We start from the raw sequence: 54,451 nt of genomic DNA on the forward strand, positions 1-54,451 counted from the left end.
TGACCCCCGGATCGTCGGGCCTCGATCCCGTCTATCTGCCGCCCTTCCTGACCATGCTGGCGGCCTATGGGGTGCTGTTCCTGGCCCTGTGGCTGACGGCGATCCGCACCGAGATTCGCCGCCGCCGCGTCATGACCCTGCGCGCCCGTCTGGCCCAGGAGGCTTAACCGATGCTCGACCTCGACATGGCCCCCTACGCCGCCTTCGTCTGGCCCGCCTGGGGGATCAGCGCCCTGGTCCTGAGCGCCCTGACCGTCCGCGCCGTGACCGCCTCGCGCAAATGGAAGCGCGAACTCCAAAGCCTGGATATAGCCGCCGATGAGGCGGCTCGCCCTCAAGTAGCGCCAAGCGCGATAGGGCCAAAAGAAACAGGGCTTCGCCCGTGAACCGCTGGCTGGCCCTGATCCCGCTGGCGGTGCTGGCGGCGCTGGCGGTCCTGTTCATCGGCTGGTCGCTGAAGCGCGACCCCGCCTTCAAGCCCGACGCCCTGGTCGGCCAAGCCGTGCCTGAGACCGTCCTGCCCCTGCTGTCGGGCGATCAGGCAGGTCCGGGCAACCTGGACCTGAGGACCGCCGGGGTGGGCAAGCCCATGCTGGTCAATGTTTTCGCCTCCTGGTGCGCCCCCTGCCGAATCGAACATCCCAAGCTTCTGGCGCTGAAGGCGCGAGGCGTCGCCGTCGTCGGCGTCGCCTACAAGGACGAGCCGGTCGCCACCCGCGCCTTCCTGGACGAGATGGGCGATCCCTATGCGATGGTTCTGGTGGACCGGGAGGGCCGCGCGGGTCTGGACCTTGGCATTTCCGGCGTGCCCGAGACCTTCGCCGTCGACGCCCTGGGCCGCATCACCGCCAAACAGTCCGGCCCCCTGCTGGACGACGCCGACATCGACAGGCTGGTCGCCTCCATGCAGGCTCCCGCGCGCCCCGCGCCGACCCGGCGATGAGGCTGCGTTAACCCTTTTTCGACCCTATGCGTTAACCATGTCGGCATGAGCGCGATTCGCCCCGATCTGCCGTTGAACACGCCCGCCCAGGGCCTCGATCTGCCCAGCGCGCGAAACGCCCAGGCGGCCTTCTTCCGCGCCGCCATGAGCCAGGCCTCCGCGCCTCAGCCCGCCCCAGCCCCGGCCCCGACACCTGCCGCCGCCGTCATGTCCGCGATCCGCACCGCCAACCCGGCGCGCCCGGTGGAGGCGCCGCCTGCAGCACCTCAGCGCGAGGAGCCGCGCATCCTGCGTCCCGGCTCCTACCTCGACATCCGCGTCTGATCAGTTCCAGCCGCGGCTGGCGATATATTGCTGCAGCATCTCGATCCGGGTCGCGTCCGACGGATGGGTCGAGGCGAACTGCGGCGTCTGGGTCTGTCGCTGCGCCGCCATCAGCCGCCACAGGGCCACGGCCTGCGAGGGCCGGAACCCCGCCCCGGCCATATAATCGACGCCCAGCCGGTCCGCCTCCAACTCGTCCCGACGCGAATAGGGCAGCAGCAGACCATACTGCGCCGCCAGCCCGCCATAGGCGTTGACCGCATCGCCATAGCGTCCCGCCGCGCCCCCGACCGCCGCCAGGCCGATGCTGGTGGCGGTCTGGCTGGACGCCCGTTCTGCGGCGTGGTTGGCGACGACGTGGCCGATTTCATGACCGATCACGCTGGCCAGCTGATCGTCGTTCTGGACCAGGGACAGCAGGCTGGTCGTCACCCCGATCTGGCCTGACGGCAGGACGAAGGCGTTGGGGCTGGCCTCGGTGAAGACCGCATAGTCCCAGGTCCGGTTCCCCAGACCCGCCGCCTGCACCAGCCGGTCGCCCACGCGCCGGATCCGGTCCACCTGGGCGCCCGTGGTCATCACGCCGGGCTTGGCGATGGCCTCGCGCCACGCCTGCGTCGACTGCTGCGACAGGGCGGCATTGTCCACCAGCAGAAACTGATTGCGCCCCAACGCCTCGTTATAGGCGCAGGCCGACAGGGCCGAGGCCGCCACGGCGGCGGTCAGGATCAGAGCGGAACGACGGGGCAGGAACACGAGACGGCCTCTTGGACGGTTGGCGCAACAGCCAAGCAAATCCCGTCCCCCCGGTCCAGGTTCCGATCTCACCCGATCGGCGTCGCGCCCAGCAGGGTGCGGCAGGCCTCCGCCTCGGCCGCCAGGGCCGCGCGCTTGGCCTCGCCGAAGCCGTCCAGCGCCTTGTAGGGCATGGCCAAGCGGATATTGTCGCGCAGCCGGTGGCGGTTGCGCTCGAGAAAGCCCCAGTACAGCCGGTTGAACGGACAGGCGGCGTCGCCGCTCTTGCTCTTCACGTCATAGCGGCAGACCCCGCAATAGTCGCTCATCCGGTCGATATAGGCGCCGGACGCCGCATAGGGTTTGGACCCCACGATCCCGCCGTCCGCGAACAGGGCCATGCCCCGCGTATTGGGCATCTCCACCCATTCGTAGGCGTCGGCGTAGACGCACAGATACCAGTCGTCGACGGCGTCGGGATGCACCCCCAGCAGCAGGGCCAGGTTGCCCGCCACCATCAGCCGCTGGATATGGTGGGCGTAGGCGTTGTCGCGCGTGGTCTTCACCACATCGGCGACGCAGGCCATGTCCGTCTCGCCCGACCAGTAGAACCAAGGCAGTTCGCGATCCGCGTCCAGGAAGTTCCGCACCCGATATTCCGGCGCCTTCAGCCAGTAGACGCCGCGCACGAACTCGCGCCACCCCAGGATTTGACGGATGAAGCCCTCCACAGCGTTCAGCGGCGCGGCGCCCGCGCGATAGACGCCTTCCGCTCGGCTACAAACGTCCAGGGGGTCCAGCAGGCCCAGGTTGATCGAGGTCGAGATGAGCCCGTGCCACATCCACGGCTGGCCCTCCGCCATCGCATCCTGCCAGTCGCCGAAGCCGGGCAGGACGGTGCGCAGGAAGTCGTTCAGAACCGTCTGCGCCTCCTCGACCGTGGTGGGCCAGCCGAAGCCGTCCAGCGCGCCGAAATGGTCGGGAAACAGCCGCTCCACATCCGCCATCGCCTGGCGCGCCACGGCGTTGGGCGGGGTGCGCAGACGGTCGGGCGGCGTCACACCGCGCGCCAGCTTTTTGCGGTTCTCGGCGTCATAGTTCCAGCGCCCGCCCTCAGGCCGATCGCCGTTCATCAGAAGCCCGGTCGCCCGGCGCATCTCGCGATAGAAGAACTCCATCCGCAGCTGCGACTTGCCCGAGGCCCAGCGCCGGAACCTGTCGTGTGAGCAGAGGAAGCGGCTGTCGGGCCGGATTTCGACCGGCAGCCCCGCCCCTCGGGCGAAGGCGGCCAGATGCTCGGCCAGCCGCCACTCGCCGCATTCGGTCATGGCCACGGCGTCGAAACTCCCGCCGTCCAGCGCGCGGGCCAGTTCGCCGGTGATGGAGCCGGTGTTGTCGGGATCGTCGATGGCGACGTATCGCACCGTCAGCCCCCTGGCCCTCAGACGCTCGGCGTGGTTTCGCATGGCGGCGAAGATCAGGGCGATCTTCTGCTTGTGGTGGCGGACATAGGTCGCCTCGTCGCGCACCTCGGCCATCAGAAGGGTGTCGGCGGCCGGGTCCAGCCCGTCCAGCGCGCTCAGATCGTCCGACAGCTGGTCGCCCAGCACCAATCTCAGAACCGCCACGCCCGTCTCCGTCGTCATCGCGTGCGGGCCAAACGCAAAAACGGGCCTGACCGACTGGCCAGACCCGTTTTTATTTGCGTCCCGACATGGAGCGGGCGAGGCGATTCGAACGCCCGACCCCAACCTTGGCAATGTTGGGGATCAACATTTCCGGGCTTTTCAGGACGTTCCAAAAATCAGCTTTGCATATTGTTTTACATAGATTTTCTTGTTTATCCGGTTACGGAGCGTTTCGCCCGGTTTCACTTGAGTTGGTAGCGGAGTGGTAGCGGTGGCTCGGAAATGAGCGTATATTTCTATCACCATGACGAAGCAAAAACTCACCAAGCGCGTGGTTGAGAGCGCGCCCGTTCCGGAGACCGGCGAGGGTCGAATCTGGGACAGCGAGATCGCAGGCTTCTGCCTCCGGATCTATCCTGGGACCGAAACCGGACAGGGCCATGCCGCCAAGCCTGTCCGAAGGATGTTCGCCATCAAATATCGGGTCCGCGGGATCCAGCGCTGGCTGACGCTCGGCGAGCATGGGGATGGGCCGGACAAGCTCACGGCGGATCGGGCTCGCAAGGAGGCGGCGTCGGTGGTGGTCGATGCGCGGCGCGGCATCGATCCCGGCGAAGCCCGCAGGCGCATCGAGGGCCTCACCGTCAAAGGCCTGGTCGAGCTTTATCTGGAGAAGGGGCCGGACGACAAACCGACCAAACGGGATTCGTCATGGGCCATGGACCGGACGAACCTCGAGCGCCACGTCGTGCCCCTGCTTGGGAAGATGGCGCTTGATACGGTCACCCGCGACCACATCACCGGGATGATCCGATCGATCACGGCCGGGAAGACCGCCAAGGATGTGAAGACCAAACTCCGTGGTCGGTCCATCGTCAAGGGCGGGGCAGGCATCGCTGACCGCACCTATTCCACCCTGCGCGCGACCTTCAACTGGGCGATCGACAAGGGGCATTTCGCCGGCCCGAACCCCTGCGCCAAGGTCGAACGAAAGCTCCGACCGGCGGTCGAACGCTTCCTGTCCGAGTCCCAGGCTCAGGATTTGATCGCCGCACTCGACGCCCTGGAGGCGGATGCGACGATCTCCGAACGGCAGGGCGCGGTCTATCGGCTTCTGCTTCTGACAGGCGCGCGCCGCAACGAGATCGCGGGCCTGCGGTGGACGGAGGTCGACTTTGACCGGCGCCGGCTCGTGCTACCGCCGAGCCGCACCAAGGCGGGCGGTCGCACGGGGGATCGTCGGATCTCGCTCAACGACATGGCCTTCGGAATCCTGCAGCGTCTCTACAAGACCCGCGGTCGAAGCCAGTTTGTCTTTCCGGCCACCAAGGGCGACAACGGATATGCGACCTCCGAGTCCAAGATCTGGCGCGACAAGGTGCTCCCGAAAGCCAAGCTGGAAGGCGTCCGCATCCACGACCTGCGCCACAGTTTCGCAAGCTTCGCCCTGGCGGACGGGGCCAGTCTCCCGATGATCGGCAAAGCGCTGGGACACGCCAACAGTCGCGCCACGGAACGGTATGCCCATCTGAGCGACGATCCGGTTCGGGCGCTTGCAGAGCGGATTGGTGAGCGATTCAGTCCCAAGACCTGAAGGAAACATTGGACGACTGGCTTCGCCAACCCGACAAGTGGCGAAGTGGAAAGCATCCGGTCGTGCCCCTCAACCGGCGCAGCAAGAGAGTTTGCTGACGTCCTTGTTGAACGTCAGCGCGGCCAGCTTCAGGCCCTCGACTGTCGTGAGGTAGGGGAAGATCGTGTCGCCCAACTGCTCCACTGTCATTCCGCACTTGATGGCCACCGCCGCCGTCTGGATGCTGTCCGCCCCTTCAGGCGCCAGAATGTGCGCGCCGAGGAGTCGCCGCGTGCCGCGATCAGCCACCAGCTTGATGAGCCCACGCGTGTCCCTGGCCGCGAGCGCGCGAGGAACGTGATGAAGGGTGATCATCGAGGTCTGCACATCGTGACCGGCCGCGCGGGCTGCGGCTTCCGTCAGTCCCACCGTCGCCACCTGCGGATCCGTGAAGACGACCGCCGGCATGGCGCGATTGTCGTAGACTTGGGTGTCGCCGTTCAGGGCGTTCCGGGCAGCCAGTCGCGCGCCGTAGGCGGCCATATAGACGAACTGATCCGTGCCGGTGACATCGCCTGCGGCATAGACGCCCGCGCGCGTCGTGCGCATCCGGTCGTCGATGAAGATGCCTCCCGTTGGCGAGATCTGGATCCCCATCTCGGGAAGCCCCAGCCCATCGGAGTTGGGAACCCGGCCCGTTGTGATCAGAACATGCTCAGCGGTGGTCACCCCGGGGCCACCGGACTGCGTGAAGCTGAGCGCCACGCCCTCGCCGGACGGGTCGATGGACCCGTAGACTGCCCCCGCCACGACTGTGACGCCCTCGTCCATGAGATAGCGTTGCAGCGCCTGGCTGATTTCGGGTTCCCCCTCAGGCAGTAGCCGGGAGCGGCAGGCGATGGTGACGTGGACGCCCGCCCGGCTGAACATCTGGGCCAGTTCCACCCCGATATAGCCGCCGCCGATCACCAGCATCGATCGGGGCAGGGCCTCCAGTTCGAGCGCGGTCGTGCTGGTCAGATAAGGCACGGATTCGATGCCGGGGATCGCTGGAACCCCCGGACGTGAACCGGTCGCGATGATCACCTTGTCCGCAGTCAGCCGGACGCCGCCGACCTCCACGCCGCCCTCGACGAGTCTCGCCGCGCCTTCGTGGTAGGTGATGGCGTCATAACCCTGCAGCACGTCCTCGTACTTTGCCTGGCGAAGGTCGTCGACCAGTCTGTCCTTCTGGCGAACCGTCCCCGACCAGTCAGCGATGGCAGCCGACGCCCGGACGCCGTCGAAGCGGCTCGCGGCCCGGGCCTGGTGCAGGGGTTCGACGGCGCGGATCAGAGCCTTGGACGGCACGCAACCGACGTTGACGCAAGTGCCGCCTATCGTTCCGTCTCCGACGAGCGCGACCCGAGCGCCCTGTTCCGCCGCCGTGATGGCGGCCGAGAACCCGGCCGACCCCGCCCCGACCACGACGAGATCGTAAGTCTTGGCGATATCCCGTGAGGGCGTGCAACAATCACTCATACGGTCCGGATCCTTCTAAATAGACTCTGCCGCGAACAAGGCGACGTCAAACCCGACGTTGCCCGGCTTGCGTCGGATAGCGGCGAGAGCTGGATGTCATCACGAGCGTCTGCTGACGCGGAGACTGGCCGCGCGAAAGTTGGTCGAATATCGGCCTCGAGGCGTCACAACCGGACGCCGGCAGCCTCTATCGGCGCGCCTGAACACGGGCAGGATAGCCGGCCCTGGTCGACGCGAGCGCCAAGGCGGCCGGCGTCACCCGAGCGTCATCGTAGGTCACCACCGCCACGGCCTGTCCAGTCCCGCCCGAGGTCACGGTGACGGTCACCGCTTCAACGCCGGGCAGGCGCGAGATGGTGCGACGGACGATGGGCGCGCACGTCACGCAGGACACATTGCTGACGTCGAGCCTCACCGTGCGTTCGGCGGCTTGGGCGGCATCGGCGGTCATGAGAGCCGCCGCGAAAACGAGGGCGGTGCGGATTGAAAGGCTCATGATCGAAGTCTCCGGGAAATAATCAGGCGCCGATCAGCAGCGGCGCGACATAGGGGAATGCAAGAGCGAGGGCGACAAGCAGGGTCGCCGTCCAGAGCGCGATCTTGACGAGGCGGGTCGAGGCTGGCCGGGTGCAGTTCACGTCTTCGTCGCAGGAGGCCTGCGGCTGACGGTAGACCCGGTAGAAGCCGAGGCTCACCAAGACCACGGCGGCGGCCACGAAATAAAGATGGTAGGGGGCCAGCGCCGTGACATTGCCGATCCACGCCCCGCTGATCCCGAGCGCGAACAAGGCCAAGGGCAATACGCAGCAGGAGGTCGCGCCGATCGCGGCGGCAAGTCCTCCGACAGCAAGCCACCCGCGAGCGTTGGGTTTGTCGGTAAGCGCCGGATGTCCGCCGAGTTCTTGCTTGCCGTCTGCCATTGACACTCCTCACGCCTTCACGGGTCGATACACACAAGGTAGGGTCTGTAGTCACTACAGATACAAGGGGTAAAACGCTTCATGGACAAATCGGCCCTGCGGGATACGGCCCCACAGCTTCCTATCGGCGAGTTGTCCCGGCGGACCGGGGTCAACATCGAAACCGTGCGCTATTACGAGAAGATCGGCCTGATGCCCGCGCCTGCTCGCAGCGAGGGTGGGCATCGCCTCTATGGCCGCGGCCATCTGCTCCGGCTGAATTTCGTGCGCCGGGCGCGGGAGCTTGGGTTCACGCTGAATGAAATAAGGGATTTGCTTGAACTGGCCGAGCAGCGCGATCTTCCGTGCGCGGAGGCACGCGTGGTCGCCGCCGCCCATCTGGGCGATGTCCGTTCAAAGCTGGCTGCCCTGAGGAAGATGGAAAAGGTGCTGGTCGATATGGTCGCTCGCTGCGCCGACGGGGCCACGCCGGATTGCCCGATCCTGGAGGCCCTGTTTGATTCCGAGGCCGCAACCCGGCCGGCGCCGTAACTAGGCCCCTGCCCGCCCGCAGCTTTCAGGTTCGGACCTTTGTATCCCGCCTCATCCAGGGTTCTGGCGGCTGATCTCTGGCGCTGTTCCATGACGGCGAGCCTCGCCTCGCCACGTCACGCAATCGACTCGGCGGATTTTGCAAAGACGAGAACGCTCTTGTATCTGTAGGGACTACAGACCCTACTCGGTTGTCCGAGAGGATCGACACCAGCGCGCTCAACACTTGCTGGGCTCAGATCGCCATATTCCAGCTCACCGAGGAAAAGCATGCCGGACCAAGAACCCATCACCCGCGCGGCTGACAAAGCGGGCGTAGTCGGCGCGATTGTTGCGGCTATGGGCTGCGCGGCGTGCTTTCCGGCACTCGGCAGCTTGGCCGCGGCTTTGGGTCTAGGGTTCTTGAGTCAGTATGAAGGGGTCTTCATCCGCTACCTGCTCCCTCTGTTCGCGGTCATCGCGTTGACGGCCAACGTAGCCGGCGGGATGCGTCATCGGCGATGGTCAAGAATGATCCTCGGCATGGTCGGACCTCTGCTGGTATTGGCGGCCGCCTTGCTGATGGCGAGCTTTGGCTGGCCGACGGCCTGGCTCCTTTACCCAGGTCTCGCATTGATGATCGCCGTGTCGATCGGGGATCTGGTGTCCCCGCCGAAAAGGAGTTTCGGCGGCGTGGCTTGACTTCCCTCTCCCCCGGTAAGACGAGCAGATGGCCTCTGGTCGCAGGATCACACCGCTGCCACCTCATCGTTTGCCACAACAAGATCGGTGGCCGAGGAGATTCAGCGCGCTGAGCCATCCCCGTGAATCTGCAGGATTTACAGACCCTATCTCCGTTCCGACGCGATGCGGCCGACATGGTTACGCGAGCTTAGACCCGGAGAATGGTGTGAGTGATCAAACCCTAGCAGTTTCCGTGGCGTTCTTTTTCCAAGGCTCCTGCCGAACCGAAGGCCACGTCGCTTGGCACGTGTTGGCTATTTGTCGGCCGACTGCGCTGGCATCTGAGCGACGATCCGGTTCGAGCGCCTGCAGAGCGGATTGGTGAGCGTTTCAGTCCCAAGACCTAAGCTCGGGGCGACGCGCCGGTATCAATCCCGCACCAGAGTTTGACTTTGAGCGCACTAAGACACTGATGGTGTTCCAATATGCCGAATGGCAAACCAATATGTTTGACAATCTTCATATTAGGACACTATAAGTGTTCAAATGCTAGGAAAGCTAAACAAGCTCGAACGTATCCTCCCGGAAGGCCTTCTGGTCGATTCCGGCTGGATGAACGAGAACGGCTATCCCAATTCTCTCCGTGCCAAATACGTCGCTTCGGGGCGACTGGAACGGACTGCGCGCCGGGTCTACCGCCGTCCGCGCGGAACCCTCGACTGGCCGACAGCCGTTCTCTCGCTCCAGGCCCTCCTCGACTATTCCATTGTGATCGGAGGCCGCACCGCGCTCGAGTTGCAGGGCTATGCCCACTACCTTCCTGCCGCCCGCAAGGAAGTTCATCTCTATGGCGACGAGACCCCGCCGACCTGGCTCGCCGACCTGCCGCTGGACGTAGAGTTCAAATATCATCCGTCGCAGAAGCTGTTCCGCAGCGCCCGATACTTCGAGGTCGCCCGGCTCGGCGAGGACTCCAGCGAGACCGGCCTCCTGGCGGACTGGGCCCGCGCCGCAGTGGTGGACACCCCCCTGGGCCACTGGCAATGGCCCTTGCGCCAGTCGACGCCCGAGCGCGCCATCCTCGAACTTCTGGACGAACTCCCCGATCATGAGAGTTTCGACCAGGCGGACCAGTTGATGGGCGCCCTGGCCACCCTCAGCCCACGACGTCTCCAGCGTCTGCTCGAGGATTGCGTGAGCGTGAAGGTCAAACGCCTTTTCTTCTATTTCGCCGATCGGCACGGTCATGCGTGGCTTAAAGCCCTGGACCGTAACACCATCGATCTGGGCAGCGGCAACCGCGTGCTCGCCAAGAGCGGCAGACTGGACCCGACCTACAAGATCACCGTGCCGAGGTCGCTCGATGCCGGTCAGTGACGTCTACGCCCGGCAGGTCCGCCTCCTCGTCCGAACCCTCCCCCTCGTGTTCCAGGAACCCTGCTTCGCCCTGAAGGGCGGCACGGCGATCAATCTTTTCGTCCGCGATCTCCCACGGCTGTCGGTGGATATCGACCTGACCTATCTGCCGGTCGAGGATCGGGACACATCGCTCGCCGCAATCGACGCGGCCTTGAGGCGAATCGCCGACGCCATCGAACACGCCCTGCCGGGGTCTGTCGTCGTGCGCGGCAAGGGTGGAGCCCAGCCCGTGATCGACAAGCTGCTCGTCCGCGCGGACGGCGCGGTGATCAAGGTGGAGGTGACGCCGGTCCTGCGCGGCGTGGTGTTCGAGCCCGAGGTCCGTCCGGTTTCAGCGGCAGTGGAAGAGCGCTTCGGCTATGCGGAGGCCCGGATGGTTTCCCACGCGGATCTCTACGCCGGCAAGATCATGGCGGCGCTGGATCGCCAGCATCCCCGCGACCTGTTCGATGTCCGCGACCTTCTGGCCAACGAGGGGATCACGCCGGCACTGCGACAGGCGTTCGTGATCTATCTGACCAGCCACCACCGGCCCATGGCCGAGGTGCTCCGCGCCAATCCCAAGGATCTGGCCCAGGAGTTCGAACGCGGCTTCTATGGGATGACCGAAGACCCGGTGGACCTTGAGGACCTCATCGCGGCGCGCACCGCCCTGATCACTGCCGTCGTCGATGACATGCCCGAGGCCCACCGCGCATTCCTGATCGGGTTCAAGGCCGGCGCGCCTGACTGGGACCTCATCGGCCTGCCCGACGCCGCCGACCTCCCCGCCGTGCGTTGGAAGCAGTTGAACCTCGACCGCCTGGAGCCCGACCGACGCGCGGGCATGGTCGAACGGCTTCGACAGACTTGGCCGCAATCAGTCTGACAATACCGCCAGACCGCAGCATGCTCACAGACTCCGAGGTTCGGACGCTATGAGCAACTGACGCAAACGGTCGTTTAGGCGTCTGCGCGTCGGGTCTAGATGGCAATTTCCGGAACGCCAGCCTGCCCTAGGAGCGCGTAGAGTTCGGCTACCTTTGATCGTTGGCCACGTTGTTGGCAGAACGCAAAGATGGCCCGCTGCTTCGCTCGGGAGAGAGCGACGAAAAACGCGGCGAGGCCCTCTTTGTCGCCGGGTTTGTGCGCCCACCAAGCTTGGTCGTCGAGCCCCATGAAGACGATCGTGTCGTACTCAAGCCCCTTGCTCTTGTGCACGGTCATCAGAGGTATCTGATCGAGACCTTCGAAGGCATCCAAGCACTCGGACCAGGTCGATACCCCGGTAGCCGATGCCATCAGGTGCTGCAGGAGCCCTTCAACGACGATCTCAAGAAGATTGCCTGCTCCATATTCAACATAGGTTCTTTGAACGGCCGCGGGGTCGAGGAAGGTCAACACGGCCTCTGCGATGTTAACCGCCGCCTCCGCCGAAGGCGCGGTTTCAGTCATGTCTTTCCTAAGCCCGGCCAGAAAACGGGACAGAGCGGCTTCAGCCCGGGCGTCCGCAGCATCGTCGCCGGGCGGGATCGCTCTCAGCGCCGAGACAGCGGCGGATAGATACTGCCAGGCCGCAGGCGAACGCTGGACCGATCCGAGCCTCAGCGCAGCGACGACGAGCCGGCAGAGGCTGTCTGACAGCAGGTCCTGAAGCGGGACTTTGCCGACCAGCGCGCTTTCGTTGCGAATACGCAAGCCGCTCGCGGCCATCGGCGCGCGGAGTTCGGTGTCCACCGCCTCCGCCTTCTGCTTGACGAGGATCGCATAGTCGCGTGGGCGACGTCCTCTCCGCGTCATGTCGCTAGCCAACCACGTCGCGAGATGGCGCGTTTCTTGAGCGCATGTCGGGCTGTTCCAAATCTGGGCCACGTCGCCATCGATAAGTTTGCCTGTCTTGGCCAAGACCTGTGGCGACGATGGGTCGAGGGCGCGTGCGACGACATGCTGGATGGCGACGAGATCCGGTGAAGAACGAAAGTTGAAGAGCAGGGGCACCCGTAGAGCGTGGAAGTCTGCTTCCAATCGGGCGAAGGCGTCTGGTCTCGCGCCGGCCCAGCCCATGATCCTTTGTTTGTCGTCTCCGACACCCGTGATGACGGCGCTGCTGCCCCTGAAGACCGAATAGAGGAAGTCATACTGAGCGAAGGTGGTGTCCTGAAACTCGTCGACGAAGATGAAGGGATAGGTCGCGCGGAGTGCGTTCGCGATCTGAGGATTTGATCTCAGAAGCAACTCGGCCATGCGGTTCAACGTGACGAAAGTCAGGTTGGATGGATCTCCCGCACCCCGTTGCTCTGACCACCACCGTGTCGTCGCAAACTCAGCCCCGGATCGCGGTTCCGGGTGGGGAACGAGCATGCGTCTGGCCCCCACAGTGCGACCCTCGAAACTCGAAGGACCGATCTCCTCGATTTCGGCCTTCCATGACTCCGGCGCCGCAAGCCGTGCTCGAGTGAGCCAATAGTTGGTCGATTTGTAATCCCAGAAGGCAATCTCATAGGGCTTCGTCGGGCGCCATTCTGCGGGAATTGCGGTGTGAAATCTGTCGACCAGGTTCTTGGTGAAGGCGTCGAACGTGATCGACGTGAACCGATCCGAAAACTCCGCAGGGCATCGCTGTTTGACGCGGTCCGCCAGATTGCCGGCGGCATCGCCCTTGAAGGAAATGGCCAGGATCTGGAAAGGCGGGCGGCACAGGCCTGTTTCCAGCAGATAGGTCGCCTTCTGAGCGAGGAACTCTGTCTTGCCCGCGCCAGGGCCTGCAACCACCGAGGTCGATCCCGGGTGGCGGAGCGCGGTCCACGCGGCGGGTTCGAGGGCATCGATTCCGCGCGGCCTCCAGTCGTCTGGCGCGGTGAACCGTAACGTCATGATGTTAGCGATACGGTCAGAGTCCCGGGCGCAGCCGGCGGTGGGGGATCGAGCTGGACCGCGACGGCGCCGAGCAAGGCCTTCAGTTCCTCGGGAGCCGCCGAAGCGAGGGCCGGACTGTCGAGACCGCTCAGAACCCGCACATGCGTGCTTGGCTTGCCTCGCCCCAGAAAGAGATAACGATACCAGCGCAACAGGCCGTCCTGGCTAGAGTCGTAGAGGGCGTGAATGCCGCCGTCGCCCAACACGGCGTCTCGCGGCTCCCCGGCCGGGGACGGTCCGGAACGCCCGGGCTCTGGCGCCGAATAGGCGGCCTGCAATGCCATCAGCATCGAATAATCCAAATCCAGCGGCTCACAGAAGAAGACGTTGAACCTTCGAAGAGATCGCGCCCACGTCTGAATGTCTGTCCAGTTGGCGGCGGCGAAGGTGTCGAAGGCCGCCAGATCGGCCGAAGAGCCCGCCGGGCTCGGGCTTTGGAAAAGTTGGTCAGGCCGAACGCCGTTGTCCATCAGCTGCGCGCAGGCGGTCTTGATGCGCCCCCAGCCCCCGCCCGCACGACCGTAATCCAGATCCAGAAGAGTCGCGTGCGGAATGTCCAGGTCGACAAGCAGCCGCCACAGGTGATTGACGTGGCGGCCCCCAAGGGGAACCACCGCCACGAAAGACCGATCGATGTCCAGGCCAAGGGCCTCGGCGAGGCGCGGGAGCACCACCTCTTCGGAGGCGCCTTCGCCGAGGATCACGAAACGGGCAAAATAGAGCTCGGGGTAGGTACGCACCGCCTCGCGAACGAACTTCGAAGCCTCGTCCGCGATCGGAGGCAATCGGATCCCCCTCACGCGGCAGGCGCGGGTCTTGGAGTCGAGGCGGAAATGACGGACTTGCTCGGGCTTCACCCGCGCCAGAATGCTTGGCGAATGGCTCGAGAGCATGGCTTGAGCCCGTGACCCTGCGGTCAGTTCCTGGATCTGTCGGACGATACGGGAGAGATAGAACGGCGCGAGGTTGTTTTCTGGCTCTTCGACGGCGATCAGGGTCAAGGCGGGAACGCTGATGCCGCCGGGCTGAAATCCATCAGGGCGGGGATCCGTCGCCAGGTTCGACTCTACGTCGAGCGTCGCCGCGGTCATGGCAAGGTGGAACAGAGATCGCTGGCCGTCGCTCAACTCATCGAGACCACGTTCGCGCCCTGCCTCGTCGGGGCGGAACAAAACCTCAGCCTTGCGGATGAATTGTTCGAACCGGAGATCGATAGGCCGAAACACTGGCGTGGTGTCCGTGCCTGCGGTGTGGACCTGCTGCCACCGTTTGGTGACTGCTGCGACCACGGCGTCTACGGCCGGCTCGCCGGAGAACGCGTTATTCAGGGCGGAGCCCGCCGAAGCGAACGTGGTCCGCGTGCCTTCCGACCAGTTGATCGCCCGCCACAACCGTCCACGCAAAAAGGCCGTCACCTGCGAGATCCCGTCCCGCGAGGCCGGTACATAAATGAGCTGGATTCTGGCTCTATCTTTGGGTTTCAGGTCCGAACACTCAGCGTCCGTAAAGGCGCCCATCGTCCGAACGGCGCGATAGGTGTGTTCGATCGCCCCATCGATGGAGCCGTCATCCGTCCAGACCGCCTCCATCCGCAAGCGGCATTTCATCCTTCCGCCGTCATCCGTCGCCATCTGAGAGAAGAACTCAGGAACGACGGACGCGTCCGCGAGCGGATCGTCGAGCTCCGGAAAGGCCAAAACCGCCTCTATGGTGAACCGGCGCTCGTTGGGCGGACTCACTTCCATAGCCGGGATATGGAAGTCTTGTCGCCGAAGCCGCCGCTGGTCCGGCGTAACGCCGAAGAGCCGCTGAAGCGCAAGCATAACAGCGGTCTTTCCCGCACCATTTACACCGACGAAGGCGGTCAAGCCTTGATCGAGAAGGATCGGGATAGGGTTTGGTCCGAAGCATCGGAAGCCGGAAATTTCGAGTCGTTCGATGTGCAAGACGCCACTCCCCTGGACGCGACACGCTGAGATGCCGCAACCTTTGCTTGCGGCCCGTTCTGGCCGCCCTTGCCAGGCTCGACAAGGGGTGATCCTGAGCCATTGGCCTGTGACGTGATGGCGTGGACGACCTCCACCCGACCAGCTTTTCTGGGTGCCCTCACCGGAACCACACGCCAAGCCACGTCGATCAACAAAAAGCCCGCCATCTCTGGCGGGCTTTCCGTATTCCATCGACGATGAGGGGAGGCTTTCGCCCGCGTGTCTCAAAGCCAGTGGCGAACAGATGGGGTTTTAGAGCGAAAGTGTCAACTCGAAAGTGAAAGTCCGTCACTCCGTCGACAACCCCGATCATTGCCGCCTACGTTAGCGTAATGCCTTTCACGCCGCAGGAAATAACTGATCTGCCGGACGTCATATCGGCACCCCGTTTTGCGACCTATCTGCAGGCCAAGCAGGGGCATGTCGACCAGGCGTTGGAACTTTACGCTTGGAATATGGAAGTCTCCGCAGCCTTTATGGTGCCGCTTCACCTGTGCGAGGTGGCCATCCGCAACGCGGCGGGGGACGCCATCGAGGCGGTACATGGCGCCAACTGGCCTTGGGTGAACGGTTTCATCAGGAGCCTCCCCGTTCCTAGGCGGCAGACAGACTACGATCCCCAGCGCAATCTTCGGACGGTCGCCGGGCGTCAGCCAACCGTGGGCAAGGTCGTCTCAGAGCTCAATTTCGCGTTCTGGGAAAAGGTGTTCACTCAGGGGCAGGACAGCCGGATCTGGGACGCGCATCTGCGCACCGTCCTTCCTGGAATCCCTGCGGGTCTGACCGTGGCGCAAGCGCGCGCGCAGATATTCCTCGACCTTGAGAGGATTCGGAAGTTCCGGAACCGGATCGCCCATCATGAGCCGATCTTCGCCCGCAACCTTCCGAACGATTATGCCTCGATCCGGGAACTGGTGGAGTACAGGCGGGCAGAGGCGGCGAACTGGCTGGGCAAGGTGGAGCGGGTCACCGGGCTTATCGCAATACGCCCCTAAACACGCGACACGACTGAAGGATTTGCCGTGCGGGACCCTCCTTGGGGTGCGCCGTTTCTTTAAGCCCGAAAGACCGGAATTACGCACAGGGAGTTATCGGACTGTACGCTTCACAACGACGGTTTGAGCGATGATGCGTCGGTTGATCTTGACCTTCCAGGCCAGTTGCTTCTCCGACAGGATACGCTTGCGTACTGTCTTTTTGAGGAAGGTGTATTCCTTCTCGCCGTAGAGATATCCCATGCGCATCGCATGTTCGATCAGATCGCTGTTCGCATTCGCCGTGGGATCTTTCGCGATCCGCTTCAACCCGTCGAACAGGTTGCCGGTGTCGATCTGGATGAAGCGGTTAATGCAGACATTGCCGACATAGGTCTCGCGGTCGGTCATCCGATTGCGGATGTAGCAATGTTCCTTGATGTCCTGGCCGCACGGACAGTGGTCCCACTCGTCGCTGATCTCCACCGCGACAAGCCCCCACTCTCGCCTCGCAACGTCGAAGTCCTGCGATAGCGACAGAGGCAGGATGTGAGCCCTGAGCCTCTCGAAGTTATGGCCGTCCATTTCGGCTTCTCCATTGGCGGGGCGGTATTCGACCCCTGCGGCGGCGCGTCGGATGCTGGGCCCGCGCCCCTACTTCGACCAATGTCCGAGCACCCACTCCCAGGCGTGACGATCGTAGTCCCAGCGCCAATGGGCGCGGACCCATTTGGTTTTCCCCAAGGGCCGGATCGTTCGCATGTTCTGCACACGATCGACGGGCTTGGGCGGCCGTGGCGGGCGGATTCTACGGAGCTTCATCATGGGGACCTCAGTTCAGAGTGTATTCGCGCCAGGGAATGGCGCTGACGGGGACGCGGGACAGGAAACGCGCGATGTCGGGCCGGCCGAAATAGGTCGCCGCGCCCCGGTGGTTCTGCGCCATCAGCACCACGGGCAGACCGGGAAAGGCGGGCTGGAAGCTGTGCGCCACCCGGGTGGCCTCCGCGTTGTTGTCGAGGATGTGCCGCTTCACCACGACGATGGCGAAGACGATGCCTTGTTCGCGAACGATGGCGCCTTCGAAGCGCATTGGGAGTACTCCTGATGAACGAAAGGCCGCGTCATGGATGACGCGGCCTTTCGAGGTTCAGCCTTTCGGCGGGTAGGGGTCGTTTCCGAAGCTGTCACGCTCGCGGATCTGACCGTTGCGACCGTGGATCAGCAGTTCGCTCTGCTGGTTTTGAGCGATTCCTCGTGCCTGAGAGATCGCTTCAGCCTGTGTCTGATGCACCGTGGTTGCGCGCGCATTGCCCGCACCACGAACGGCCCAGCCATTGGCGTGGGGGACGACATGTTGGTTCTTGCCCATTTCCTTCACCTCCTTTCTCGCTCTCGATGAACGCATCGTATGATATAGTTTACGACGATACGCTTGTCAACACCGTCTTCCGGCGCGTATGATTTATCTGTACGGCGTTTCCGAGGGACCGAATGTCTTTGGCCACCAAGCTCAAGGACCTGCGGGTCAGACGCGGGCAATCACTCCAGCAGGTCGCTGACGGCGTCGGCGTGTCCAAGGCTCACATCTGGCAGCTTGAACGCGGCGACAGCACCAACCCGAGCCTGGACCTGCTCAGGGGGCTGGCGGACTATTACAAGGTGACTGTGGCGTTCCTGTCTGATGAGAGCGAACCTGCGGACAAGGCACCTGCCCTTCAGTTCTATCGAGAGTTTGACGGTAAGCTGGACGATAAGGCCTGGGCGGCCGTTCGCGCCATGGCTGAGGCCCTGAAGAAGCCGTGAGCGAGCTCCTCATGGATTTGGCGGACTGCAGCTCTCCCGAGCGGCTGATCCAGACCATCCTGAGGCATCACCCTGACTGGACGCCGCCCGTTCCGATCGAGGCGCTCGCGGCGGCCGTGAACATCCTCGAGATCAGGGATTTGGACACGACCTCTTTCGAAGGAGCCTTGCTGACCGACCCGGACAAGAGCCAGGGCATCATTCTGTGCAGGCCGGGCGTGCCAGGCGGCCGTCGACGGTTCACCATCGGCCATGAGCTCGGTCACTTTCTGATCCCCACCCACGTTGGGAATCAGAAGTGCACGCAGGCGCACCTCAGCGAGCGTGGATTCGCGACACCCGCGCAACGGCGCGAAGCCGAAGCCAACCGTTTCGCCGCGGGCATCCTCATGCCGAAGCCCTGGTTCGAACGCGACGCGGACCAACTTGGTCTTCCGGACGTCGGTCATGTCAGAAAGCTGGCGAGATCCTATGATGTCAGCCTGGAAGCGGCTGCGAACCGGTTCGTCGAGCTGACCTCGACACCGTGCGCCATCGTCTTTTCCTACGGTGGAGTGGTCCGTTACGCCCGTTCACACGTGAACTTCCCGCGGCTGGCCGTTGAATGGAAAAGTCGCCTGCCGTCAGATTGCGCCACCAAGGTTAAGCCGAACACTGGCGTTTCAGCGCCATCTGACTGGATCGAGATGGATGGGACGATCTGGCTTCAGCATGATTGGGGTCGTCCGGCGCCACGTGTTCTTGAACAGGTTCTGCGGCAGGCGAACGGGTACGCGGTGACCATGCTCCTGGTGGCCGACGGTCCGACAGATGAAGAGGACGAAGAGGAAGACGACCTAGTCGCGCGATGGAGTCCAAGACTCTAGCTCGCGTGCTGAAGGCGTCAGAACACTCATTTTCGGTCAACCGTTGGACAAGGTGCCCATCCCATTTCTCGCATAGGCCGCCGCCAACTGAGAGGACGAGCCAAACGGCATGGTCTGGCGCAACTCCATCCTTCACCATCCCCTAGCAAACGGGGAGACGCTCGTCGTCCGTCCTCGCCATTGGGGTTGTCGGGGTCATCTGCCTGACGGCCGCCATCGGACATCGCGCTCTCTCATGCGGATCGCCTATGCCTTGGGTTAGGTTCGCGAAGCTGGAACGAACGGACCGGAACCATGGTCGAGCAGGAAGAGGCAGACCCTCGCGAGGCGCTGGCCGATGAAGGCCTGCTGTCGCCACAGGTCGAAACTTGGCGACATATCTACATCGACAACTACCGTGACTGGTTCGAGCTCGCGCGCGAGCTGAACCGGTATGCCGTGAGCCTATTCCAGGATCATCAGGACGCCGGCGACGGCGGGCCTGCAAATGCGGCGGCGCCGACCGCCGTCCGCGTCTACGGCCGTGCGCTGAACGCCTACACAGCGAGCATCATGCTTGCCGAGCGCGCCATGACGATAGAGGCCGTGGGAGCGGTGCGCCCCATCCACGAAGCCGGGTTCTGGCTCAGTCTTCTGGCGACCAATCCGGAGAAGGCGCTCGAGGAGCTGGACATCGATCACCACAAGCACGCGGTCGATCGGGAACAGCTCCTCCGGGCGGCCTACCCAGGAAACGCCGAGCTCCATTCCGCGTCGGTGCAAAGAGAAGCGGCTCATGCCGCGCTGCTGGGCAAACGCCGGCCGATCTCCATGAAGGCGTTGGCGGCGAGCCTGCCCGGAGACCCCGGCTACCTCCAGTATCGTCTCGCGAGCGGCTTCTACGGGCATCTCTCGCAAAATAGTCTGGACGCCCTGAAGCTTCGGACGGGAGACAAGGGCGTCCGGCCGATACTGGGACCGTTTGAAACCGAGATTCCCAAGGCGCTTTTCTTCGCGATCGACGCCATGGCGCGCACGACGCGCTATTTTGCAGCGCTGGTGAAGGTGCGAGACGCGAACGACATCCTTTCGGCGCTGCGAACGACGCTTACTGATCTCGGCAAGGCCGACGCCGAGGCCGGGCCCCAAGGCGGCTGACGGCCCCGCGACGTTCCGACAAAACGGTTGCCGAAACGAATCGGCTGCTACGATCCGTCATGGGCAAGAAAATCTCAGACAACCCGACAGCAGCCGAGATGATGCAGGCGGCTGAGGCGGCGCGTCTCATCGCGAGCCTCGGAATCCTGCCGTCGGTTGGCCCTTTGGCAGATGCCGCCAAAGCCCTCGCGGAGGTCGTCGACAAGGCCGGCGTCCTGACTTTGCCCGACCGTTTCAACACTGCCTTCTCGGGCCTGGGTTGGGTCACCTGCGGAAGCATGCCTACCGAGGCGATGGAATCCGCGATCGCGCTCAAGACCGCAGGCAGGACGGACGATGCGGAGCAGTTGCTGGCCGAAATCTTCGATGAGCCGACGCTGAGATTCCTGATCATGCGCTCCCATCGCTTCCACAAGGTGTACGAGCGCAAGCCCCAGCTTGAAGAGGCCAAGGCGCTGTTCCTTGAGGGCCGCTATCTCGCCGCCACACCACTCCTGCTCATGGCCTCGGACGGACTGGCCTATGACGTCGGCGGCTTCAGCGTCTTCTCCGAGCACGCCGATCTCACGGCCTTTGATTCCATCGTCGGTCACCCGACCGGCTTGCCCGCCCTGATCGGTCTCATCAGGGCGCCACGCAGCAAAACGACGGGGGACCCGATCTCAATCCCCTACCGCCACGGCATCCTGCATGGTCGTGATAGCGGCTACGGGAACCGGATCGCCTGCGCCAAGGCCTGGCACCTTTTTCAGGCCTTGGTCGATTGGGCGCAGGAGAAGGCCGAGGAGCCCGGACGGATCGCGGTCCAACGACAGAAGGCCTCACAGTCTTTTGGCGACATTATCGACGAGGCCGTAACCAGCGCAGCGCGTCGAGACGCGGAGAAAAAAGCACTCGACGCCTGGACGGCCCGAGACCTCCCTGGCCTGCCCCATGTTCTGGAACCCGGCTCGCCCGAAGAAGCGCTTCACGACTATCTGGTCGGCTGGGCCAGCGGCAACTTCATGCTGATGTCGAGCCGATCAATCAACCTCGTCGGCAAGAGCGCCGGAAAGCTCGCCTACGAAGCCCGTCGCGACGCGCGCGGGCTTAAGCTGACGGATTTCCGCATCCTACGGTTCGAGGACACGACCCCAAGCAGCTCGCATGCGGAAACGATGCTCACGTTCGAAACCTCCACGGGGCGAAGGGAGATGCAGCTCTCGATCGGGGTCATGCTCGACCTCGGCAAGGACGGCATTCACCTGCGCGGCCCCATGGCGCGGTGGCAAGTCATGGGCCACGCCTTGCAAGAGGCCCGCAGGCGTTTGGGTGAAGCTGGCGACCAAGAATCAGTGATGCCATGACGTGAGATGCCTGGCGCTGGGAAAGACAGCTGGGCGTCGGGGCGCGATCAACCCATGGTAATGCTGGCCCGCTGATCCTGGAGGCGATCGAACGCGTTGCGGATCGCCAGGGAGAGATTGATGCGCAGGCGCGTCACCGCATTGTCGCGGCCATCGAGATAGTCTCGTTCGAGGCGGCGCAACTGGTCGGCGGCCCGCGCATCGCTGAAGACGTCGAGACTGTCGAGTTCCTCATGAACCGCGACGATCTGCGCGGTCGAGCCCCGGCCGACGATGCGGAAGTCGGGGCTCGCGGGCAGTCCGCCGGAGACGGGCGAGAACACCTTGATCGTTTCCCGCCCCTTGTTCTCCGTGGTGACGAAACTGTGGTCTGCGATGTCGATGATGAAATCGCCGGTCAGCGCCGTCGCAGGCTGATACAGGCCCGACCGGTTCCGGAGCCTTTCATGGAGCCAGTAGTCCTGATCCGTATCGATCGGTGCTTCGCCCGGCTCGTCGTCCCACGGCCTGTAGCCCGACTGCGGATTGAGCGGCGCGTGGATATAGGCCCCAAGGTTTGAGGGGAGCTTGCCGTAGCTCAAGTCGAACTGGTCCGCGAAGGCGGCGGCCAACCGGCCGGCGACCAGGAGCTCGAGACCGCTGAGGTGGAGCGCTCCGATCAGCGCGGCGTGCGCCAGCCCGACGCCGTCGTAGACCCGCGCGCCCGCCTTGCCCGAAACGCTGTCCCGCGCTCTTGGCGCGAGTCCCTGATCGTGGAGCAGCGCGAAATTGCGCGGCGTAATATCCACCGCCAACGCCACTTCGCGCGAGGTCAGTAAGTCCTGTGTCGATCTCGAAGGGCGCCCCATGTAAACTCTCACTCTCTGGAAGTTTTAACTTCCACGAAGTGGGTGTTTCCGTCAAGGGCTTGCTCCCACCCCACGTGCGAGGCCAGAGCTGCGGCTGTGCGCAGCGTTCAGATGTAGTGCTTGAAGGGCAAAGGCGGCAGGTTGGCGATTGGCGCGGCGGTCAGGATTTCGCCGACGTCGTCTGCAAACCTCAAGGTCACCGGCGTACCATCTCCGTAGATGCAGGCATTGAAGTTCAACTTGGTGAGACCGAGGACGTCTTGCATGACCTGGGTCAGATCCGCGTCGCCCTTGGTCACTTCGATGGACAGCGGGTTGGGCGCTTCGCGCCCGGGATAGGTCTGGAGATCGGGCACGAAGCCGATGGTCCACAAATAGCCCTTGCGCGGGCTGACCGTCAGAGCCGTTCCGCGCAGGACAGGGCTCCGTCCCTGACGGAAGAGTTTGATCTCGCGCGTCGTCTGAATCCGTACGCCGACGAGCCGTGTGTCAGGTCCCACGGCGCTGGAAAAGCCCCGCCATTCAGCCTCGTTGAAATGCTGCTTGGCGTGAATGAAGAGCTCCTTGGGTGGGCGGCCGTGCTTGGCGATGTAGGCCTCGACCACCAGGCCGGCGATCTCCTTCGCCTTCGCCTCATCGAGGTGAAACTCGGACGTCGTCAGGGAATACCAGGGCCCCACGGCGCCCTTGAACACGACGCCGTCTCCGGATCCGAGAAACATCTGGGCGCCGCAGCAGGCGTTCCCTGGCGATCCGGCGGTATCGGTCTTCTTGAAGACGAGACCGATGTAGCAGACGTCCTCTCTGACACCCGCTAACGCCCAGGGGCGCCCCCCGGCCTTGAAGAAGGCGGTCGTCGACAGGTTCCAGGCGATGTTGGCGGGATCCTGGAGCATCCGCGGCTTGCCGCCGAGCGCATTGACGCCCTCCGGATCGATCGTTGATTCCCGGACGATCTGAAGAACCACCTTCTGATCGAGCAGCCGCGCCTTGAGCTGGTTGTGGAAATCGACCTCGTACCGGTAGGGCTCGGCGGCGGCGTTGTCCTCTGCGAACATCGACGGCGCCTTTACGAAGTTCCGCGCCGTACGGGCGGAGAACCGTTGGCTGGTTCGGGTCCGTTCGGGCAAGGGAACGATCGACTTCGGCCGACAGAAACGGTGTACGTCGTCCGGTATCACGACAAACCAGACCGCCGGAACGCTGTCCTCCTCGCGGAGGAACTTGCGAATGCCTGGTCGAAGAGATCGACGGTCTTGTACACGCGCTCGTGGCCGTCCGGGATCCGGATTGTGCTAGACAAGGCCGCCGCTGAAATCGAGATAGTCGCGACGGGGTTGGCGGGCCATTTGGTCTTGAAGGCTGCTTCGAAGCCCGGAAACGCCAGGTGATGCTGCTCCGCCTTGGCGGCCGGGATATATCCCGTGATCTTGGATACCCACTTCTTGTACCGCGCTATCCCTTCGTCCGTGCCGATGACGCCGACTCTCATTTCAGCGGGTTTGGCCTCGTCGATCATGGGGCCGAAAAGGAACAGACCATCCTTTGGATCGGGCAGCATCTGGCCGTGTCCGAACTGGAGTAGCGGCTCCGTCAGGATCTGCAGGCCCAGGATCGGATCAGTCATCAGCGGACTCCGCCAGGGCCGCGATCTCGAAGGCCTCGTCCGGTTCCACCGGCGCCTCCGGAGGCGTTTCGTCCTCATCGTCCGGGACCACGGCCCGGGATTTTACGGCGGGATCGGCGCAAGAGACCGGCGATTCAAACAGGACTGGCCGCGCATCCACGACCACCTCTGCGAAATCGCCCATCGGCAGCTTCAGATGGCCGTCCTCGTCACCGATCCAAGCCACGTAAGCCAGCATCAGGTCGCGCCATTGTCCGTTCCACCAGTTTCGGCAAAAACCGCGCCGGAGCTTGTGCATCTTCTCCACGCTGTCGAGCGGCGTCTTGCCGTCGTGCGAGAAGATGATGGCCGCCTTCATGACGAAATGGGGCGTGTCCGTCATGACGGGCTTGGCGATGAAGCCGAGGTGCCAATAAACCCCGCGTTTCTGACTACGGCCCACCATGGCCTTGCGCCTGCGTTTGCCGGTGTGATCGACAAAATAGGCGGTGTCCTTTTCGATCAGGTCCTTGGTGAAGAACCATGCGACCGAGTTGTCGGCCATCTCGAACGCGGACAATCCCTTGGCCGCCATGGCGTTGTTCCAGGATTGCCGCAGGAGATTGACGACCATGCGCCGGGCGTCCGCGCGTTTGACGCCGGGCATCGCCGCCGGCATCCCGGCTAACATGTCTTCCAGCGGCAAGGTGTAGCGACGCTCGATGACCTGTTCCGGCAGCGCGAGCTTCAGGTCCACTTCCGTGCCGAACGTCCCCACCAGCCTGAAGTATTTGAACCAGGGGAGACGGGTCTCGGACATGACGCTCGAGACCGCCGTCTCGGCGACGCCGAGCGAGAAGAGGGACACTTGGGGAGGCATCGCGGCAATTGGGAGCCAGTTCGAATAGAGCTGCTCGGGCTCGATCCGGGGCATTTGATCGGCGTCGGACCGTCGGAGGCACCAGGCTGCGACGTCAGCCGGAGCGATTGCGCCCTTCGGCACGCCGTCACGCTCAAGGACCTGAAAGACTCTCGCCAGGGCGGGAGCCCATCCGGCCTTGAAGTCGATGACGTTCTTGCGGGCGATATTGGCTTTGAAGTCGGAAAAGGGGACATCGTCGACCCTGACCGGCAGGAGGAAATTGGCGATCTTGTCGCTGCGCTCCACCGTGACGGCGAGGTGGATTTCGTCTTTCACGCCCTCCTTGTTCAAGGCGGCGGCGGAAACGACGAGGATGAATTTCGCCGTGTGATGGCGAATGGCCTCTTCGATGTCGTCCCAGAACAGCTCCCCGCCGATCAGCTTGGTGACATCCGACCAGACTTCATAGCCTGCGCTGGCGAGTTGAACGCCGAGCCATCGGACGAAATCGTTCTCCTCCGGATTGGCATGGCTGATAAAGACGAGGCGACGGCCGGGTCCGGAGTCCGTTTGAGGCGATGGCGAGGTCACGGATGATGGAATCACTCGGGAACCATAGCGTGATTTCCAATACTCTTCCTGTTTTGTTCCGCCGCGCTGTTTGTTGATCCGTCGCACGCTTCGCCGTCGCGATCTCGCTAGAGGTTGTAGACGGCCTTGAGCCGCGCGACGAGTTGCCCCGCGTCAGGCGGCGTGAGTTTCAGCGCCTTCGGATCGAAGGTTTTGTCCGCCTCGACCGCTTCGACAAAGGCCCGCAGATCGGCGGCGATTCCATCCGGGAGCGCCAGGGTAACCGCCGGCCCCAACAGCTGAAGGAGCTTGAACACATCGTTGCGATGCTTGGTGACATTGCGGCTATCGACCTGCTGGCCGTCCGCCCGGTCGCGCGCCAGGTTGTTGTAGGCGAACGCCTTGAAGGGAATGAGGGTCTGGACGTCGATGACAGGGACGCCGTCTATCTCCGTCGTTCCGTCCTTGAGCAACGCGTAATAGGCGTCGTCGAGCAGCATGGCTGACAGGCTCTCGACCGTCCCGTCCAGCGGTATGGGCGTGAGGCGCGCGCCCTCCGGCACAGTGATGACATCGGGCAACCGCGAGAACAGCTCGATCATCGCCGGATAGATCTTGTCGGAGGGATGGGTGAACCGGAAGAAATCCCTCGCACCGTCGCTGCGTTCGCGGGTCTGGTAGCCGCCGACGTCGATGAAGGCCCAGAAGGATCGGACGAACTCCGGCTTCAGGGCCTCGAGACAGAGGACCAGGTCGAGGTCCTTGGTCGGTCGGAACGGCAGACCGGCGCCGGTCATATGGATTTCGGCCGCCGCCCCGCCGATCAATGTGTACTGATCTTCAAATCCAACGAAGGCCGCCTTGAACACATCAATGCCTACGACCATCCGAAGGGCTCCATGAGGGTGTCGACGGCCTGATCGAGGCGTTCGTCGTGACGGTCCTCCAGGCTGAGATACAGGGAGAGGCGATCCACGACCGGACCATGATGGCAAAGCAGACGGGGATCGTAGGACCAGGTTTCGATGCGGATGGCTTCCGGGTCCCGATCGTCGGCCGGCTGAAGGTCGTGCTGGTAGACCAGCCCCTTCCACTGACGTGCGGAGACCGCCCGGGCTTCATGAACGGGAGGACCGAGGAGGGTGTAATCCGACAAAGCGGATTCCCCGGCCAGCGGCAGCGCCCGGACTTCGGGAAACGGCTTGACCAGGCGACGGGCACGGACGGGCGACTGAAGCAAATCACGCACCGCCCGCCAGAGGTCGTCGCCCTCCTGCTTGAAAGCGATGCGACGCTCCCGGCCGCGAACATCGATGTTGAGGATGTCATGCCGCTGCAGTTCATCGACCACCCGCCCGGTGCTCATGGCGGAATATTGAAACCGCTCGGCCAAGGACTTGGGCGTCTGGCCATCGAGGTCCTCACGAAGCAACGAGGCCAGGACCACGACCTGGGCGGCCGGCGTCAACTGTTCCACGGCCGGCCGGACCTCGGACCGGAAATACTCGCGCAGATCGGCGCCGAGCTCGGGCAGGAACAGCTGATTGCCGGGAACGATGAAGTTGACGCCCTGCTGGATAAGACGCTGGCGGTTGGCCGAGCTCAGGGCGTCGGTCAGGAAGACAACCACGAACGCGTCCGATGTCGAGCGGGCGGTCTGGATATGTTTGGCGATCGTCGCCGGCGTTTCCGCGTCCTGGCCGGGCGTAGCGAGAATGAGCAGCTTTCGTCCGAATAGGCTCGTTTCGGCGAGACGATAGCGACCCGTCAGGAAGAACGGCAGGAGGCGTACGTCGGCGTCTTTGAACGTCAATCGGATGTCGAACAGCTGCGTGACGTAGGCCGCCGCATCTTCGAAAAGACGGCCCAGGCTCCCAAAAGATGTCACGTTCGATAACATTGGACTGCACGATAACACTGGCAATGTTACCATTCAATCTAATGTTATTATTGTTGTCGTGGCGGCGTTTCAGGCACCGGTCCGCGCCTCCAATCCGCTAACGTCAGGCTCGGGGCTCCATTGGAAGAAGGTCCGCATCACGTTCGAGGTCTTCGCGCCTGAGCCGACGCCCCTCCAGGAGCAGCCAGTCGAGTCGTTCCCGGAGTTGATCGTCAGAAAAGCGGGGCGCCCAGGCGAGCGGCGTCAGTTCGATGAGCGCCTCCTCCTGGCCCATCCGGAACTCCCCCGTCAGGGTGGTCAGTTCGATGGTCAGGCTGATGCTCTGGGACCGATGCCGGTTGTAGTCGTCGATCAGCCCCAGATACTCAGAGTTCTCATCTGCGCGCGCTCGCGCAGCCGGGAGGTCGACGTCGTGTTTTCGGTTGGGCGCGATATCGGTCACGAGATCACGAAGATCGGAGACGCTCAGCGCATTCTCCGAATACGAGGCGTCGATCGATCGCAGGTCCGTCACGACCTGGCGGCAGTCCTGACAGATGTACACGACCCGATAGGATCGGAACGCCCCCATCCAGCTCTCGTCCCCGACGCGCCAGAACAAGGCCTGGGGATCGCGCTCGGCCGTGAAAACCATGTGACGATGCAGGCGTCCCGTCCATTTGCCCTTTCCCGAAAGTCGGAGCGCCTCGCTCCGATCGCGCCGGCAGACCTCGCACCGCCAGTCCGGGACGACCCGCCGCCAGGGTGTCTCGACGCCTTGGGAGGTCCTGAAGGCCGCGAGGTCTTCGAGGCTCGGTCTTCGCGAGCCGGTCCGCTTGAGACGGGGCGAAATTCCAAAGCCGTCGTGACGAACCGAGCGCTCCGAAACGATGCCGGGTATCCGATAAAGGCTTTCTGCGTCGTGGCCCTGCTGCGATGCGAGGCGGGGCACGATCGACGTCAGGACGTGTGGGCTCCAGAACTGCGGTGGATTGCCCTGGATGCGATGACCTCCCGCTTTCAGACGCCCCGCAAGGATGTCGAGAAAGGCGAGCCGGTCCGCGACGTCGCTCTCGACCTCGTTCCAGACGTCACGGACCGTCTCATCGTCGATCCCATGCATCCGGTTGGGCTTCACCTGGATGAAGCGCATGATCTCGCGGGGCGAGAAGCTGAAATAGCTGGGGATCAGGTCGCCGAGCCGGCCCTTGGCCTTCCCCTCGGCCGTATTGCAGTCGTTGCAGATCAGGGTGGTGAAGAACCGCATGGTGAGGTCCTTGCAGGCGTCGACGCCGCGCCGAAGGTCCCGGGCTTCCGGGGTCCGGTCCTCGGTGTTCACCAACGAGCCAACCATCTTTTTGGCGTGATCGCGCAGGTGGTCGTGATGCCATTCCAGCTGGCACAGAAGGACACCGTTATCGCTGACCCGCGCGATCTCGGGCTTGCGGCGCTGACAGGCCTTACAGACCCAGTCACGCCGGACCTCGGCCCAGTTGCTGTTCAGATTGAGCTTTTGCGCGCCCAGGCTGAGCATCAGGGCCTTGGTTTGCCGGCTCCAGGCGCCGTCTGCCTGGGGCAGCAGGGACTCAAGGTCCTCGTCGGAAACCGCTCTGAGGTCGGGCATGACGAGAGAGAAGGATGCGGTCATCGAGGAATCCGGATGTTCAGGACGAACTGCCTCGAGTGTGCGCCAGATTCGGACGTCCGCTCGCCTTCAACTCTGGGATTTCCAATTCCGAAGCTCGCGGGTCAGGCGTCGTCAAGCGCGTCCGGCCGGCGCGCCGCCTGACTCCGCCAAGGGCAGCTCCATCGCGTAGCACCAGTAGATCAACAGGGCCTCGGTCAGCGCCTTGTCATCCAGTCCCGAAGGAAAGGTCGTTCCTGCACGCTCGCCAGCGATTTCATTGACCTGGATCACTGAAAGCGCCTGCGTCAGGCGAGAGCCCAACACCCGGCCGGCCTCCGGCGAAACCCGTTTCCAGCGCTTGAGGCGCACGCGATCCTGGATCGCCGCGTCGGCTGCGGGCTCCGATGCCGGTGCATAGGCGACGTCGCGCCAAGGAGCGAAATACTGCGCCTCCGGCCAGAGCAACCGAGACTGGTCGCCCCAAGGGATGACGACCGGCCTGCTCGCTTCCGGCCGCGAAATCGCGTTTTCGCAGAACGTGCTCAGAAGCTCGAACTTGTCCATATCGGTCTCACCAGGCCCTGAAGGACGACGCCGTCATCGCTGTCTGAGGTTCGGCGCCGGAAGGTCGTTGAGCTCACAGATCAGGGCCCGACAGCGATCGAATATGATCGCTGCCAGGTTCGGCGGATAGACGTGCTCGCTCCCGTGGGCGATTTCGTTGCGAATATGGACGAGCAACTGGTGATCGTCGCCCCACTGACTTTTCTGCGGTGGCGACAGAATGTTCCGATCAACCGCATAGCCCAGGCGCCTTGCGAGGCCGGGCATCTTCTTGGCGTCAGCGCCCAGTCGGGTCTTCAGCGCGAACTCGAGACTGGCCAGGGCCTGGCCGGCGGCGACCACCATCAGTTCATAGTCGAGCCAGCCATAGATCAAGGCGTTCAACGCGCGCGCGTAGATCCTGACCACGACGTCCGGCGCGCCCGCAGGTAGCTCCAGATCGGCGACCATGTCGTAGTGGTCGCGGAAGCTCAACGGGCGCAGGCCGTCGACCGGGTCGTCCGTCATCACGATCCGGTATCGGGCGTCAGGCTCCAGGGCCTCCGCGTAGGTTTTCATTCGCGTCTGTCCCTTGGCAATGACGCCGCTGTCCGGTTTTGTGGGTCGATGGGCAAGTATGATCCGCTTCGGGACTATCTTCGCAAGCAGAAGACCGATGAACTCGAGCTCTCCTTCGCCGAAATGGAGCGCAAGATCGGTTATATGCTGCCCAAGAGCGCGAGCCTGCCGCAGTGGTGGGCGAACACGACCGACCCGGCAACAACCCACGTTCAACGCAAGGCCTGGGGCGACGCCGGCTTCGACGCCTTCCTGATCGCCGGCGCCGACCGCGTCCGTTTCAAGCGGGTCCAATCGACCCGGTCCGCCCGCTAGCCTCCGAAGTCGAACGCAGCCTGGTTCTCCGGAACACCAGATTTCCGTTTCCGACGGCTCCTGACGGGCTGATCCGAGCCTGTCGCAGCCTCAGGCGCCGGTGATTGACGAGGCTCTTCCAGGGTTCTCCTGACTGGCTGTTTAACCGGCTCAGGCGCTGCCACTATGGCCCGGGGCTCCGGCAGACGCCTCGGTGTCCTCGCCCGTCGCCACGCCAGAAGCTCGCTCTGCCACCATCCGACCCGGTTTTGCGAGACCTGGACGCAGGCCGGGAAATCTCCGGTCTTCTGCATGCGCCAGACCGTTGTCCGGCTCAGACCGCAGATCACCTTCACCTGCGACCAGGGGAGAATCCGGTCTTCCAAATCGTCGAACGGAGGCGGCTCGCTCACACTGTCCATGACACCGCCTCGTCCGCCCGGCGCTCCAGAACCTCGGCCAGCAATCGGGCGTCTCGCGCTGCATCCACCGGATCTCGAACCTCCCAGGTGCGAAGAACGTCCTTCAGGGCGAAGCTGACCGCCGGGTCGAGCAGCAGGTCTGCCACGCTGGGCGCCCACTCCGTTCTGAACCCTTCCAATCCCGCCTCAGCCATGACGCCGACCCCTGGCCGCGGGCGGGGCAGACGCGCGAAGGTCGCTGACCTGGTTCAAGGCCCAGGCGCGAAGCACGCCACGCGGATAGTAGGGCCTGTGCCGAACGTGGAGACAGGGGGGGCCGTTGCCTCCGGTGGACCACAGCCGGGCGAGGGTCTCCGGCTTCATGCGGATGCCGAACTGCACCAGAAAGGCGGAGGCTTCCTTGCGGGTCAGCAGATCCTCATCGGCGGCGTCAGTCACCGCGGCCACCGGTTCTGTTGCGGGGATCATCGATCAGTCTCCGGCGCACGGCACTCCCGGGAACTGCGGGCGCCCCTCCCGGCCGAGAGCGCGAGGTAGCAGTCAACCGCTGCGGCCACATAGGCTTGCGTCTCCGCTATGTTCGGTATGCGCCCGAGCCGGGCGACGCGATCCGGCCCCGAATTATACGCCGCGAACGCAAGCCGGACGTCCCCGAAACGCAGCAGTTGCCGGGCCAGATAGTCCGCCCCGCCGTTGAGGTTCTCGATCGGATCGAACGGGTTCCTGACCGCGAGATCCGCCGCCGTTCCCGGCATCAACTGCGTCAGGCCACTGGCCCCGACCGGAGACACAGCATCGACCCGGTATGCGGATTCCACGATCACCAGGGCATGGAGCATCTTGGGGTCGATCCCATGCCGCTCGGCGGCGACGGCGATCGCGTCCATGAACGGCTGGGACAGGGGCGGAAGTCGGGGCGTGAGGTCATCGACGCCGGCCACGTCCGACACAGGCTGCGCGGCGGGACGGCGGAACAGGTCGCCGCCGGCGTTGCGCCAGTCGACCGATTGCGCGGAGGCCGAACCCGCCGCCAACGGCAGGGCCAGGGACAGGGCCGCTGTGGCCAGCAACGATCTCACCATGTCAGCGTCTCCCGAAACACCCCCTCCAGATCCCGGAACCGGACGGGGCCAAAATAACGACTGTCGAAGCTTCCCGGCGTGTCGCCGAGCAGGAAGAGCTCGTCCGGAGCCAGCCGACGGCAACCGGTCCAGCCGGGCAGAGCCGCGCCGCGCCGGTCAGAATCCAGAACGGGAGCCACGCGGCCTGGCATTCGAACCGCAGCCCCCTGCCGGCAGACGGGATCGCCGCCGACGGCCGCGACCCGTTTGATCAGCAGGACCTCGTCCGGCATCCCCAGCGCGCCCAGATAGCGCCGGGCGATCGGAGGCTGAGCCAGAGCAACCATTGCCCCCCTCTCCGGCGGCGCGCCGGGCTGTCGCAGATAGAGGCCGCGCGGCACGCTGGGGCTCTCGTTGACCAGGGCCAGGGCGGGCGTCTGATCGACGATCAGGGCGCCCAGGGTGAGGAAGAAGACGGTGACCCCGAGCACGGCCCAGCGGTTTCCGGTATCGAGAGGTGTCCAGGTCATGACCGGTACGGCTCCAAGATCAGGTCGCGGGTGATCATCACGCGGACCGGCGCGCCGGCGCGCAGACGGATCGACGGCCGGACGTCCAGCTCCCGGTCCACGAGCCGCCCCCCGACCTGGGAGCCCTCGATGGCGGCGGCGTCGCCGGCGTCGCCAAGCAGCCCGCCTGAACCCTCGCCACCGCCGTCGCGTGCGATCTGACCGAGGGTGGTGATCGCGCCGGCGAACAGGGTTCCGATCAGGAGGGGGAACAGCCGTCGGTCGACCTGGCCGCGCACGCCCACGGCGCCTTGCGCATCCACGCCAGGCTCACCGGTCAGCACCAAGCTCTTGCCGTTGGGCAGGATCAGCCGGTCCCAGGTCAGGAAGGCGCGTCGGTCGCCATAGGCGCTTTCGCCCTCATGACGGCCGATGAGCCGGGTCCCCTGGGGCAAGACCAGATGGCGGCCGCTGACGGTGTCATAGACATTCTGCGACACCGTCGCGACGACCGGCCCGGCGCGCGCGGTGTCAACCCCGGTCAACAGGACCGCGGGGATAATCGCGCCCGCCTTCAGCTCATAGGGCGACAGCGGCGCCGTCAGGGTGTGGCCATTATAGGTGGCGCCGACGTCCGCAGCGTCCGCACGAGCGCCGACCGTCGCTGGACCCGCCCCGGCATGCGCGGCAGGACCGGCCCCGGTTGACGACCCCTCGAAGAACAAGCCCGATCGCGCCGCCTGTTCGCCCGGACTTGGCCCGGTCGCCCGGGTCGTCCGCGATGGCGCATAACCGGCGCTATAACGGGCCGGCGCGGACGGCGGCGGCGGAACACCAGGCTCAGCCGTCTCGGGCTCGGCCCCATGGCGCGGGTCGGGCAGCCGGTCATAGGTGGCGGGCTGGTCGGTGACCGCTTCGGAGGGTCGAACGGAGCCCCGGGCCTGCTCCTCCCGGCCGTTGACGGCGCGGAGCCGGGCGCTGTCGCGCAGTTCCGGCTGGACGACGAAGGCCCAGGCCAGGGAGCCGGAGACGAGGATCACGCCGCCGATCACGATCGTCTGAACGACAGACTTGCGCAGCCGGGTGACCGGCGGACGCGGCGCCCGCATCGACAAACCAGGCGGCGGCGCCTTGGCCTTGCTGGTAAGGTCGGGTCTGACCTCAGGGCCGACGCCGGACGCTGCCGAGGAAGCGACGTCGTCGGGATCGTGGGCGGGGTCCTGGAACGCGGTCATCGGGCGGCTCCCTGGAGGCGGCGTATACGAACGATCTGGGGGCGACGATCACCGAGCCTGAGCTCGGCGCGATCGAAGACGCGATCGACGATGAACAGACCTCCGGCCTGGCGGTAGTTGACCATCTGGGTCTCGCCGTCGGCAGCGATCACGAAGAGGGCCGGCGCCTCGTCGATTTGCAGATCGGGGTCGAAGGCGATGAAGGTGCGCTGCCCGTCGTTGAAGACCCAAGCCGGCGTCCAGCGCGCCCGGCGCCCTTGCGGCTCTATCCGGTAACGGGCGTCGATCGGTCCCTCGGGCATCGCCACCGGATCCGACACGCGGATATCCGCCGCCTCGACGATCGGCGCCATGGTCGGAGGATCCATCGCCCCGGTGTCCCACGCGATCGCGGCATTGAAGCCTGAGGCGTCACCGCTCTTCAGATCGATGAAATAGACCCGCCGGTTGGTGGTCAGGACCAGGTTGGTCTCGAGTCCCCGTTGCAGCGGCTTGAGGAGGACGTGGGTTCGCTGACCTGCGCCCTCCCCGGACGTGGTCTCGCCGATCTGCCAGCGGACGGTGTCGCCGGCCGCCTTGGAGACCAGGGTCTCGCCGGCTCCCAGGGTCAGGGTGGTGACCCGCAGAGGCGCGGTCCAGACCTCGAACACCCGACCCGGAGACCAGGCGAACACCTGGACCCCGCCGACGAAGGCGTCCGATCGCGAGGCCGCCCGGGCGTCGAGGTTGGCGGCGACGATGGCGCGGCGGCCGGTCATCCCCGTCGCTGGCGCCACGGCCTTCGGCTGCGCCTCATAGGGTGTGCCGACGGGAGCGGCGGGCGCCGGGGTCGCGTCGGCGACCAGCGCCTCATCGACCTGCACTGTCGATTGCGGCAGGGCCCCGGCTTCGGCGATGACGGCAGCCTCGGCCTCCACGACAGGCAGGGGCGACATCGGCGGCCGCCCGGATGTTCGGCCGAACACGGCGCAGCCGGACAGGCTGAGGCCCAGGCCGGCCAGGATCAGGAAGCGTCGGGGGTCCATGATACATCCTCGATTTTCAGTCCAAGGGGGTTCTTCATCAGCTCGGCCTCGGTGCGGGGCGGCTGGGTCGTTGTGGTGATCAGGGCGCGCCAGCGCTCGACGCCGGCCTGCTGGCCGTTGACGAAACGGGTCTCGCGCCATTGCAGATCGTAGGTCCGCTCGGTGCGCCGCACGACGTTGAGCACCTCCACGTTGACGGCCTCGCGCCCGACCTCCGCGAACGGGTCGTGGGTCTGGGCCCAGGCGTTGAGGAAGCTCGCCGCCTTGGGCGTCATCAGGTCGTAGGCCCGAAGCCAGTTCTGCCGGATCACGATCGGGTCGATCGACTTGGAGCGGACGTCACGCAACCAGCCGGCCAGCGCGTGGCCGATCTGGGCCTCGGTCGGTTCGTAGCGGCCGCCGATCGCCGTGATCCTCTGGGTCTGTCCGAGATCGGAGACCTCGACCACGAAGGGTTTGACGACGGCCCTGTCGGCCTGGACCCACCAACCCGCGCCAAGGAAACCGGCGAGGACGAGATTGGCCACCGCGATACGGCGCCAGTTCCGGGCATGGGCCAGGGACAGCCCCATCCGGTCGTCCCAGATCTGGCCGGCGCGCTGATAGGGGGTCGTCTCGGGCGCGGAGGCCAGGGCGCGTTTGGGACGAAAGAAGGGGTGCATGGTCAGGACTCCTCGGTTCTCAGATTGGGAGACAGGACGCCGCTGGTCTCACCGGCAGGCATGAGGCCGCGCCCGGCGTTGGCGACGAAGAAGGCTTGAAGCGCCTGGGCGCGCGCCGGCGGCTTCAACCCGCCGGACGCGGGCGAACCTGCGGCCGCCCGATGGAAATCGGATTTGGCGACCTGAGCCTCCGCGGCGATCTTCTCGGCCGGTCGGCCCGGACGCGCCCCGCCGCCAGCGCCGTCGTTGGCCGCGCCGCCGGATTCCGACGCTTCGCTGGAGGGAAATGTCGGCGCGGCGGACATCGCCCCGCCCGACGGTCGGCGCGGACCCGACGGCGAGGGATTGTCATTGGAGGGTTTGGGAGGTGTGGATGGCGGAGGCGACATCGGCGGGGTCGGAGACCGGCCGCCGCCAGCGCCGGCCGCCGCCCGGGCCGGCCCCGCCATCTTCGCCGCGCCGCCTGCGACCGCCGTGCCCGCACCCGCGATCCCGGCTCCGGCCAGGGCGGCGCTGCCGCCGACGGCGATTCCGGCCGTGATGGCGGCGCCGGCTCCCAGGGCGGGTCCGCCCGTCACCAGGGCCGAGGCCAGATTGGGGATGAACATCGCCAGCATGGCCAGAAGGATCGCGGCGACGAGGATGCTCAACGCCTCGTAGATATCGGGATTGGCCGAGGGCTGGAGCTGGTCGAAGACGGTCCGAGCCCCGGAGATGACGATGGCAAGGGCCAGCACCTTGAGGCCCGACGAGACGACGTATCCCAGGGGCCGTTCGGCCAGGAAGGCGGACTTGTTCCAGATCCCGAAGGGCAGAAGGATAAAGCCGCCCAGGGTGACGATCTTGAACTCCAGCAGGGCTACTATGATCTGCAGGGCCAACACGGCGAAGGCCAGCATGATGCCGATCATGGCCAGGCCCAGGATCAGGGCGTCGGCCATGTTGCCGACCACGTCGAGCGGATTGTCGACGGGCGCGGGGGTCTCGCCGAGCGCCTTCACGATTTCCCAACCCTGGGCCAGGATGGCTCCGGGATTGAGGAAGTCGGCCCGGCTGAGCGATCCGCCGCCGGCCGTCAGCCCCAGTTCGATGAAGCCGGCGTAGATCGTCTCGGACAGCTGTTGCCAGTCGTTGATCAGCCAGGCGAAGGCCCCGATCAGCAGCACCTTTCCAAAGCCGGAGGCCAGGACTTCGCGATTGGACGACATCGCCCACTGGATACCGGTCAGGGCGACGACCAGGACGATCAGGAGCCCGAAGACGCCGTTGACCGCGCCCTGCAGGGCGTCGAATCCGGCCGATATGGTGTTGGAGAACACCATCATCAGCTCATTGGGGGTTTCCACTCCGACCGACATCGCTTGCGCTCCTCAGTCCCGCGCGTGCGACAGGGGATCGAAGGTCGGTGCGGCGGGCGTTCCGGCCGAGCCCGCCCAGCGGCGGCGACGGGCCTCGTCCCCCGAGGCCTGGGTTGCGGCGTCGCGCGCCGTCGCCTCGGCCAGAAGCCGGGACTGGGCCAGCATGATGGTGCGCAAAGCCGCCAGATCCTCGGCGAGGACAGCCAGCATCTGGTTCGACGACTGGATCGCGGCGGTCTGGCCTGAAGCGGCCTCGCTGGCCGAGAGGGCGCCCGTCAGCCGCTGATTGCGGCCCTGACCCAGACGTTCGAGCTCGGCCGCCGTGCGGGCCACATCCTCGGCCGTGCGCCGGGCGTTGGCGGTCCGGGCCTGCCCCTGTTCCAGAAGCCGCAGCATGTCTGAGCCGGACAGGTCATCGGGATAGAGGCTCTCGAACTGCTGCTCCAGGCCGCTGACCGAACTGGCGATCCCGCGCGCCGTGCGGGCCAGTTCGGCCATGTCGCGCAACGACTGGCTGTTGCCGGTCAGGTGGCTGTAAGGCGAGGCCGCAAGGCTCCTGGCCTCGTTGGCCAGGCTCTCCAGCTGACGCGCCGCCTGAAGCGCATTTTCGATGTGGTTGCGGGGGTCAAAGACGACCTGTTGTGCCGGCGCCGGAGTCGCGGTCGCCAGCAGGCTGACGGCGACGAGGCCGGCGGCCAGGATCTGGACCGGCCTATTCGGCCGCGAGCGGTCGGGCGAAGGCGTCGAAAACAGCATCAACATTGTGCACTCCCTTGGCTGTGAGAAATTCCCGCGCGAATCCGGCCTCTCCGGAGGCGGCGAGGATTGCGTCGATGAGGGTCTGGTCTTCCGGCGCGCTGGCCCCGCATAGGGCGAGGGCCACGCCGGTCAGGCGCAGATCGAACAGGCGTCGGCCGCGCGGCTGGCGCCAGTAATAGGCCCGCTTGGGCGTGGCGAAGGCGATCAGCTCGAGCTGGCGCCGGTTCAGGCCGAACCCCTGATAGAGGCGGGCCGAAGACGGTTCGAGCGCGCGGGGGTTGGGCAGGAAGACCTGGGTCGGACAGCTCTCGATCAGACTGGTCGCGATCGGCGAGGCGGCCACGTCGTCCAGGCTCTGGGTCGCGAACACGACGGCCACCCGCTTTTTACGCAGTGTCTTGAGCCACTCCCGGATCTTGGCCGCGAAAGCCGTCTCGCCGAGAAACAGCCAGGCCTCGTCGAGCACCAGCAATGTGGGCCGGCCGTCAAAGCTGCGCTCAAGGTGATGGAAGAGTGCCGAGAGAACCGGGGCCACGGCCGAAGGCGTGGCCATCAGAGATTCTAACTCGAAGGTGTCGAAGCGGCTGGGAACGAGCGCCTCGCCCTCGCCATCCAGCAGGGCGCCGTGCGGACCTTTGAGCGTCAGAGGCTCCAACGCGGCCGCGACGGCCTTGTCCTGAACCAAGGCGCAGAAGACCGTCAGGGTGCGCTGCGACACGGGGGCATCCGCCAGGGCCGCGAGCGCCGCCCAGATTTCCTCCCGGATCCTTGGCACAGGCTCCAGTCCCGCGAGCCGGACGGTCTCTACGATCCATTCCGACGCCCAGGCCCGTTCGATCTCCTGGTCGATGCCCGCCAGGGGCTGCAGCGAGAACCGCGCGCCGGGCTCCAGCGCGCGCCAGCAACCGCCGGCGGCGAGTGTCGCGGCCCGCGCCGATCGGCCCTTGTCGAAGAACACCACCCGCGCTTCGGGGTAGCGGAACCACTGCAGGGCCAGGAAGGACAGGAGCGCGCTCTTGCCCGAGCCCGTGGGTCCGACGACCATGGCATGGCCGACGTCGCCGACATGGAGCACGAGACGGAAGGGGGTCGACCCTGTCGTCCGGGCCGTCGCCAACGGTGGGCCGTTTAAGTTCAGGTCCAGGGACGGGCCGGCCCAGACCGCCGACACCGGCAGCAGATCGGCCAAGTTCAGGGTCGAGACGAGCGGTCGGCGGACGTCGGCATAGGGCTCCCCCGGCAGGGAGCCAAGCCAGGCCTCCACGGCATTGAGATCCTCTATGCGAGCCAGCAGCCCCTGAGCGTTCAACGCAGCCTCGATGGCCCGCGCCTTGGCGGCGGCGCCGGCCTCCGTCGCGTCAAGCACGGTCACCGTCAGGGTCAGATAGCCGAAGGCGCAGGCCTCGGCCCCCAGGGCGGCCAGGGCGCCGTCGCACTCTTCGGTCTTGGAGGCCGCGTCGGTATCGAGGAGCGGCACCTCCTCCTTGGTGATCGCTTCACGCAGGAGAACAGCAACGCCCTTGCGCTTGGCGAACCAGCGCTTCCTCAGCTTGACGATCTCGCGCTCGGCTTCCGGCTTGTCGAGACCGATCCAGCGGGCCGTCCAGCGGTAGGGAAACGGCAGGGCGCCGAGCGCATCGAGCAAGCCGGGCCGGGTGACCGAGGGCAGGCCGCGCACCGACACGACCTTAAGCCAGCGGTCGCCGAGGCGTGGGGCGATCCCGCCCGAGAGGTCGGCGTCCGCCAGCCAGGCGTCCAGATACATGGGCGAATCCGGCGCGGCGACGGTGAAGGTTTTGGGCGAGACACAGTCGTGCAGCCAGGTCAGCAGCGCCGTGTCATCGAGCGGATCGACCTCAGGCAGGGCGTCCGACAGGAGGTCGAGTGTGGTCGCCGCCTCCCGGGTGAAGACCGCTAGGGCCTGGCGCCAGTCCGCGCCGCCCTTGCCCAGGCCGTCGAACAGCCAGCGCTCCATTCTCCGCGTCTCGTCGGCCGGCGGCAGCCAAGTCATGGCCAGCCGAAAATCCGTCTCGAAGGCGGGGTCGCCCGCTTCGAACCGGCTTCGGCGCTCCTCATCGAGAAGCCAGGCGACATCCAAGTCGAACGCGCTCTCCGGATAGGGGGCGGCCTCGCGGCGGCGCGCCTCCATATGCAAGCACCAGCCCGTCCCGAGACGCTTCAGCGCATTGTTCAGACGCGCCCGGACCGCCATCAGCTCGTCCTCGGTCGAGGATTCCAGGTCCGGTCCCCGGAACCGGAAGCCGGTCGTGAACGAGCCGTCCTTGTTGAGGATCACACCCGGCGCGACCAGGGCGGCCCAAGGCAGATGGTCGGCCAGAGCCGCCGGGCGTCTGCGATGTTCTTCGAGAAAGCGCATCGGCCCCTCACGCGTCCAGATGGCCAGGCAGGGCGAGGTGGCGCCGAAGCACATCGAAGAACCGGCGGTCCGCCCTGGCCGCCCACAAGCCGATCGCGTGGGCGACGGCCCACCACAGAAGGCCGAGCCACCAGATCCGCAGGGCCAGGCCGAGCACCACCGCGATCGTCCCCATGGCGATGGCGTAGTCCCGAGGCATTCCGGCCATGAGGACCGGCTCGGTCAAAGCCTGTGCGACCGGAAGATCCCAGCCCTCCGGTCGGCCGTCTTGGAGGGAGCCGGCCATCATCCGATCTCCGCCCCGCCGGCGAAGCCGAAGAAGTCGAGGAAGAAGGTCGAGGCCGCGAAGGCGATGCAGAGGCCGAACATGATGCCCAGACCGCGCCGCATCGAGGATCCGTTCTCGCTCATCGCGATCCCGGCGCCGAAGACGACTACGGCTACGACCGCTGCGGCCTGGACCACGGGTCCTGTGATGGACTGGACCACCTGCTGGAGCGGCCCTTCCCAGGGCATCCCTGAACCTCCGGCCAGGGCCGGCCCGGCCACCATCAGGCCACACGTCATCATTGCGCCGAACAGGCGGCGCCCAAGTCTTCCACGCATGTCTTGCTTCCTGTGTTCAGCGCGTCTCAGCGCGATGCACCACATTGCAAGCAAATATATCCACAGGTTGTCAACTCTGTGGATCGATTATTTTACGCGACTTACAGACGACTGTCGTACAACTCGCCACGACTCAAAACATGACTTGCGAAGACTTGTCGTTCGAAAGTCACCCCGACTTAGATTGCGACTTTCCACGACTTGCGTTTCGTGCCCGACAGCGCTCGTTGCCAAACGACGCCGCCTCAATTTCAGGTGAAGGATTGGCCTCAAGCCAAGACGCTGATTGCGTAGCTGTCGTCGCCCAAGGGCTCGACACCGAGCACAGCCTGAACCTTCCGTTCGGTGGCGGTCCGCCAGATGTGGACATCCATCGATCCGTGGATGATCGAGCGGCGAGGTGTCCTGTAGAGAAATCTGGATGACTGCCTCTCCCAATTACCCTTTCGCGGTGAGCCAGCGGCAGCTTGATTCGAGAGGTCTGAGACGCGGCTGAGGCCTGAAATGCGCGCCACAAGCAAATATTCGGGTGACCGCGCAAATTTGACGTTGCACTCGGACGGGGGGGGCCGGCGCTTAACTTTCCGGTATCAAACGCCCCGCCCCCTTCAGAGGGTTGCTATAGCGATTGCGGAGAGATCCGAGGTGATCTCGACCGGAACCCCGGCGGCCTTCCGTTCGGAATAGCGGTCCACCAGCTGGACGGCGTGGGGCCGGACCAGAATGGTGAAGCGCACCAGCTCCTCCATCACATCGACGATCCGCTCATAGTAGGCCGAGGTCATCATTCGGCCGGCCTCGTCGAACTCCTGGAAGGCCTTGGCCACGCTCGACTGGTTGGGGATGGTGACCATCCGCATCCAGCGGCCCAGAAGGCGCAGGGTGTTGACGGCGTTGAAGCTCTGGGACCCGCCCGACACCTGCATGACGGCGAGCGTCCGTCCCTGGGTCGGGCGCATGCCGCCCAGGCTGAGCGGCAGGTGATCGATCTGCAGCTTCATGACTCCGGAGACCTGGCCGTGCCGTTCCGGACTGCACCAGACCATGCCCTCCGACCAGAAGGCATGCTCGCGCAGTTCGCGCACCGCCGGGTGGTCGTCGTCGCCGGGCCCGCCCGGCAGGGGAAGGTCAGAGGGGTCGAAGATGCGGGTTTCGCATCCCATTCGCTGCAGCAGGCGGGCCGCTTCCTCGACGCAGAGCCGCGAATATGACCGCTCGCGCAGCGATCCGTACAGGAGAAGGATACGCGGCGCCGGCTCGGTCGGGCCCAGTCCACGGGCGGGATCGGCGGACAGATAGGCCGCGTCCAGAGCCGGCAGATGATCCGGGTCCGGCAACGAACGCAGGCGAGCGAAGGTCATCAGAGGTCCTTGGTCAGATAGTCGGCCGACGCCGGGCAGATGTTCGCGAACTCGCGGGTTCGACGGATCGCATCGGGCGCAGACGCCCGATCGGCGACGAAGAAGCCGCGCCGGGTGAAGAAGGGCTCCGCCGTCGTGGTGAGGAGGTGAAGCCGTTCTCCGCCCAGATCGCTCGCCACAACCTCGACAGCAGCCAGGATGCGGCTCCCGATCCCCTGCGCATTCAGGTGGGCGAGCACGACCAGAGAGCGCAGCAAGAGATCCCCCCCTTCCCCTTCTAGGCCGACATATCCGGCGACGCCGCCGTGTTCGTGGGCGATGAAGTAGCGGCCGTCGCCGGGCTCGGGCAAACCCGTGCCGCACAGAGCCGCGATCAGGCCGACGTCATCCGCGTCCAGGAGATGCAGGACGACCATCAGACGGGGTCCGCCGGCGGGGCCGTATCCGAGAACCAGCGTCGGCCCATCCACAGCGCGACGGACACCAGCAGGATCAGCACCGGCACCTCGACCAGGGGACCGATGACGGCCGCGAAGGCGACGGGCGAGGTCAGGCCGAAGGCCGCGATGGCCACCGCGATGGCCAGCTCGAAATTGTTCGAGGCCGCGGTGAAGGCCAGGGCGGTGGTGCGCGGATAGTCGGCCTCGATCAGCTTGCCCATGAGGAAGCTGACCACGAACATGACGAGGAAGTAGATCGTGAGGGGAATGGCGATACGCAGGGCGTCCAGCGGCAGGGCCACCACCTCCCCGCCCTTTAGGCTGAACATGACCACGATGGTGAACAGCAGGGCGATCAGGGTGATCGGTCCGATGCGCGGCAGGAAGCGCCGCTCGTACCAGTCGGCGCCGCGGCAGGCGATCAGGCTGCGGCGGGTCAGGAAGCCAGCCAGGAAGGGAAGACCGAGGTAGACGAGCACGGCGCCGGCGATGGTCCAGACGCTGACATCCACCACGCTGCCCTGCAGGCCGAACAGAGGCGGCAGGACCGTGAGGAAGATCCAGGCGTAGAGGCTGAAGAACAGGATCTGAAAGATCGAGTTGAAGGCGACGAGGCCGGCGACATACTGGTTGTCGCCCCGCGCCAGCTGGTTCCAGACCAGCACCATGGCAATGCAGCGCGCCAGGCCGATCAGGATGACGCCGGTCATGTATTCCGGCTGATCGCGCAGGAAGATCACCGCCAGCGCGAACATCAGCACTGGGCCCAGCACCCAGTTCTGGAACAGGGACAGGGCCAGCACCCGCTTGTCGGCGAAGACGCGCGGCAGTTCCTCGTACCGGACCCTGGCCAGCGGCGGGTACATCATCAGGATCAGACCGATGGCGATCGGGATGTTGGTCGTGCCGATCGAGAGGCTATCGACCCAGGTGGGCAGGCCCGGAGCCAGCGTCCCCAAAGCCACGCCGAGACCCATGGCCACGAAGATCCACAGCGTCAGCCAGCGGTCGAGGAAGGACAGGCGACGCGGCGACGTGGTCGTCACGGGGGTGTCGATCATCGCTTCACCCGCTGGCCGGCGGCGTCGATGACGACCTCGCCGTCCTCCTTGGTGAAGGGCTTGAGATCGTCGGCGGGCAGAAGGTCCAGAACGGCCTCGGACGGTCGGCACAGCCCCACACCGAGCGGACTGACGACGATCGGGCGATTGAGCAGGATCGGAAGGGCTTCGATCGCATCGAGCAACTGATCGTCCGTCAGGCCCGGGTCCCCGAGGCCCAGTTCGGCGAAGGGCGTGCCCTTCTCGCGCAACAGATCGCGCAGCGGTTTGCCGGTCCGTTCGGCCAGCCAGGCGACCATGGCCCGCGACGGCGGCGTCTTCAGATATTCGACAACGTGCGGCTCAATCCCGACGTGGCGGATCAGCTCAAGCGCGTTGCGCGACGTCCCGCAGGCGGGGTTGTGATAGATGACGATGTCCACGGGATCCTCAGGGGCAGCAGGGCGTGAGTTCTGCCAGCAGGGGCTCGCAGAGGTCCGCCCTGCCCCCGCAGCAGTCCTTGAGCAGGAACAGGACCAGGTCACGGAACTGGTCCAGGTCTGCCCGATAGATGATCGACCGGCTGCGCCGCTCCGACTTGATCAAACCCGCCCGGGTCAGAATCCCGAGATGAGACGACAGGGTGTTGGCCGGAATCGCCAGGTGGTTTGAGATCTCACCGGCCGGCAGACCGTCGGGTTCGTGACGCACGAGGAGACGGAACGCCTCCAGCCGCGTCGATTGGGCGAGGGCGGCGAGAGCGAGAATCGAAGCTTCGGTTTCCATATTTCTGAATTAGTCGAACTATAGAAATATTCAAGTGCTCTTATGGCTGCCAAGCTGAAGCTAGGCACTGCAGCAAGAGGCTTGTTGCTCGATCATCGGGCAGCTACGGCCGCATTTCGTACGTCGCGATCAGCCGCTTTGGGTCAAAGTCCGTCGTTTCTGGTTCGACCAAGATCAGGCCAAGACGCTAATCGCGTAGCCCTCGTCACCCAAGGGCTCGACCCCGAGCACGGCTTCGACCTGCCGTCCGGCGGTGGTCCGCCGGACGTGGACAATTCGATCGACCGCCTGGGCGATCGCCCGGCGCGGCGTGCGCGACGAAACCTCGGCGATTAGGTCCTCCATGCGACGCAGGACATCGTCGGCCGAGTTGGCGTGAATGGTCGACAGGCCACCGGGATGGCCCGTGTTCCAGCTCTTAAGCGTCTCGAGCGCCGCCGCTCCGTCTCGCATCTCACCGACAACGATCCGATCGGGTCGCATCCGGAGCGCATCCCTGACCAGATCGACGACACCAATCGGGATTGGCTGACGACGCGTCAGAACCGAGACTGTGTCCCAAGCGGAACACTGAAGCTCGGGCGTATCCTCGACGAGAAAGACTCGATCCCCGGCAAAGGCGGGCTCCGCAAGAACGGCATTGGCGAGCGTGGTCTTGCCCGATCCGGTGCCTCCGGAGATCAAGATGTTGAGACGGCCCTCTGCGGCCGAGCGCAGCACGAGAGCCTGTTGCCGGGTCATCGCGCCGTCGCGGACATAATCGTCCAGACTCCAGATCACCGAGGGCCGTTTGCGGATCGAGAACGCAGGCGCGCTGGTGACGGGCGGCAGCATTCCTTGAAACCGTTCCCCCGTCCCGGGCAGGACCCCAGCGAGACGGGGATCATCGCGCGTAACGGTCTCGCCGACATAGTCTGCGATCAAACGAATGACCCGCTCCCGCGCCTCGGCCGACAGGGTCGCGCCTGAATCCCGACGCCCTTCGCCGCTGCGGTCGAGGATCAGACGGCCATCGGGATTAGCGAGGATCTCGACGACCGCTGGCTCGACCAGGGCCGCCAGAATGGTGTCGCCCAATGCATGGCGCAGCGCCTCGAGCTTGCGTTCGGCGATGATCGGATGGATCGCCATCAGTTGCTCTGGCCGAACGACCGCTCCTCATCATGCACAGGACGTTCCGTCCGACCGGCGACAATACGGGCGGCCGTGGCGTCCAACAGGCGTTCGATTCGCCGATCGACGGCCGCCTGGACGGTGGGATCCTCATCGACGATTGCGTCTGGGAGCCGGACGAAGAAGGCTCTGGCCACCTCGATCAACAGCTCCTGAACGATCTGCATGTCGCGAGCCGTGGATCGCATATGGTCGCGAAGGGACCGTTCGAGCTGCAGCAAGCGATCCTCGGGATCAGCCTGGGGGCTCTTCTGCAGGCCACGCGCGATAGCCCGCCCCGCCGCCTGACTAAGCGGCATCTTGCCGCTACGGGCCTCCCGGTTGAGACCCGACACGACCTTGGGGTCGGTCAGATAGACCTGCACGCGGGCGCTCGCCGCTTCTTTCCTAGCCATCGCCTAGACCTCGCAAATGATCGAGCGCCGCATCCTGCGCGGCCATCTCCTGCGCCACCCGCCCGTAAATGTCGGCCACACGCGCTGCGACCTTCTTGTCGTCCATCGCTGCGGCCACTTCCTTGAACAGCGGCAGCGACGCCTCGGCGTCCTCGCCCAGACTGCGGCGACCCGCCCATGGGTGCGGCGCTCCGGGCGGCGCATCCAGCCGCACGGCCTGGTCCGGCGCGACGTCGCGCGCCCGCGTCCGAAACGGTTCGCGGACGTCGTAGAGGAGCTTGGTCGTCCGCAGTGGCCGGGCGCCGGCGGCGAACACCAACTGGATGTCGTCCGGAAGGGCGCGGATCTCGCCCGGCTCCAGCAGCGGTCGCTCGATCTGAGACCGGGACACCGAGCTGCGGCCAGCTGCCAGCCCCGCCGGTGAACTGCGGCTGGTCCGGGTCTCCAGCACGGACCCCGTCAGCTTCGACACCTTGTCCTGGGTCAGAGGATCGAGCGCGCTGAAGGCGGTATAGACATGGAGGTTGTCGAGGATGGTGTTGTTGGCGCCGTAGGTCTCGACGATATCGTTGAGAGACTGGGCGACGAACATCACCTTGACCCCGTAGCCGCTGAGCAGACGCAGGGACTTCTCGAAAAAACTGACCCGGCCGAGCAACGGAAACTCATCCATCAGCATCAGAAGGTTATGGCGTTTGGGCCGTCCATCAGCCGCTTCGGTCTCCCGGACCGTCAAGGATTGGGCCGCAGCGTAGAAGAAGAGACGCACCAACGGTCGCAGCGCTCCGGCGTCGGCCGGCGCGACCTGGACGTAGAGAGACAGGGGCGCCTCAGCGCACATCAGGTCCCCCATGGAGAAATCCGATCGGGACAGCGAACGCTCGATGTCCTCGCCCGCCAGCCATTTGAGGTAGGAGCGCGCCGTCCCCTGGACCGAGGTCCGGAAGCGGTCGTGCATCGCCGCATAGCCCTTGACCGCCGTGCCGATGAACGGATGGGTCTCCGGTTCGCCGCTCGGACCCGGACGGTGCAGGGTCTTGGTCATGACGTCGGCGGCGCTGTCGAGGTCGGCGAGCATCTCGCGGACCTTGAGCAGGGTCTTGTCGGCGTCCTCGGCGGTGTAGAGGACGTGCAGGATCACAGCCTCAAGGATCTCCGACGCTGCCTTGTCCCAGATCGCCTCGTCGTCCCGGGTGCCACCAGGATCGGACAGGATCGAGACCAGGCGTTGAACGTGGGCGAGCTCTCCCGGTCCCGGCAGAATTTCCGCGAGCGGGTTCCAGCAGGCCGAGGCTGGATCGCGCGGATCGAAATACAGTGCGTGGCTGAACCGGGCGCGCCAGCCGCTGCTCAGCCGCCAGAGCTCCCGCTTGGGATCATGAACCAGCACGCTGGAGTTCCACGACAACAGCGTCGGCATGACGTGGCCGCGCCCTTTGCCCGACCGGGTGCCGCCGGTCACGAGACTGGGACGGAGGTCTGTCGTTGCGAGAACGCGTCGTCCGAGAACGCCGAGGATGCATCCGCCGAGGGCTGTCAGCCCGGCGCCTTTGGCGTCCTTGAGCTCTCCCCAGCCCCGGATACGTCGAAGGGGCCTGTGGCCCGCCAGCGTCCCCAACCCCAGCCCTCCGACGCCGCAGACCAGGATCAACGGCGCGCACCGCGACATGACTGCCTGCGCCTCGGCTCCGAAGGCAGACCGCCATTGCAAGATGGCCCAAGGCGGATAGAGGGCAAGGTCGGGGCCGATGCGCAAGGCCGGTCCCAGAGCGTCGGCCCACTGGTACGTCCAGGCGAACATCTCCGTCGCGCCTTGGGCGCCCACGGCGAGGCCTAGCCCCAATCCTGTCAGCTTGGCCCACACCTCAGGAGTCTGGAGGCCGGACATCCCGGCCAGCCTCAGCTTCGAGGATCAGCGAAGGAGCGGCGTCCATTCGACGGTGGTGATAGGCGGTCAAGGCGTCGACCAAATCTGTTCCCGACGACCGTTTGAACAGACCCACCAGCGCGGCCGCCTCATGGTCGAAATCCTCGAACAGCCGACGTTCTGCCTCGGCCAGTTGCAATAGCGTGCTGTTCGCCCGGTCATAGGCCTCCACCAAGGCCGCATTGCCTGTGGTTCTAACCGCCCTGAACATGTGATCGGAAGGGGTGCGGCATGTTCTCTGCAGTCCACCGCCGCGCAATACGGGTCTCGACGCGGGATCCCCGCCCTTCAGGCTGGTCGTGAGGCACAGCAGGCGGAAGGCGAACCTGTCGCGGACAAGAGCGGCGTCAAGTCGGGGAGCCAGAAAGCCTCCCAAGGGCGCTCGCTCGATCAGGCCGAATCCACACAGCCAGCCCAGGGCCTCGCGAACCGGCGTCGCGGATAGGTTCAGTCGGCGCGCCTCCTCGATGATCACCACCGGGGCTCCCGGCGTGAAGGCGCCCTGTTCGGCCCGGGCGCGAAGGCTTTCCAGGGCCAGGGTGAAAGGGTCATGCTTGCGGATCAAGGTGAGCTCCGATGGCAAACGCCCACTATGGCGCCTGCCCACGCCACGCCAATGAGTTGCAACCACGGGCGATCCGTCTCGGTCGCAAATCGTCCGAACCTCGGTCAGGAGGCGCTGCAAAACATGCCGATATGTGGCCGATTTTCCTTTTTGCTTTCGCAGCCGCACACGTGATCGTTGATCAGAAGCCGGACTGATTCTACTTCAGAGGACGGAAGGGTATGCGCGGATGAGTGGAGAAGACCCGGAGCTTCCAGACGATGGCGCGCTGCTCTCGGCGACCCTGAAGTCGTTGCGCCGCTACCGCCGGATGACGAAGGCGGAGACGGCTGCGGCCATGCGGATCGCCATCCGGACCTATGCCCGCTTTGAGGCCGGAGAAACCCGTCTCAACCTCGACTACATCCACCGCTTCGCCGCCGCGACGCGAAGCGACGCCCAAGCAATCCTCATGGCGGTTGCTATCGGATCGCCCGAGCACGCCAGACGGTGCGCAGAAAACCAGATGGGCTCCATCTATACGATCGGACTGGAGCAGTTCGACCACCTTCTCGGCGATGACATCCGCAACCTCGACAGCCGGACCATCATCACCGCCATCGTCCGACTGTTCGAGGAGCTCGCCAAGGCGCTGCGTGACGGGGATCCGGCCCAGGACTGGATCGAGAAAGGCTCAGCGAATCTGCGCGCCAAGCGACCCAAGCCAGGACGCTGAGCTCAAATATACTCCAGATATAGCTTTGCAGCTGACCGATCTGCGCGCTCACTGGTTGCGCCACAGCCGTGGCGATCAACCAAGGAGAGACTGAGATGAAGACGACCAAACTGCGCCTCGTCAGCTTCGGCAGCGCCAAGGCTCTGACGCGGGACAACATCCAGGGCGAAGACACCGAGATGGGCGTGTTCCCCCGCCCGCTGGCCCTCGGCTGAACGAAAACGTGGGCGGCGGCTCACCGCCGCCCACACCGGTCGTACAGAAAAATGCCCACACATCTCTGGCCGCGCGACGGCATTCATTTCGCCCGGGTGGGTGACGATCTGATCATGCTCGACGTCGCCGCCGACACGTACAGCTGTCTGCTGGGCGCTGGCTCCGTCGTCAGGCTTGAGGACGCGGGCCGCATCGCGATCGACGACGATGACCTCGCGATAGAACTCGAGACCCACGGTGTCGTCCAGACCGACCGCCCTCTGCGCGCGCCTCGAACACCTGTTTTGGCCTCGCATGAAGCGCCGCGGTCTGCGGGCTCAACCGACGCGGCGCCCGTCTCCCTTGCCCTGGCCCATCTCCTCGTTTCGACCGTGGTCTTCCATCGCAAAACCTTGGCGCAACTGATCGCGGCCGTGGAGGTCGGCCCAAGGTCGGACGCCCGGAAGTCGGATCTGACGACGGTGCTCGCGGACTATCGCGCGGCCCTCCCCTGGACGCCGTTCGAGGGCGAATGTCTCCAGCGCGGTTTTCTTCTGAAGCGCCTTCTTCGTTCTCACGGGATCGCATCCGACTGGATCTTCGGGGTCAGAACCTGGCCGTTCGCGGCGCACTGCTGGATCCAAGTCGAGGACCTCCTCGTAGGCGACAGTCTGGAGCGGGTCCGGAGCTATACGCCGATCATGGTCGCCTGATGGGTCGCTACGTTCTCATCAGCGCACCCTCCGAGACCGCCGCCCAAGCCCTGTCGGCCGACCTTCGCCACCGTTGCGAAAACGCCGGTTGGGCCGTCGTCGAACTGAGCGCAGCGGCGTGGCTCGGCCTTGCCGGCCCGCATCGCCCCAACCGGTTGACTGTGGGATCCTGGACCCTCGTCGGCGATGTCCTCCATCGGCGCAAGCCCGAGTTCCCGCCAACCGAACGGAATGATCCCTGGGAATACGAACGCAAACTGATGGCGCGCTTCTGGGGACGCTACGTCGGCGTCCAACTCGCGGCCGACGGACAGGCCCGATCCCTCCTTCGTGATCCGTCAGGCGCCCTGGAGTGTGTCGCCTGGGAACAGGATGGACTTCTGGTCGTGGCCTCGAGCGTGCCCGACTGGCTCCTGGCAGGTTTGGCGATCCGGTGGCGTCCGGACCACGACAGGCTCGGCCTGGCCATGCGAGACCCGATGAGTTCAGCGGACTGGCTGTTGATGGACGGACCCATCACGGTCGCGCCGGGAACCGTCCAGCCCCTGCCGCTCGCCTCCCCTGCGGCCGCGGTCTGGACGCCCTCGGACTTCGCACGGCGGAGCCTCTCGCCCCGCTGGACGCTCGAGGAGGCTATCGAGACCTTGACGACAGCCGTCGACGACGCGGTCGCGGGCCTTGCCGGCCTCGAAGGATCGCTGGCGGCGGAGGTGTCAGGAGGACTGGATTCCAGCACCGTCGCCGCGAGTCTGGTGCGCAGAGCCGAGGTCCCTGTCGCGCTTTGGCTGAACGCGACCCAGGAGGCTGATGAGCGGGTCTACGTTCACGCGCTGGGCCAGACCCTGGGGATATCGCCGACGTTCGCGCCGCACGCGACAGGCAGTCTGACCGAGGCGCTCCTCGAACAGATTTCGGGGGATTTCCGCCCCGGACTGAATGCGCTCGACGTTCATCATGACCTGGAGTGGGCCCGACGGGTCGCCGGCGCCGGCGGGTCGGCCCTGATGACCGGAAAGGGCGGCGACTCCATCTTTCTCCAGAACGCCAGCCCCGACGTCTTCACCGATCTCTGGAAAGCCGATGAGTGGCGCGCCCTCCTTTCGAAGGATGTCGCCCGTCTCGCCGCACGCAACGAGGTCTCGGTCTGGACGATGATACAGCGCGCCCGGCGGGACACCCGGCATCAGGGATTCAGCCTGTTGCGCGACGACACCCTGCTCCCGAGTCGAGAGGAAGCTCCGACGCTGTCTCATCCCTGGCTCGCCGGCAGCGAGGCCTTCGGTCCCGCCAAGACCCGACAGATCGCCGGCGTGATCGACAGCGTGTCGCGTCACGGTCCGTCCCTCCTGACGGAAACCATCGACGTCCGGCACCCGTTCTGCGCCCAGCCCGTCATCGAGGCTTGTCTGGCGATCCCGACCGCCTTGCTGACCATCGGCGGGCGCGACCGCGGTCTGGTCCGCCGGGCTTTTGCGGACCGGCTCCCCGCGCTGATCGCTGAGCGCCGATCCAAGGGTGACATGACCCGCATCTATGGCCGGATGGTGCTTTCCAGCCTCGACGTGCTTCGTCCCTGGCTTCTCGACGGAAGGCTCGCGGCGTCCGGTCTGATCGATCGCGCCCGAACGGAGGCGGCGCTTACTGAAGAAGCCCTGATGTGGAAGGGCCAGTCCGGCGCGATCATCCGGGCGGCCGCCTTCGAAGGCTGGCTCAGGGTGTGGACCCGGCGGTTCGAGGCTTTGTCCCGGTAACGTCCTCTGCGGCGAGCGTCGTCTCGAGCCAGTCGAAGATCTGCCCGTAGAGGTCACGGATGTTGGCCGGGCTCCAGTTGAAATGCTCCTCACCCCAATAGGTGACGAGGCGTGCCCGACCGCCCAGCCGGCTCAAGGCGCTGAACATCCGTTCCGATTGCGACGTCGTCACGAAATCCATATCGGCCGTGATCAACAGGACCGGGCTTCTGACCCGATCCGCCGCCAGCCAGGGGCTCGCTTTCGCATAGCGTTCGCTGGCGTCGAACGGCGGCTCGCCGAGTCCGGCCTGTCCGGTTTCGACCCACCCCTGCTGGTTGAGCATCATGAACCCTTCTTCGGGCGCGGCGCGGTTGGCCGGAGTGAACTCTCCCCAGGCCCCGAACATGTCCGTGGTCGCCGCCCAGGCTATGTAGGTTCGGTATCGGCCCGATCGCGTGGCGACCGCGAGCGCCGCATAGCCCCCGAAACTGTGCCCGAAAATCGCGGCCTGGTCGGCCGGGAGTTCCGGATGGGCCGCAACTGCGGCGTCAAACGCCAGATCGACGCTGCGGGTGAAGTAGTCCGCTGGATCATGGCCGTACTCGCTCCCGGGGATGGAGGCGCTGAGGACGGCATAGCCGCCTCCAACGAGTAAGGTCGGTCGGACGCCGTAGATCAGACTTAAGGGACCGGACCAGGCGCCGCGACTGGCCGATCCGGGATAGAGGGACACGACGATCCCCTTGATCTTCTGGCCCGATCCCGAAGGCGGCAGGAACAGCCAGCTTCGTGTCGGGCGGCCGGACGCATCGAGATGGTCGACCGGTGTCGGCGTGGGCAGGGCCACGTCAGCAAGGCCGAGGTTGACGCGGTCGAGCGTGCGCGCCTGGCCCGGCGTAAGAAGCACGAGCGCCTCCGACAATCCGGTGCGCTTCAGCACGAGCGCGCCGGAGGGCGAGCTCGCCAGCGGATCGAGGGGTTCGCCGCTTCCGACCCCGAGCGTCTGGACCCTGGCGTCGGTGAGGATTTCGACCCCGCCGGTTGTCGTCAGGGCCGTCATCCAGGTCTGGCGCGGCGCGGCGTTGACCCGCAGCCTGAACGGGGCCTCGACGTCATAAGGCGTGGCGGCCTTCAACCCCCCATTGGCCGGTGTCTCTCTCCGGGCGCCAGACCCGGTGACGCGCCAGGCGGCACCATCGGCGATGAGCCGGAATGCGTCGTCTCGCAGGGCTGAGATCTGATCCGGCGGGGTCGCCACCATTGATGTCAAAGACCGGGCTTCACCGTCTTGCGGAAGCGCATACCAGTCCCGGCGACCGCCCTCCGGCTGACTGGCGAACAGGACGGGGACGGATCCAAGCCAGTCGGCGCGGACCCCCGTCACCAGGTCGATCGCCCGACCGGGGGTCGGATCGAGCCCGTGGCGATCCACGATCGTCACCGCACCGTCCCGGCTCACCTTTCTGAGATCGCCGTCGCGCCATGGCTTTCCACTCGCCCGGCCCCAGACGAGCACGGAGTCGCCCTGCGGCGACCACCGCAACAGGTGCGGGGCCACTTCGAATTCTGCGTCCGGTGTAATCCGCACGGCCCGGTCCGGGTCGATGAGCACAAGCCGCTGGACCCAGGGAATCTCCGACTGGGACATCTCATCGGTGGGCAGCGGCCGCGGAGCGACCCCCTCGATCACGGCGACCCGGCCGCCATCGGGGGAGAGGGCGAAATCCACCGCCGTGCCTTCAAACAAGGGCCGGCCCTTGCCCGTCCTGGCATCGACCAGGACAAGGATCTGCAGGCTGCCGGCGCCCTCGGCCGTCGGCAGGCGGTTCACCGTGTCCACGACCGTTCTCGAGGGCTCGCGGCCCGACGCCGTTCGCGCCCAGGCCTGCGCGGTCCGGGTCTGGCTGGCGTTATAGTAGCGCAGAAGCCAGGGCAGGTCGCCGTCGCGACGGGCCATGACGACGACCTCGTCATCGCCACGCCATTCGGCGACCGCCCCCATCTGGGGCATCTCCGGCGTCAGCCCCGTCCATCGTACGGACCGGTTGGCCATCGTCACGATGCCGACCTCCAGTCGGGCGCCGGCGAAGCGGGAAATCAGGACGCGAGCGCCCGACGGCGACCAGGACCCGCGTAGAAGACCGGGCCCCTCGCCGGGGAGAAGCCGCTCGGGCGCAGCGTTCGGACGGCGCAGATCCACCAGCCAGAGGTCGGTGATCGTCCAGGACGCCCGCTGGCCCAGATCGAACCGGGTTGCGCTGTCGTAGCGCCCGCGCTTCTCATAGATGGCCCAGCGCCCGTCGGGCGAGATGGCCGCGCGACCGAAGGCCTCCAGTCCGACGACGTCCTCGACCGTGATGCCCCGATCCTGCGGGAATACGGGGGTTGCGAGGCAGACGAGCGTCAGGAACGCCCCGGCCAGGGCGGACAGGGTCCGGACCATGGGACCGGCTACCAGCGCTTGACGAGCTGAAGCGCGACGACCCTTCCCAGAAGACTGCCCTGACCCGGATCGAAGCCGAACCCGCTCGCGGCGTCGTAGAACGGCGGGTCCTCATCGAGAAGATTTTGGACCGTCAGGCTGATCCTCAAGCCCGCCAGAGCCCCCGTCTCCGGGTTCCAGCTCGCCTGGACATCGGCGGTGTCCCAAGCGTCGATGCGGACGCCGGCGCGGTCCTCATAGGCGTCGACATGGTTCCAGTGGAGGCTGGCGGCGAACGCGCCGTCGGTCCAGGTCGCGCCGAGCCTCGAGCGGAACTTGACGGGAAAGCCGATCAATCCCGACACCTCCCGGACCGGGGCGGTCGGGGTGCTCCGGGTTTCGTATTCGAGGATGTAGGAGGCCGAGCCGTCTATCGAGAGGTTCGCCAGGCCCAACACGGCCGGAACCCGCCCTGATAGGTCGAACCCCCTGACGCGGACCGCCCCGGTGTTCACCCAACGCGCATCGACGATGGCCGCATAGTTGGTGGCGGGATAGAGGCCGCCGGCCGTGAACTCTGGCCGGCTCAGATAGGTCTGGACAAGGGCAAGGTCCGCCGCGTTGTCGGCCGGGCGGACGAGGGTGACGAAATTCACGAGGTTCGGATCGGTCAGCACCCCGGACAGGTTCTCCGCTACGGGCCGGGCGATCCGGTCGGTGAAGCGGGTGTCGAAATAGTTGGCGCTCAGCGTCAACCGGTTGCGACGGCGAAAGTCAGCCCCGATCGTGAAGGTATCGGCTGTCTCGGGTTTCAGGTCCGGATTGCCGCCGCCGAGCTGCAGGGCCAGGGCCCGGCTTCCATCGGCGCGCGCGAAGAAGGTCGCCGAGATGGCCG

Annotated in this window: 61 protein-coding genes (2 of these 61 only partly in view); 18 read left to right on the top strand and 43 right to left on the bottom strand. The window is 65.4% G+C overall.

Going from position 1 to position 54,451, the window contains the following annotated elements:
• The 4 genes in view from ACYX4P_RS00815 to ACYX4P_RS00830 are tightly spaced (at most 45 nt apart) and all read left to right on the top strand, a layout consistent with a single transcriptional unit that may run on beyond the window.
• Positions 1-167, top strand: the final stretch of a protein-coding gene (locus ACYX4P_RS00815) for a heme ABC transporter permease (protein ID WP_248120979.1). Its footprint begins 553 nt before the window's first position; 167 of the gene's 720 nt are visible here — the last part of the coding sequence; its start codon lies beyond the left edge, outside the window; its stop codon occupies positions 165-167.
• A 3-nt stretch (positions 168-170) separates the two neighbouring features.
• Entirely contained in the window at positions 171-386 is a 216-nt protein-coding gene (gene ccmD / locus ACYX4P_RS00820; RefSeq protein ID WP_248120980.1) for a heme exporter protein CcmD, read from the top strand.
• A complete protein-coding gene (locus ACYX4P_RS00825; RefSeq protein WP_248120982.1) occupies positions 383-943 on the top strand; it encodes a DsbE family thiol:disulfide interchange protein in 561 nt (186 codons plus the stop codon). The genes ccmD and ACYX4P_RS00825 overlap by 4 nt, the downstream gene beginning before the upstream one ends.
• A gap of 45 nt (positions 944-988) precedes the next feature.
• Positions 989-1,267 carry a hypothetical protein gene (locus ACYX4P_RS00830; protein ID WP_248120984.1) on the top strand — a complete coding sequence of 93 codons (279 nt, stop codon included), beginning with the start codon at positions 989-991 and terminating at the stop codon, positions 1,265-1,267.
• Here ACYX4P_RS00830 and ACYX4P_RS00835 read toward each other — a convergent pair whose 3' ends face one another.
• A complete protein-coding gene (locus tag ACYX4P_RS00835) occupies positions 1,268-2,023 on the bottom strand; it encodes a M48 family metallopeptidase (protein WP_248120985.1) in 756 nt (251 codons plus the stop codon).
• 68 nt (positions 2,024-2,091) lie between these two features.
• On the bottom strand, positions 2,092-3,648 hold the full coding sequence (locus ACYX4P_RS00840) for a cryptochrome/photolyase family protein (RefSeq protein WP_374321931.1): 1,557 nt from the start codon (positions 3,646-3,648) through the stop codon (positions 2,092-2,094).
• Between the two features lie 286 nt (positions 3,649-3,934).
• Here ACYX4P_RS00840 and ACYX4P_RS00845 point away from each other — a divergent pair, with 286 nt between their 5' ends.
• Positions 3,935-5,224, top strand: coding sequence for a tyrosine-type recombinase/integrase (locus ACYX4P_RS00845; RefSeq protein ID WP_088582489.1), 1,290 nt, complete (start codon positions 3,935-3,937; stop codon positions 5,222-5,224).
• A gap of 69 nt (positions 5,225-5,293) precedes the next feature.
• Here ACYX4P_RS00845 and merA read toward each other — a convergent pair whose 3' ends face one another.
• From merA to ACYX4P_RS00860, 3 genes are all read right to left on the bottom strand, one after another.
• The gene (gene merA, locus ACYX4P_RS00850) at positions 5,294-6,670 is read right to left on the bottom strand and encodes a mercury(II) reductase (protein WP_276309718.1); all 1,377 of its coding nucleotides are present in this window, start codon (positions 6,668-6,670) and stop codon (positions 5,294-5,296) included.
• A gap of 241 nt (positions 6,671-6,911) precedes the next feature.
• Positions 6,912-7,220 carry a heavy-metal-associated domain-containing protein gene (locus ACYX4P_RS00855; RefSeq protein ID WP_312595178.1) on the bottom strand — a complete coding sequence of 103 codons (309 nt, stop codon included), beginning with the start codon at positions 7,218-7,220 and terminating at the stop codon, positions 6,912-6,914.
• A 22-nt stretch (positions 7,221-7,242) separates the two neighbouring features.
• Positions 7,243-7,644, bottom strand: a complete 402-nt coding sequence (locus tag ACYX4P_RS00860; protein ID WP_205678540.1) for a mercuric transporter MerT family protein — start codon at positions 7,642-7,644, stop codon at positions 7,243-7,245.
• A gap of 81 nt (positions 7,645-7,725) precedes the next feature.
• Between ACYX4P_RS00860 and ACYX4P_RS00865 the strand changes: the two genes are divergently transcribed.
• The 4 genes from ACYX4P_RS00865 (at position 7,726) to ACYX4P_RS00880 (ending at position 11,125) form a co-directional block, all read left to right on the top strand.
• Positions 7,726-8,175 (top strand): MerR family transcriptional regulator, encoded by a 450-nt coding sequence (locus ACYX4P_RS00865; RefSeq protein WP_088582493.1) that lies wholly within the window; start codon positions 7,726-7,728, stop codon positions 8,173-8,175.
• Between the two features lie 270 nt (positions 8,176-8,445).
• Entirely contained in the window at positions 8,446-8,856 is a 411-nt protein-coding gene (gene merC / locus ACYX4P_RS00870) for an organomercurial transporter MerC (protein WP_287928162.1), read from the top strand.
• A 528-nt stretch (positions 8,857-9,384) separates the two neighbouring features.
• Positions 9,385-10,215: a type IV toxin-antitoxin system AbiEi family antitoxin domain-containing protein gene (locus ACYX4P_RS00875; protein WP_312595174.1), complete on the top strand. Its 831-nt coding sequence runs from the start codon at positions 9,385-9,387 to the stop codon at positions 10,213-10,215.
• 46 nt (positions 10,216-10,261) lie between these two features.
• Positions 10,262-11,125 carry a nucleotidyl transferase AbiEii/AbiGii toxin family protein gene (locus tag ACYX4P_RS00880; RefSeq protein WP_476070165.1) on the top strand — a complete coding sequence of 288 codons (864 nt, stop codon included), beginning with the start codon at positions 10,262-10,264 and terminating at the stop codon, positions 11,123-11,125.
• A gap of 95 nt (positions 11,126-11,220) precedes the next feature.
• On the opposite strand, the gene ACYX4P_RS00885 is transcribed toward ACYX4P_RS00880, so the two are convergent.
• Both ACYX4P_RS00885 and ACYX4P_RS00890 read right to left on the bottom strand, forming a co-directional pair.
• Positions 11,221-13,110 (bottom strand): UvrD-helicase domain-containing protein, encoded by a 1,890-nt coding sequence (locus ACYX4P_RS00885; protein WP_314122443.1) that lies wholly within the window; start codon positions 13,108-13,110, stop codon positions 11,221-11,223.
• Positions 13,107-15,098 (bottom strand): ATP-dependent nuclease, encoded by a 1,992-nt coding sequence (locus ACYX4P_RS00890; protein WP_314122444.1) that lies wholly within the window; start codon positions 15,096-15,098, stop codon positions 13,107-13,109. The genes ACYX4P_RS00885 and ACYX4P_RS00890 overlap by 4 nt, the downstream gene beginning before the upstream one ends.
• Positions 15,099-15,472: 374 nt before the next feature.
• Between ACYX4P_RS00890 and ACYX4P_RS00895 the strand changes: the two genes are divergently transcribed.
• A complete protein-coding gene (locus tag ACYX4P_RS00895) occupies positions 15,473-16,135 on the top strand; it encodes a hypothetical protein (RefSeq protein WP_221205270.1) in 663 nt (220 codons plus the stop codon).
• A 93-nt stretch (positions 16,136-16,228) separates the two neighbouring features.
• Here ACYX4P_RS00895 and ACYX4P_RS00900 read toward each other — a convergent pair whose 3' ends face one another.
• The 3 genes from ACYX4P_RS00900 to ACYX4P_RS00910 form a co-directional block, all read right to left on the bottom strand.
• On the bottom strand, positions 16,229-16,699 hold the full coding sequence (locus tag ACYX4P_RS00900) for a hypothetical protein (RefSeq protein ID WP_287928168.1): 471 nt from the start codon (positions 16,697-16,699) through the stop codon (positions 16,229-16,231).
• Between the two features lie 247 nt (positions 16,700-16,946).
• Entirely contained in the window at positions 16,947-17,207 is a 261-nt protein-coding gene (locus ACYX4P_RS00905; RefSeq protein ID WP_183197753.1) for a hypothetical protein, read from the bottom strand.
• A gap of 57 nt (positions 17,208-17,264) precedes the next feature.
• Entirely contained in the window at positions 17,265-17,486 is a 222-nt protein-coding gene (locus ACYX4P_RS00910) for a DUF2188 domain-containing protein (RefSeq protein ID WP_183197751.1), read from the bottom strand.
• Between the two features lie 128 nt (positions 17,487-17,614).
• On the opposite strand from ACYX4P_RS00910, the gene ACYX4P_RS00915 reads away from it, so the two are divergent.
• From ACYX4P_RS00915 to ACYX4P_RS00930, 4 genes are all read left to right on the top strand, one after another.
• Positions 17,615-17,920, top strand: a complete 306-nt coding sequence (locus ACYX4P_RS00915; RefSeq protein WP_183197749.1) for a helix-turn-helix domain-containing protein — start codon at positions 17,615-17,617, stop codon at positions 17,918-17,920.
• Positions 17,917-18,786 (top strand): ImmA/IrrE family metallo-endopeptidase, encoded by an 870-nt coding sequence (locus ACYX4P_RS00920; RefSeq protein WP_476070166.1) that lies wholly within the window; start codon positions 17,917-17,919, stop codon positions 18,784-18,786. The genes ACYX4P_RS00915 and ACYX4P_RS00920 overlap by 4 nt, the downstream gene beginning before the upstream one ends.
• A 294-nt stretch (positions 18,787-19,080) precedes the next feature.
• On the top strand, positions 19,081-19,923 hold the full coding sequence (locus tag ACYX4P_RS00925; protein ID WP_183197745.1) for a hypothetical protein: 843 nt from the start codon (positions 19,081-19,083) through the stop codon (positions 19,921-19,923).
• Positions 19,924-19,982: 59 nt separating this feature from the next.
• Complete coding sequence (locus ACYX4P_RS00930; RefSeq protein ID WP_183197743.1) at positions 19,983-21,269, top strand: hypothetical protein; 1,287 nt, start codon at positions 19,983-19,985, stop codon at positions 21,267-21,269.
• A gap of 47 nt (positions 21,270-21,316) precedes the next feature.
• Here the strand turns inward: ACYX4P_RS00930 and ACYX4P_RS00935 are convergent, their stop codons facing one another.
• The 9 genes from ACYX4P_RS00935 to ACYX4P_RS00975 form a co-directional block, all read right to left on the bottom strand.
• On the bottom strand, positions 21,317-22,117 hold the full coding sequence (locus ACYX4P_RS00935; RefSeq protein ID WP_183197741.1) for a hypothetical protein: 801 nt from the start codon (positions 22,115-22,117) through the stop codon (positions 21,317-21,319).
• 107 nt (positions 22,118-22,224) lie between these two features.
• Positions 22,225-23,175: an argonaute/piwi family protein gene (locus tag ACYX4P_RS00940; RefSeq protein WP_291537349.1), complete on the bottom strand. Its 951-nt coding sequence runs from the start codon at positions 23,173-23,175 to the stop codon at positions 22,225-22,227.
• A 119-nt stretch (positions 23,176-23,294) separates the two neighbouring features.
• Positions 23,295-23,744, bottom strand: coding sequence for a hypothetical protein (locus ACYX4P_RS00945; protein WP_291537350.1), 450 nt, complete (start codon positions 23,742-23,744; stop codon positions 23,295-23,297).
• A complete protein-coding gene (locus tag ACYX4P_RS00950; protein WP_291537351.1) occupies positions 23,737-25,263 on the bottom strand; it encodes a toll/interleukin-1 receptor domain-containing protein in 1,527 nt (508 codons plus the stop codon). The genes ACYX4P_RS00945 and ACYX4P_RS00950 overlap by 8 nt, the downstream gene beginning before the upstream one ends.
• Before the next feature lie 20 nt (positions 25,264-25,283).
• Entirely contained in the window at positions 25,284-26,024 is a 741-nt protein-coding gene (locus tag ACYX4P_RS00955) for a hypothetical protein (protein ID WP_221205268.1), read from the bottom strand.
• Positions 26,025-26,032: 8 nt separating this feature from the next.
• Positions 26,033-27,043, bottom strand: coding sequence for a hypothetical protein (locus ACYX4P_RS00960; RefSeq protein ID WP_314187576.1), 1,011 nt, complete (start codon positions 27,041-27,043; stop codon positions 26,033-26,035).
• A 115-nt stretch (positions 27,044-27,158) separates the two neighbouring features.
• Complete coding sequence (locus ACYX4P_RS00965) at positions 27,159-28,682, bottom strand: hypothetical protein (protein WP_291537354.1); 1,524 nt, start codon at positions 28,680-28,682, stop codon at positions 27,159-27,161.
• 111 nt (positions 28,683-28,793) lie between these two features.
• Positions 28,794-29,225: a hypothetical protein gene (locus ACYX4P_RS00970; protein ID WP_183197731.1), complete on the bottom strand. Its 432-nt coding sequence runs from the start codon at positions 29,223-29,225 to the stop codon at positions 28,794-28,796.
• A gap of 33 nt (positions 29,226-29,258) precedes the next feature.
• Entirely contained in the window at positions 29,259-29,783 is a 525-nt protein-coding gene (locus ACYX4P_RS00975) for a hypothetical protein (RefSeq protein ID WP_291537355.1), read from the bottom strand.
• 48 nt (positions 29,784-29,831) lie between these two features.
• On the opposite strand from ACYX4P_RS00975, the gene ACYX4P_RS00980 reads away from it, so the two are divergent.
• Complete coding sequence (locus ACYX4P_RS00980) at positions 29,832-30,098, top strand: DUF7662 domain-containing protein (protein WP_183197728.1); 267 nt, start codon at positions 29,832-29,834, stop codon at positions 30,096-30,098.
• Here the strand turns inward: ACYX4P_RS00980 and ACYX4P_RS00985 are convergent.
• The 22 genes from ACYX4P_RS00985 to ACYX4P_RS01090 all read right to left on the bottom strand — a co-directional run bounded on the left by ACYX4P_RS00985 (position 30,095) and on the right by ACYX4P_RS01090 (position 47,778).
• Complete coding sequence (locus ACYX4P_RS00985; RefSeq protein ID WP_291537356.1) at positions 30,095-30,499, bottom strand: helix-turn-helix transcriptional regulator; 405 nt, start codon at positions 30,497-30,499, stop codon at positions 30,095-30,097. The genes ACYX4P_RS00980 and ACYX4P_RS00985 overlap by 4 nt on opposite strands.
• Positions 30,487-30,693 (bottom strand): hypothetical protein, encoded by a 207-nt coding sequence (locus ACYX4P_RS00990; RefSeq protein WP_476070167.1) that lies wholly within the window; start codon positions 30,691-30,693, stop codon positions 30,487-30,489. The genes ACYX4P_RS00985 and ACYX4P_RS00990 overlap by 13 nt, the downstream gene beginning before the upstream one ends.
• Entirely contained in the window at positions 30,686-30,967 is a 282-nt protein-coding gene (locus ACYX4P_RS00995) for a hypothetical protein (protein WP_293827608.1), read from the bottom strand. Before ACYX4P_RS00995 ends, ACYX4P_RS00990 begins: the two co-directional genes overlap by 8 nt.
• Positions 30,964-31,581 (bottom strand): lytic transglycosylase domain-containing protein, encoded by a 618-nt coding sequence (locus ACYX4P_RS01000; protein ID WP_291537359.1) that lies wholly within the window; start codon positions 31,579-31,581, stop codon positions 30,964-30,966. The genes ACYX4P_RS00995 and ACYX4P_RS01000 overlap by 4 nt, the downstream gene beginning before the upstream one ends.
• On the bottom strand, positions 31,575-32,090 hold the full coding sequence (locus ACYX4P_RS01005; protein WP_291537360.1) for a S26 family signal peptidase: 516 nt from the start codon (positions 32,088-32,090) through the stop codon (positions 31,575-31,577). Before ACYX4P_RS01005 ends, ACYX4P_RS01000 begins: the two co-directional genes overlap by 7 nt.
• Positions 32,087-33,304 carry a TraB/TrbI/VirB10 family type IV secretion system protein gene (locus tag ACYX4P_RS01010; protein ID WP_291537361.1) on the bottom strand — a complete coding sequence of 406 codons (1,218 nt, stop codon included), beginning with the start codon at positions 33,302-33,304 and terminating at the stop codon, positions 32,087-32,089. The genes ACYX4P_RS01005 and ACYX4P_RS01010 overlap by 4 nt, the downstream gene beginning before the upstream one ends.
• Complete coding sequence (locus ACYX4P_RS01015; protein ID WP_291537362.1) at positions 33,301-34,329, bottom strand: TrbG/VirB9 family P-type conjugative transfer protein; 1,029 nt, start codon at positions 34,327-34,329, stop codon at positions 33,301-33,303. Before ACYX4P_RS01015 ends, ACYX4P_RS01010 begins: the two co-directional genes overlap by 4 nt.
• On the bottom strand, positions 34,308-34,991 hold the full coding sequence (gene trbF / locus ACYX4P_RS01020; RefSeq protein ID WP_291537363.1) for a conjugal transfer protein TrbF: 684 nt from the start codon (positions 34,989-34,991) through the stop codon (positions 34,308-34,310). Before trbF ends, ACYX4P_RS01015 begins: the two co-directional genes overlap by 22 nt.
• Before the next feature lie 2 nt (positions 34,992-34,993).
• Positions 34,994-36,349: a P-type conjugative transfer protein TrbL gene (trbL, locus tag ACYX4P_RS01025; RefSeq protein ID WP_291537364.1), complete on the bottom strand. Its 1,356-nt coding sequence runs from the start codon at positions 36,347-36,349 to the stop codon at positions 34,994-34,996.
• A gap of 12 nt (positions 36,350-36,361) precedes the next feature.
• Complete coding sequence (locus ACYX4P_RS01030; protein WP_291537365.1) at positions 36,362-37,111, bottom strand: TrbJ/VirB5 family protein; 750 nt, start codon at positions 37,109-37,111, stop codon at positions 36,362-36,364.
• Positions 37,062-39,485: a conjugal transfer protein TrbE gene (gene trbE / locus ACYX4P_RS01035; protein WP_314187572.1), complete on the bottom strand. Its 2,424-nt coding sequence runs from the start codon at positions 39,483-39,485 to the stop codon at positions 37,062-37,064. Before trbE ends, ACYX4P_RS01030 begins: the two co-directional genes overlap by 50 nt.
• Before the next feature lie 7 nt (positions 39,486-39,492).
• Entirely contained in the window at positions 39,493-39,771 is a 279-nt protein-coding gene (locus ACYX4P_RS01040; protein ID WP_035306146.1) for a VirB3 family type IV secretion system protein, read from the bottom strand.
• Positions 39,771-40,091 (bottom strand): TrbC/VirB2 family type IV secretion system protein, encoded by a 321-nt coding sequence (locus ACYX4P_RS01045; protein ID WP_248120201.1) that lies wholly within the window; start codon positions 40,089-40,091, stop codon positions 39,771-39,773. The genes ACYX4P_RS01040 and ACYX4P_RS01045 overlap by 1 nt, the downstream gene beginning before the upstream one ends.
• A gap of 608 nt (positions 40,092-40,699) precedes the next feature.
• Positions 40,700-41,452, bottom strand: a complete 753-nt coding sequence (arsH, locus tag ACYX4P_RS01050; protein WP_476070168.1) for an arsenical resistance protein ArsH — start codon at positions 41,450-41,452, stop codon at positions 40,700-40,702.
• Positions 41,452-41,868, bottom strand: coding sequence for a GNAT family N-acetyltransferase (locus ACYX4P_RS01055; protein WP_476070169.1), 417 nt, complete (start codon positions 41,866-41,868; stop codon positions 41,452-41,454). Before ACYX4P_RS01055 ends, arsH begins: the two co-directional genes overlap by 1 nt.
• Positions 41,868-42,953, bottom strand: a complete 1,086-nt coding sequence (gene arsB / locus ACYX4P_RS01060) for an ACR3 family arsenite efflux transporter (RefSeq protein ID WP_476070170.1) — start codon at positions 42,951-42,953, stop codon at positions 41,868-41,870. Before arsB ends, ACYX4P_RS01055 begins: the two co-directional genes overlap by 1 nt.
• Positions 42,950-43,375: an arsenate reductase (glutaredoxin) gene (gene arsC, locus ACYX4P_RS01065; protein WP_476070171.1), complete on the bottom strand. Its 426-nt coding sequence runs from the start codon at positions 43,373-43,375 to the stop codon at positions 42,950-42,952. Before arsC ends, arsB begins: the two co-directional genes overlap by 4 nt.
• Before the next feature lie 7 nt (positions 43,376-43,382).
• Positions 43,383-43,718, bottom strand: coding sequence for a metalloregulator ArsR/SmtB family transcription factor (locus ACYX4P_RS01070; RefSeq protein WP_314187568.1), 336 nt, complete (start codon positions 43,716-43,718; stop codon positions 43,383-43,385).
• A 174-nt stretch (positions 43,719-43,892) separates the two neighbouring features.
• A complete protein-coding gene (gene trbB / locus ACYX4P_RS01075; protein ID WP_314187567.1) occupies positions 43,893-44,849 on the bottom strand; it encodes a P-type conjugative transfer ATPase TrbB in 957 nt (318 codons plus the stop codon).
• Positions 44,849-45,286, bottom strand: coding sequence for a hypothetical protein (locus ACYX4P_RS01080; protein ID WP_314187566.1), 438 nt, complete (start codon positions 45,284-45,286; stop codon positions 44,849-44,851). Before ACYX4P_RS01080 ends, trbB begins: the two co-directional genes overlap by 1 nt.
• Positions 45,279-47,174, bottom strand: coding sequence for a type IV secretory system conjugative DNA transfer family protein (locus ACYX4P_RS01085; RefSeq protein WP_476070172.1), 1,896 nt, complete (start codon positions 47,172-47,174; stop codon positions 45,279-45,281). The genes ACYX4P_RS01080 and ACYX4P_RS01085 overlap by 8 nt, the downstream gene beginning before the upstream one ends.
• Positions 47,152-47,778 (bottom strand): hypothetical protein, encoded by a 627-nt coding sequence (locus ACYX4P_RS01090; RefSeq protein ID WP_314187564.1) that lies wholly within the window; start codon positions 47,776-47,778, stop codon positions 47,152-47,154. The genes ACYX4P_RS01085 and ACYX4P_RS01090 overlap by 23 nt, the downstream gene beginning before the upstream one ends.
• A gap of 229 nt (positions 47,779-48,007) precedes the next feature.
• Between ACYX4P_RS01090 and ACYX4P_RS01095 the strand changes: the two genes are divergently transcribed.
• The 3 genes from ACYX4P_RS01095 to ACYX4P_RS01105 all read left to right on the top strand — a co-directional run bounded on the left by ACYX4P_RS01095 (position 48,008) and on the right by ACYX4P_RS01105 (position 51,152).
• Positions 48,008-48,493: a helix-turn-helix domain-containing protein gene (locus tag ACYX4P_RS01095; protein ID WP_077354150.1), complete on the top strand. Its 486-nt coding sequence runs from the start codon at positions 48,008-48,010 to the stop codon at positions 48,491-48,493.
• Between the two features lie 266 nt (positions 48,494-48,759).
• Positions 48,760-49,401: a lasso peptide biosynthesis B2 protein gene (locus tag ACYX4P_RS01100; RefSeq protein ID WP_314187563.1), complete on the top strand. Its 642-nt coding sequence runs from the start codon at positions 48,760-48,762 to the stop codon at positions 49,399-49,401.
• Complete coding sequence (locus ACYX4P_RS01105) at positions 49,401-51,152, top strand: asparagine synthase-related protein (RefSeq protein ID WP_476070173.1); 1,752 nt, start codon at positions 49,401-49,403, stop codon at positions 51,150-51,152. Before ACYX4P_RS01100 ends, ACYX4P_RS01105 begins: the two co-directional genes overlap by 1 nt.
• Here ACYX4P_RS01105 and ACYX4P_RS01110 read toward each other — a convergent pair.
• Together ACYX4P_RS01110 and ACYX4P_RS01115 are read right to left on the bottom strand one after the other, a co-directional pair.
• A complete protein-coding gene (locus ACYX4P_RS01110; protein ID WP_476070174.1) occupies positions 51,112-53,577 on the bottom strand; it encodes a S9 family peptidase in 2,466 nt (821 codons plus the stop codon). The genes ACYX4P_RS01105 and ACYX4P_RS01110 overlap by 41 nt on opposite strands.
• Positions 53,578-53,585: 8 nt before the next feature.
• Positions 53,586-54,451 carry the end of a TonB-dependent receptor domain-containing protein gene (locus tag ACYX4P_RS01115; protein ID WP_314187561.1) on the bottom strand. Its footprint extends 2,080 nt past the window's final position, so only the last 866 of its 2,946 coding nucleotides appear in the window; its start codon lies off the right edge, out of view — the gene reads right to left on this strand; its stop codon occupies positions 53,586-53,588.

It is taken from the genome of Brevundimonas sp. ABV4_179 (genome assembly GCF_056311945.1).

Excerpts from the sequence above, each read along its gene's own strand:
- ccmD (WP_248120980.1), top strand. The coding sequence starts at position 171 with ATGCTCGACCTCGACATGGCCCCCTACGCCGCCTTCGTCTGGCCCGCC.
- ACYX4P_RS00830 (WP_248120984.1), top strand. The coding sequence starts at position 989 with ATGAGCGCGATTCGCCCCGATCTGCCGTTGAACACGCCCGCCCAGGGC.
- ACYX4P_RS00840 (WP_374321931.1), bottom strand. The coding sequence starts at position 3,648 with ATGACGACGGAGACGGGCGTGGCGGTTCTGAGATTGGTGCTGGGCGAC.
- ACYX4P_RS00845 (WP_088582489.1), top strand. The coding sequence starts at position 3,935 with ATGACGAAGCAAAAACTCACCAAGCGCGTGGTTGAGAGCGCGCCCGTT.
- ACYX4P_RS00855 (WP_312595178.1), bottom strand. The coding sequence starts at position 7,220 with ATGAGCCTTTCAATCCGCACCGCCCTCGTTTTCGCGGCGGCTCTCATG.
- ACYX4P_RS00860 (WP_205678540.1), bottom strand. The coding sequence starts at position 7,644 with ATGGCAGACGGCAAGCAAGAACTCGGCGGACATCCGGCGCTTACCGAC.
- ACYX4P_RS00865 (WP_088582493.1), top strand. The coding sequence starts at position 7,726 with ATGGACAAATCGGCCCTGCGGGATACGGCCCCACAGCTTCCTATCGGC.
- merC (WP_287928162.1), top strand. The coding sequence starts at position 8,446 with ATGCCGGACCAAGAACCCATCACCCGCGCGGCTGACAAAGCGGGCGTA.
- ACYX4P_RS00875 (WP_312595174.1), top strand. The coding sequence starts at position 9,385 with ATGCTAGGAAAGCTAAACAAGCTCGAACGTATCCTCCCGGAAGGCCTT.
- ACYX4P_RS00885 (WP_314122443.1), bottom strand. The coding sequence starts at position 13,110 with ATGACGTTACGGTTCACCGCGCCAGACGACTGGAGGCCGCGCGGAATC.
- ACYX4P_RS00895 (WP_221205270.1), top strand. The coding sequence starts at position 15,473 with ATGCCTTTCACGCCGCAGGAAATAACTGATCTGCCGGACGTCATATCG.
- ACYX4P_RS00900 (WP_287928168.1), bottom strand. The coding sequence starts at position 16,699 with ATGGACGGCCATAACTTCGAGAGGCTCAGGGCTCACATCCTGCCTCTG.
- ACYX4P_RS00905 (WP_183197753.1), bottom strand. The coding sequence starts at position 17,207 with ATGCGCTTCGAAGGCGCCATCGTTCGCGAACAAGGCATCGTCTTCGCC.
- ACYX4P_RS00910 (WP_183197751.1), bottom strand. The coding sequence starts at position 17,486 with ATGGGCAAGAACCAACATGTCGTCCCCCACGCCAATGGCTGGGCCGTT.
- ACYX4P_RS00925 (WP_183197745.1), top strand. The coding sequence starts at position 19,081 with ATGGTCGAGCAGGAAGAGGCAGACCCTCGCGAGGCGCTGGCCGATGAA.
- ACYX4P_RS00930 (WP_183197743.1), top strand. The coding sequence starts at position 19,983 with ATGGGCAAGAAAATCTCAGACAACCCGACAGCAGCCGAGATGATGCAG.
- ACYX4P_RS00935 (WP_183197741.1), bottom strand. The coding sequence starts at position 22,117 with ATGGGGCGCCCTTCGAGATCGACACAGGACTTACTGACCTCGCGCGAA.
- ACYX4P_RS00940 (WP_291537349.1), bottom strand. The coding sequence starts at position 23,175 with ATGTTCGCAGAGGACAACGCCGCCGCCGAGCCCTACCGGTACGAGGTC.
- ACYX4P_RS00945 (WP_291537350.1), bottom strand. The coding sequence starts at position 23,744 with ATGACTGATCCGATCCTGGGCCTGCAGATCCTGACGGAGCCGCTACTC.
- ACYX4P_RS00965 (WP_291537354.1), bottom strand. The coding sequence starts at position 28,682 with ATGACCGCATCCTTCTCTCTCGTCATGCCCGACCTCAGAGCGGTTTCC.
- ACYX4P_RS00970 (WP_183197731.1), bottom strand. The coding sequence starts at position 29,225 with ATGGACAAGTTCGAGCTTCTGAGCACGTTCTGCGAAAACGCGATTTCG.
- ACYX4P_RS00975 (WP_291537355.1), bottom strand. The coding sequence starts at position 29,783 with ATGAAAACCTACGCGGAGGCCCTGGAGCCTGACGCCCGATACCGGATC.
- ACYX4P_RS00980 (WP_183197728.1), top strand. The coding sequence starts at position 29,832 with ATGGGCAAGTATGATCCGCTTCGGGACTATCTTCGCAAGCAGAAGACC.
- ACYX4P_RS00985 (WP_291537356.1), bottom strand. The coding sequence starts at position 30,499 with ATGGACAGTGTGAGCGAGCCGCCTCCGTTCGACGATTTGGAAGACCGG.
- ACYX4P_RS00990 (WP_476070167.1), bottom strand. The coding sequence starts at position 30,693 with ATGGCTGAGGCGGGATTGGAAGGGTTCAGAACGGAGTGGGCGCCCAGC.
- ACYX4P_RS00995 (WP_293827608.1), bottom strand. The coding sequence starts at position 30,967 with ATGATCCCCGCAACAGAACCGGTGGCCGCGGTGACTGACGCCGCCGAT.
- ACYX4P_RS01000 (WP_291537359.1), bottom strand. The coding sequence starts at position 31,581 with ATGGTGAGATCGTTGCTGGCCACAGCGGCCCTGTCCCTGGCCCTGCCG.
- ACYX4P_RS01005 (WP_291537360.1), bottom strand. The coding sequence starts at position 32,090 with ATGACCTGGACACCTCTCGATACCGGAAACCGCTGGGCCGTGCTCGGG.
- ACYX4P_RS01010 (WP_291537361.1), bottom strand. The coding sequence starts at position 33,304 with ATGACCGCGTTCCAGGACCCCGCCCACGATCCCGACGACGTCGCTTCC.
- ACYX4P_RS01015 (WP_291537362.1), bottom strand. The coding sequence starts at position 34,329 with ATGGACCCCCGACGCTTCCTGATCCTGGCCGGCCTGGGCCTCAGCCTG.
- trbF (WP_291537363.1), bottom strand. The coding sequence starts at position 34,991 with ATGCACCCCTTCTTTCGTCCCAAACGCGCCCTGGCCTCCGCGCCCGAG.
- trbL (WP_291537364.1), bottom strand. The coding sequence starts at position 36,349 with ATGTCGGTCGGAGTGGAAACCCCCAATGAGCTGATGATGGTGTTCTCC.
- ACYX4P_RS01030 (WP_291537365.1), bottom strand. The coding sequence starts at position 37,111 with ATGTTGATGCTGTTTTCGACGCCTTCGCCCGACCGCTCGCGGCCGAAT.
- trbE (WP_314187572.1), bottom strand. The coding sequence starts at position 39,485 with ATGCGCTTTCTCGAAGAACATCGCAGACGCCCGGCGGCTCTGGCCGAC.
- ACYX4P_RS01040 (WP_035306146.1), bottom strand. The coding sequence starts at position 39,771 with ATGGCCGGCTCCCTCCAAGACGGCCGACCGGAGGGCTGGGATCTTCCG.
- ACYX4P_RS01045 (WP_248120201.1), bottom strand. The coding sequence starts at position 40,091 with ATGCGTGGAAGACTTGGGCGCCGCCTGTTCGGCGCAATGATGACGTGT.
- arsH (WP_476070168.1), bottom strand. The coding sequence starts at position 41,452 with ATGACCTTCGCTCGCCTGCGTTCGTTGCCGGACCCGGATCATCTGCCG.
- ACYX4P_RS01055 (WP_476070169.1), bottom strand. The coding sequence starts at position 41,868 with ATGGTCGTCCTGCATCTCCTGGACGCGGATGACGTCGGCCTGATCGCG.
- arsB (WP_476070170.1), bottom strand. The coding sequence starts at position 42,953 with ATGATCGACACCCCCGTGACGACCACGTCGCCGCGTCGCCTGTCCTTC.
- ACYX4P_RS01070 (WP_314187568.1), bottom strand. The coding sequence starts at position 43,718 with ATGGAAACCGAAGCTTCGATTCTCGCTCTCGCCGCCCTCGCCCAATCG.
- trbB (WP_314187567.1), bottom strand. The coding sequence starts at position 44,849 with ATGGCGATCCATCCGATCATCGCCGAACGCAAGCTCGAGGCGCTGCGC.
- ACYX4P_RS01080 (WP_314187566.1), bottom strand. The coding sequence starts at position 45,286 with ATGGCTAGGAAAGAAGCGGCGAGCGCCCGCGTGCAGGTCTATCTGACC.
- ACYX4P_RS01085 (WP_476070172.1), bottom strand. The coding sequence starts at position 47,174 with ATGTCCGGCCTCCAGACTCCTGAGGTGTGGGCCAAGCTGACAGGATTG.
- ACYX4P_RS01095 (WP_077354150.1), top strand. The coding sequence starts at position 48,008 with ATGAGTGGAGAAGACCCGGAGCTTCCAGACGATGGCGCGCTGCTCTCG.
- ACYX4P_RS01100 (WP_314187563.1), top strand. The coding sequence starts at position 48,760 with ATGCCCACACATCTCTGGCCGCGCGACGGCATTCATTTCGCCCGGGTG.
- ACYX4P_RS01105 (WP_476070173.1), top strand. The coding sequence starts at position 49,401 with ATGGGTCGCTACGTTCTCATCAGCGCACCCTCCGAGACCGCCGCCCAA.
- ACYX4P_RS01110 (WP_476070174.1), bottom strand. The coding sequence starts at position 53,577 with ATGGTCCGGACCCTGTCCGCCCTGGCCGGGGCGTTCCTGACGCTCGTC.